The following is a 57,671-nucleotide window of genomic DNA, read 5'->3' as shown; positions in this document are numbered from 1 at the left end:
AAATAACAGGTCCGAAGGCTGCACCGAATCCTGCCCAAGCAAAGCCAACTAAGCTTAAGATAGAACTATCTGGATTCCACGCTAGGATTGCTGCAATAATTGCAACAACTAATACAGCCATACGCCCAACAAAAACGTAATGCTTATCGTCTGCTGTTTTATTAAATAATGCTTTATAAATATCCTCTACAAGTGCTGAAGAAGTTACGATTAATTGAGAAGAAATTGTACTCATAACAGCTGCTAAAATAGCCGCCAGCATAATACCTGCTATAAATGGATGGAATAAAATCTGACCAAGTACAATAAATACTGTTTCAGCGTCTTTTAGCTCACCAGCATTTTGCTGATAATAGGCTACACCAACCAAGGCAGTTCCAATAGCTCCAAATAAGCTTAACATCATCCAGCCAATACCAATGCGTCGTGCTTGCTTCGTTTCTTTAACGGAACTAATCGCCATAAAGCGGACGATAATATGAGGCTGTCCAAAATAGCCTAATCCCCAAGCAACTGAAGAAATGATCCCTGCTGCTGTCGCAGTGGCTGGTAATAAATTTAGAAGATCTGGATCAACAGATTTAATAGATGAAATGGTTTCACCTATACCACCTGTTACAAATAAACCAAATAGCGGTACCATAATAAGTGCTAAAAACATAATAAGACCTTGTAAGAAGTCTGTATAACTTACCGCTAAAAATCCGCCAAAAAGAGTGTATGCTACAACTACAGCTGACACAATTAATAAGCCTGTATGGTATTCATAACCAAATGAACTATCGAAAAACTTGCCCCCTGCTACCATTCCTGACGATACATAAAATGTAAAGAATATGAGGATGATGATACCTGAAGCAATTCTAATAAGCTTCGTATGATCACGTAATCGATTATCCAAATAACTTGGAATAGTAATGGAATCATTTGTAACCTGTGTATATACCCGTAAACGTGGTGCCACAAGTAGCCAGTTTAGGTAAGCTCCTATTGTTAATCCAATTGCAATCCAAGCCTCCACAAGACCTGATAAAAATATCGCACCTGGTAAGCCCATTAGGAGCCAGCCAGACATATCCGCAGCACCCGCACTTAGCGCAGTAACCGCTGGACCTAAGGAACGACCGCCAAGCATATAATCTGTTAAATTAGATGTTTTAACAAATGCATACCAGCCAATTGCTAGCATGGCGATCATATAAATAACAATCGCTAATAATTGATACATGTTATCCGACATATTTTCTCCTCCTTATTAATCCTTAGTATCACCAATTTAAAAAGAATTACTGTATTTAAGATACCACGAATATACAATTCCACCTATAAATACTCGGAATTTTTATTAAATTTATTCCGAATACCAAAGATGCCATTGTCTTTTATAAAATGTGTTAAACTAGTGCCATCTATAACACAATAAAGTAGGCGAAAATGTATGACATTTGAAGAAATGAAAGCTCTGCTCACTGAGCAAATTTTGCAACAAAAGCTTGTGACAGCTACAATCAGTCAACCACGTATGAAATCAAATGAAATAAAACGTATAAAATTAAAACCATTAATGTTAAAAAATCAGTACCATATACAAATTGAATACCAATATGAACGGATTTTAAAACATGAAAATATTCTATTGGCTCATTTACCTTCCAAGCTTGACGCGTTTTTTGAGGAGTATCGTCAAGCTCATATTGATTTCGTAGATGAAACGGTACAAGTACAATTATCAAAAAAGAACAAAGTCCTTTGGAAATCAGATAAAACAGCTTCACCTAAACAAGTCCATCTAAGCCATAATCGTAAAAAAAATTATTTACTATCTGATGATCAACCCTATCCATTTTTAATTCGACTGGGGGTACAAACAGAAGAAGGAAAKGTTAAGAAACAAAARTATGATAAATTTAAACAGATTAACCGCTTCATTGAATTTATAGATGATGCCTTAACCTATTTACCTCAGGATCGACAGGTGAGGATTTTAGATTTTGGTTCAGGAAAATCCTACTTAACCTTTGCTTTGTATCATTATTTAAAAATTGAAAAAGGCTTAGACATTCGTGTTACTGGTTTAGATTTAAAAAAAGAGGTTATTGAAGAGTGCTCAAGAATAGCACAGGATCTAGGCTATGATCAGCTAGAATTTCTTGTAGGAGATATCAATGATTATAATGATGAAAGTGCTGTGGATATGGTGGTGACACTCCATGCATGTGATGTAGCGACAGATATGGCCTTGGCTCGTGCTGTGAAATGGGGAGCAAGTGTCATTCTAAGTGTGCCTTGCTGTCAGCATGAGTTAAATCGTCAACTAAATACACCTGCTCTCGATATTATGTTGCAACATGGACTTGTTCGAGAGCGATTTGCGGCACTTGCTACAGATGCTATTCGAGCTGAAATTTTATCGCTTGTTGGCTATGAGGCACAGCTTTTAGAGTTTATCGATATGGAGAATACACCTAAAAACATATTAATTCGAGCCTATCAAACAGGTAAAAAACCAAATGAAGAGCAACGTGCCAGCTATGATGCCTTCTTAAAATTATTGAATGCAACACCATTTTTAGCGAATGAGTTAAAAGAGTATTTATAACATACAGATGTACTTCAATCCAAATAAAAGGCGATCCAATGTTGATTGGACCGCCTTTTTTATTATAACTCTTGTCGTAAAGCTTGAATAACGTCGATTTTTGTTGCTTTACGTGCTGGGCGATAACCTGAAATCATCGCTACACCAACACTAATGGCTGCTGCAATAATGACTAGTTGCCATGGAATAAGAGAAAATGTTATATCATTTGTTGCAAAAGCTTCCTCCCCTGTTGCCGCCTTAAGAATTAATGGTAATGCTGCATTAGCCGCAAAGCTAATAGCATACGAGATGACAACCGCAATTAGCGTACCAAAAATACCGATAAATGTGCTTTCCATTAAAAATAACCGTTGTATAAGCTTCGGACTTGCCCCAATTGCCTTTAATACACCAATTTCACGTGTTCGCTCTGTCACAGCCATTGTCATTGTATTAAAAATACCAATGGAAGCAATCAATACAGCAATTGTACCAACAAAGATTAAGCCAATTTTTAATACAAGGAAAAATACATTCATTTGATCTAGTTGCTCTGTTACTGAATATACGCTATAGCCCTTATCTTTTAACTTCTCTAAAATTGGCTTTACGTTTTCTAATGTATCCGCATAAATATTAAATTCAGAGTAAAACAGCTCATCCTCTGCCATGTTATTATCTGTAGATAAATTTTCAACCCATATTGCCTTTTGCTCTTTGTCCATATGAATAGCGTTATCAACCATCCAATCATAAGAAGGTTTCTCCATTACGCCAACAATTGTATAGCTCATTTTTTGCGTTTCATCATTTGTACCCGTGTGAGGAACTAAGGACAGGTCTATGTTCTTTCCAATCAATGATTCTTTATAGCCCTCTTCACTACCATCATAATACGTACCCTCTGCTTCAGCCTTTTTACTTTTTTCCGCAATGACATCACGTTCTTTTTCATTCAATAATGTTTGAGCAAAATGATACCCTACAACAATTTCATTAGATTTCGTTGGATAACGCCCTTTTGCAAGCTTTCCATTTACCTGTTCAAAGTCCTGCATATCTGACAATATTAAATTAGAAGTAGTATCACGATCTTCAAAAAATGATTGTGCGGTAGCATTGACACTAATTGTTTCAAGCACCGTTTCTACATGTTCCATTTTTTTAATTTCTTGTACTTGTTCTTCAGTTAATTGCTTATCGCCATATACTTGAATTTTTGTAACTGTTTCGTTTGAAAGAATTTCATTACGTAAAGATTCCTGTAAACCAAAACCAACGGATGCTAGCACGATTAAAAAGGCACAGCCCATCGTTGCAGCTAGTATCGTCATAAACACACGCAGCTTATTTTTCTTGATATGCTGTGTTACAAAATCTAATTGATCCTTAAATAACATGTTAAGCTTCCTCCTTTACAAGTTCTCCATCGTACATGCGGAAGCGTCTATGTGCGATAGTAGCTACTTCTTCATCGTGCGTGATAATGACAAAAGTTAGCCCTAATTCACGATTTAAACTTTGAATAAGCAATAAGATATCCTGCTCGGTTTCTGAATCGAGWCTCCCTGTTGGCTCATCAGCAAGTAATATAGGAGGATTCGTAATAAGGGCTCGTGCAATGCTGACACGCTGTTGCTGTCCACCTGACAATTCATTGGGATAATGGTCTGCTACTTCTGTCAAACCAACCTTGTCCATTAATTTCTTCACTTTTTCTTTGCGCATAGCCTTACGCAAACCCTGTAGCTTTAAAGGTAATTCGATATTTTCAAAAGCAGTTAAACCAGGCATCAATTGAAAGTTTTGAAAAATAAAACCGAATTGACGTAAACGGAAGGCAGCACTTTCTGTTTCAGTTAGATGGGCTGTTTCCTTTCCATTTACTTTAATAGAGCCCTGTTCAGCCTTCATAAAACCAGCTAGAACTTGTAATAAGGTCGATTTTCCTGAGCCACTTTTACCTACAATGGCAACAATTTCTCCTTTATGGACCTCGAAGTTCACACCTTTCAATACCGGCACTTGCTTTTCCTTCCCTCGTTTTCCAATTAAAAATGTATGTTGTAAATTTTCAACCTGAATCATTAGTTAATAAACGCTCCTTTCCTATACATTTTCCATTGTAGTAAACAATTCTTAATAAAGAGGGAGGATAAAAATGAAGATATTCTTAAGAATAAGAAGGTACTCTTCTGGTTATCAAATGAATTTACAATACCTTTACAATTCGAATGCGCTATTTTTATTACCTTCTATTATCTTTCGTGTCTTAATCTGTACTAATAAGTCACCATTACAGAGGAATAGCCATTTATAACAAGGTTTTATCTGTACTCATAAAAATAAATACAGCTGGATTACCTTATATTTTGTGAACGAATTGTATATTACAGCAATGTAAATTTTCATGTCGATTAGTAAATTTTTATGTAGATAAATTAAAGATTTTGTTATGATAGTAAAGTTTAGAGGTCGATTAATTTATTTATATCCAGGAGGATTCGATTCACATGCTTAACTCAAAAAAACAAGACCCTTTCTTTATTGCATTGCATAAAATTGCTGAAAATATGAGAGAGGCTGTACATTACGCAAATGATTTTCGTATTAACAGTGTAGCTGACCTAAAAGAGATTAGCATTACAATGAAAAATTATGAAACTGCTGGTGATAAGCTTATTCATGAACTGATTGTCATGTTAAACAAATCATTCATGACACCTATTGAACGTGAGGATATTTTAGAGCTCGCCATTCGTATGGATGATGTTTTAGATGGAACAGAACACTGTATTGCACACTTTGAAATGTTTTCGCTCACTGAGATTGATGAATCTATGCGCATTTTCTTAGGGTTTATTTCAAAAAGTGCTGATGAAATAGTCAAAGCGACAGAAGAGTTAAAGAAAAAGAATCTAATTGGCATGCGTCCACACGCAATTCTTATTAAAGACTATGAACGTGAATGTGATGAGGTACAACGTACTTCTATTAAGAAGTTATTTTTAAATGAAAAAGATCCAATCCGCCTCATTAAATTTAAGGATATTTATGAACAACTTGAAGATATCGCTGATCATTGTCAAAACGTAGCAAATACTATGGAAACAATTATCATGCGTAACGCATAATTAGGAGATGGGCACTTTACAATGAACACAATCATTATATTAACCGTACTGGTCGTCATCTTTGCCCTAACATTTGACTTTATCAATGGCTTCCATGATACAGCAAATGCTATTGCAACTTCGGTTTCTACTAGAGCATTGCCGCCACGCACGGCAATCATTATGGCGGCAACTATGAACTTTATTGGTGCTATCACCTTTGTAGGGGTTGCAAAAGCTCTAACAAAAGATATTGTAGATCCTTTTGCATTAAATGCTTTTGAAGGAGACACAACTGGCTCAGTCGTTATTTTAGCTGCATTAATTTCAGCTATAATTTGGAATTTATTGACATGGTATTTCGGTATTCCGTCAAGTTCTTCACACACATTGATTGGGTCTATTGCCGGTGCTGCAATCGCATCTGCTGGTTTTAATGTGTTAAACTATGGCGGCTTTACTAAAATCATCATGGCTTTAGTGTTTTCACCTTTACTTGCTATTTGTGCAGGCTTTATTATGATGACTCTTTTTAAACTATGGTTTAAAAATTTAAATTTATATAGGACGAATAAAGGTTTCCGTACAATGCAAATTTTTACTGCTGCCATCCAATCGTTCACCCATGGTACAAATGATGCGCAAAAAGCGATGGGGATTATGACGATGGCGTTAATCGCTGGTGGTTTGCACACTGGAGATGAAATACCTTTCTGGGTGCGTGCTGCTGCAGCTACAGCAATGGGGCTAGGTACGTCAATCGGTGGTTATAAAATCATTAAAACGGTTGGCGGTAAGATTATGAAAATCCGCCCTGTTAATGGTGTTGCGGCAGATTTAGCATCTGCTACTGTTATTTTTGGCGCTACGCTAATCCACTTACCAGTTTCAACAACACATGTCATTTCTTCCTCCATTATGGGTGTCGGTTCAGCACAGCGTGTGCGTGGTGTAAACTGGGGTATGGCTCGAAAGATTGTTACTACTTGGGTGATTACAATGCCAATTTCTGCCGTTATGGCGTCTGTTATTTATTTCATATTATCATTATTCTTTTAATAGTAAGACTCCTGTCCAAAAAGTGGATGGGAGTCTTTACTTTGTCACACGACAAAATGTGACACATCCTTTACACTAATTGAAAAGGGGGATGTATAAACAACTATGAAAACTTTTTCAGCTTTTATTACAGCACATGCGAAAGCAATCGTAGTCATATGGCTTATTATTTTTCTAGCAATGGCGTACTTTGCTTTACAGCTTCCAGGCAAACTTCAAGGTGATGGTTTCTTTGTCGAAGCAGATCATACCTATGTTACCAACGAGCTAGCAGAAAAATTTGATTTACCATCTAATACGATTTTGGTTGTCTTTGATCCAGCTGAAGATCAGAAAATTGAAGACACTTGAAAATAATTAGATAGCATAAAAGAGATTCATTCAATTCAATCACATTTAGAAGACTCCTCTTTACGGAAAGATAGTATTGCCTATGCTATGGTTCACATAAAGAACGATGTAGAAAACCTTCCTGACATTGTTGAGGAATTCCGTTCATTAATTGAAAAAGACGGAATTAGTATCACTGGAGGGCCTGTTATTTCTGCTGACATAAATACTGCTAGTCAAAAGGATTTGGCATCAGCTGAGGCCATTGGATTGCCAATTGCCATCGTGGTACTCTTATTAGCGTTCGGTACAGTTGTTGCTTCTATTTTGCCAATCGTCATTGGTGTTGTGACAGTGGTTACCGCCTTTGGTATGATGACACTGCTCAGTGCTAATGTAAATCTATCTATTTTCGTCTTAAATATTGTTCCAATGCTTGGGCTGGCTTTAAGTATTGATTTTGCGTTGCTGTTTATTAATCGTTACAGAGAAGAACGCACACATACTTCTATTGCTCAAGCCATTCAAACTGCTATTCAGACAGCAGGTCGTTCTATCATTTTCTCCGAAGTCTGTGTCATGATTGGCTTAGGGGCGATGATTGTCATTGATGTAGAAATTTTTCATAATATCGCCCTAGGAGGCACTATAGTCGTCCTGTTAGCCGTTCTTTCTGGCTTAACATTACTTCCTGCCACTATGATGCTATTAGGAGATAGACTTAATAAATGGCGCTTAATACGCGTTAAACCAGGTGGGGCTAATCGTTGGCGTGGCTTTGCAGGTTTTGTCATGAAGCATCCAGTAGCTATAGTGATTTCAGCATTATTATTACTAGGCATCGGCATGATCCCTTTAAAGGATATCCAATTAACCATTCCACAGGTGGACTCCTTACCTACGAAATATGATGCTCGTGCAGCATACGATAAATTAGATGAAACGTTTGGACTAGGTGAATCTTCTACATTATATTTGTTGGCTGAACGAAAAGATGGCTGGGAGGATACTGAGGGTAGAGAGCTAATTTATACTATTCAAGAAAAGCTATTAAAGGACCCATTAGTGACTAATGTTTCAACTATTTATACAGCTGCTAACATTCAAACACCAGAGGAGCTTTCTGCTTCTTTAGCTATTCCCCAGGTTGCTGAACAATTAAAACCTGTTATTAATTCATTTTCAAAGGATACACAGCTATTTGTTCCAATTACAATTGATGCAGCAGGTTCTTCCTCTACAGCTCAAAAATTTGCCCGAACATGGATGGACAAAGACCTGGGCGTGGATTTTGCACTTGGTGGACCAGCTAAATTCAACCAAGAAATCTTTGATGAAATTGCTAATAAAATTGTTTTAGCTATAGCAATTATTATCGTTTCTACATTCTTTATTTTAATGTTGGCATTCCGTTCTATTTTAATTCCGTTAAAGGCAATAATCATGAACATTATTGGGCTTTCATCTGCATTCGGGATACTCGTTTATATTTTCCAATATGGTCATTTTGGTATTGAAGCAAGCTCCATCGTGCTAATCATTCCAGTTATTGTTTTTTGTCTTGTATTTGGCTTAAGTATGGACTACGAAGTCTTTTTAATTTCTCGTATCCAAGAGGAATATTTAAAGGGCTCCGATAATACGCGTGCAACAATTGATGGCTTAACATCCACTAGCCGAATAATTACATCTGCAGCGCTTATCATGATTGTTATTACAGGTGCATTTGCCTTCACAGATGTAATGCCTGTGAAGCAAATTGGTGTGGGTATCGCTATTGCTGTTGCCATTGATGCAACAATTATTCGTCTTATGCTTGTGCCTAGTCTCATGAAGCTGTTTGGTGATTGGAACTGGTGGCTTCCTTTCTCAAAGAAAAGTAAATAACATAAAGAAAATCCGCCTCCCTTATAAAAGGAGGTGGATTTTTCAATTAAGCGTAGATGCTTTTATACCATTCTTTTGCAGCTTGTACTTCAGGCATTGTTAGTTGATGACCAAAATTAAACCATTTCGTCGTTACTTTGGCACCTGCAGAACTTAAAAGGGTTTCTAAATCCTCAGATTCTTGTGCTGTACACATCGGATCATTCGTACCAGCACCGATAAACACAGGTGTTGGAGAAAGTTGCGGTAATTCAATACCACGTCTTGGTACCATTGGGTGATGCAAAATAGCTCCGGCTAACGCATCATCGTAGTGGAATAATAAGCTTGCTGCAATATTAGCACCATTCGAATACCCTATTGCTACAATTCGTTGGCGATCAAAGCCATATTGCTGTGCTGACGTCTGTAAAAATTCATGAAGCTCCTTTGTACGAAAGATTAAATCCTCAATATCAAAGACACCTTCGGCTAATCGGCGGAAAAATCGTGGCATTCCATGCTCAAGTACATTTCCGCGAACACTTAAAATATTGGCTGTTTCATCTATTTCTTTTGCCAGCCCAATAAGACTTTCCTCATTACCACCTGTACCATGTAGCAATAATAATGTCGGCTTCGTTTCGTCTGTACCTTTATAATAAATATGTTGCACTGACAGTCACCTCTCAATTATCTTGAATTCGAGATAATTGTAGCCTGTGGCAAAATTAAATTCAAGCTCTTTGACTTATTAATTTCACGATTTTCACGATTTGGCTGTTCTTCGTGATTTTTATAAAAATTAGTAATGGTATAAACTGAAAATAAACATGCCGCAATCACAACAACAATTACAATTCCCACTAATTTTTTTCCGTTCATCTATCATGATCCCCCGTATTTCTTATTTCTTTGTACGAAAGCCTTCTTCTAGTAAATATTCCTTTGCTGCCTCATACGTACCAAATGCCTCTTCCAGATTGTCTCCATGATACACGTTCCACGAACGTTGCTCAAAAGCTAGCTGTAACTGACTACCATCGCGACTATGCCAAATCTCTACAATTGGCTCCTGCTCTTCTACTTCTTCAGATAAATATTGGATTGCGTCTTCAATAATTTCACGAAGTTGTTGTTCATCGTAATCGCGGATATTTACTAATCCTTTATCATTAGCCTCATTCTCATAGCGTAATAAATCTCCTACAAAGACAAAGCCATTGCCGTTTGGATGTAATTTCTCAACTACAATCGTCTTTTCGTAAAGACTGTCCATGTAATGATAATTTAGGCGCTTTAAAGAAATTTCTTTTTTTGTTAGCTCAGAAAACGATTCAATAATCGCTTGTTTTTGTTCAAATGTTAGCATATAAAAAATGCTCCTTTTCTTTACAATCTATCTAACAGTATAACTCATTTTTTCCTATTATATCGTGTCGTTTCTAAATCATTTTTGCGCAAGAAAATAGGACAAGCTAATATTATAGCTTATCCTATTTAAACTTATGAGGTTTGATTAAATATTTTTTCACTTGTGAATTTTATCACCTGTGCAACATACAATTCCCGATAAGGAACAAATTGTGCAGTACCTACTGGTCTGACAATTCTCACACGTTGACCATCAGGGAAATATTCATACCCTTCAATATTAAGTGTCGTCGTTTCTCCCAAGAAGAAAGCCTCCGCCTCATTTAGCCTCGCTCTAACTACACCCGATACTTCTTCATACTGCAAAGCAAAGGAATCCCAATCATGCTTGAAAGGATATATGTAGACATGGCAAAATTCATTGTCGATCATATTTTCAGAAACGATACTACAAGATGTCATGCCCATTTTGACAACTTCATGGACATCAATATTAAGTCCCAATTCTTCTTTTACTTCTCGAATGCCTGACTCTACTGTCTCAATCGCTAAAAGATGTCCTGCTGCTGTAATATCGAGTAACCCTGGATAATCCTTTTTCTGTGAACTACGTACTTGAAAATAAATATAGTCTTCATTTACAAGCCAGCAATGAAAAGTCTCATGCCAAAGCCCCTTTTCATGCACTTCCGCTCTCGTAGCTGTCCCAATTTGCTCATGCTGTTCATTAAATACCTTTACAATTTCTTGTTCCATTGTTTCGACTCCTATACTGACTTCGTCGCTTTTTTCTTAATTGCATTACGTTGATCATAAATATTGGATACGATAACCTTTAAGACTGCATAAAATGGTACAGCGATAATAATACCAATAAAACCTGCTATATTACCTGCCGCTAAAATAATTGTAATAACGGTAAGGGGGTGGATATCAAGTGATTTCCCCATGACATTAGGTGTAATAAAGTTGCTGTCTATTTGCTGAGCAACCAGCGTCACAACCGAAACCCACACCACTAAAATTGGATCTTGAATAACTGCCACAATCAGGGCTGGCGCAAAGGCAATCCAAGGCCCGATAAATGGAATCATATTCATAAAGAATGCAAAAATCACTAGTAATAACGAATAGTCTAATCCGATAATTAAATAGCCTACATACATTATTAGTGCTAATAAAAAACTAATTTGCAGTTGGCCCTGAATGTAGGTACGTAATACATCATCAATTTCACTTAACGTTTTCTTTACCCATTGCTGACGTTCACCACTGAAATATTTATAGATGGATGGAGCAAACTTCTCATGATCCTTCAGCATAAAAATAAAGAAGAACGGAATTAAAATGGCTAATAACGACACAGATACAATGGATTGTAAAAAGGACACAAAACCTTTACTCGCCACTACTGCAATATCTTGAACCGAATTCGCCATTTTTTCGATAACATCATTTAATTGCTCAGGGAAGTTATCCTTATTTTGCGTTACATAGTCTGTTAGTTGCTGGATGCTCGTACTAATACTCGTACTAATCATAGGGGCATTTTTCACTAATTTATTGACCTGCTCGGCAATCGGGTTACCAATAATCCAGCCAAAAATACCTACCATTGCTATTAGTCCGAACACAATCGTCAATATACTTCCCCATCGAGGAAATCTACGTTTTTCTAAAAATCTCTGAATTGGTTCCGTCACATAATAGAGAACACCACCAAGTAGTAAAGGCACAAAAATGGCTTTTAATATGATGACAAGCGGTGAAAAAATCCAATGAATTTCTATAAAATATTTAATGATTAATAGTGTAAGTAGTATCCCTACCCCTACTTGAAACCAAACTTTCCTTGTCACTTTCTTTCACTTCCTTTAATAGCAGTTACTGAAAATACTACTGATATATTAACCATTTCGCAAGTATCCTAGTATTTTTTTACAGAACTCCTCTGACAAACTAAAAAATTCGCTCACTTCCCCAATAATAGTTATCGTGGAAGTGAAACGAATTTAAGTCATCAATTATAGAGAAGAATCATCTATGGAATTTAAGAATGTCTCAATTTCTCCAATAACCGATTCAACACAGCCATCCTCAAATGGCGAGATTAAACCTGCCTCTTTTACAAGCTTTGTAAAGGACATAGAGCCACCTAAACCACAAAGATGAATATAGTCTTTCCAAGCCGCTTCAAATTCTTCACGTGAACGTTTCCAGAATTGGAAGGCACAAATTTGTGCTAACGTGTAATCAATGTAGTAGAACGGACTTGCATAGATGTGAGCCTGACGTTGCCAAATGCCCCCAGCCTCTAGGTAACTGTTATGATCATAGTCACGGTGTGGTAAATACGTTTCCTCAATTTTTTTCCATGCAGCTTTACGTTCAGCAGGAGTCATTGTTGGATTTTCATAAATAACATGCTGGAACTCATCTACTGCCACACCATATGGTAAGAATAAAAGACCACTACTTAAATGTGTAAATTTATATTTCTCTGTATCACCTTCAAAGAACAGCTCCATCCAAGGCCAAGTAAAGAATTCCATACTCATCGAGTGAATTTCACAAGATTCGTAGGTAGGCCATAAATACTCAGGAATGCCAATGTTACGACTTGAATAAACTTGGAAAGCATGTCCAGCTTCATGTGTTAATACATCGATGTCACCTGAAGTACCGTTAAAATTTGAGAAAATGAATGGGGAATGATAGTTTTCAATAAACGTACAATAACCGCCACTTTCTTTCCCTTTCTTCGCTACAAGATCCATTAAGTCATGGTCAATCATGAAATTAAAGAACTCTCCTGTTTCAGGTGAAAGTTCCTCATACATTTTTTTACCGTTTGCTACAATCCACTCAGGATTCCCTTTTGGTGTAGCATTACCTGATAAGAAGTTAAGTGCTTCATCATAAAATTTGAAATCTTCAATGCCAATTCGCTTTGCCTGACGCTCGTAAAGCTTCGTTGCAACAGGCACAATTAAATCACGTACCTGATCACGGAATTTTTTAACCATATCAGCATTGTAATCAATCCGATTCATACGAATATAGCCTAGTTCAACATAGTTGTTATAGCCAAGTTTAATCGCAATTTCATGGCGTACCTTGACAAGTTCATCATATAAACGATCGAATTCATCTTCATGCTGTGCAAAGAAGCCAAAGCGAGCATCCGTTGCTGCCTTACGTGTTTCTCGATCCGTTGACTCTGCAAACGGACCAAGCTGAGCGAGTGTTAATGTTTCCCCATTAAAGTCAATTTGTGCAGATGCAACAAGCTTATTGTACTCAGAAACAAGTCTGTTTTCTTTTTGCATCAAATCAATAACTTCTGGTGAGAAGCCTTTAATTTGATAAGTTGCTAGATCAAATAATTGTTGACCCCATTTTTCTTCTAATTGCTCACGAAATGGTGAATCAATTAAAGCTTTATAGTATTCTGTCGTTACTTCTTCTAACTCAGGACCTACTTCATCGAAATAATCACGTTCTGCTTGATAAAATTCATCGTTCGTATCGATTGAAGCACGAATATATACTAAATTAGCCATTGTCGCAAAGTCATTACTAATTGCATTGTGCTTTTCAATGATATTACTTTGCTCGTCCATCGATTGTGCTTGTTTAAATTGCTCAATGAGTGCTAACTGCTGCTCTTTCATTGATGCCACATTTGGACGGCTGTATTGATATTCTTTAAACGTTGTCATTAAAGTCCCCTCTTTCTGTCCTATACCCCGTAATATTTCTATTATATGCCAAATAGAATCTATTAAGAATCAATTATCTCTTTTCTGTTCCATGATTTTTTGAGAAAGAAGCAGTTCCTAAATATAATGGCGTTGTTGTTTTAATAGCCCACAATATATGTTTTTAATAACGCCGCTCTTTCTCTTATTCTTAATTTTGCTTCTACTGATTTTGGTGTTCTTGCTGATAGAACATCTACTTCAAAATCTAACGATTCAGCAAGATATTTTGCACGTTTCAAATGAAAGTCATTTGAAACGATGGTAATTTTCTTAGTTTCTTGTGGTAATAATTCTTTAGAGAATACTAAATTTTCATATGTAGATGTAGATTGATCTTCTATGATAATTCTCGAGGCATCGCTGCCATGCTGTTCCAAATAGTCTTGCATTACAGATGCCTCTGTACGATCTTCATCAGGTCCTTGTCCACCTGACACAATGACCTTAACATGTGGGTATTTTGTTAAGTATGGAACAGCCACCTCTAATCTACTTTTTAATGAAAGCGATGGTACACCACCTGGCCTTACTTTTGCTCCCAATATAATCATATAATCAGCTGAACCATTGGCATTCGGTTCCATACCCTGATCAATTTCTTTTCCCAGCCAAATATAAAGAACGATTCCAATACCGATTAAAATAACACCAATTGTCATCAGCCACCTTCTCACAAATCATTCCTCCTTTACCTTTTATTAACGATGATAAAAAGAAAAGGATGCTTGTTAAGCAAGCACCCTGAAAGATATTATCTCAATATAAATCGTTTAATAGACTCCTGTAAGGCAGATATTTCATCAGTTAAATCATTGGAAGATTCGCTAACGAGTTGTATTGCGCGTTGTTGCTCATCTACAGATGCTGTTACCTCTTCAGACGCAGCAGCATTCTTTTCACTAATCATCGCAATGCTTTCAATCGATTGCATAATCGTATTCTTAGAGCTATTTAAATATTCTACGCTATCTGTTGTATCGCCTATAATGGCTATGATTTTTTCAACAGCTAATTTAATTTCTTTAAAGGATGATTCTGTTACCATGACAGAATCATTTTGTCGACTTACAATGATATGGGTTTTCTGCATTTCACCATTGACTAAGTTTGTTTCACTTTCAATGCCTTTTAGCGTCGTGCGTACTAGCTCAGTTGCTACAGAGGTTTGATCAGCGAGTTTACGTACCTCTTCCGCGACAACTGCGAATCCTTTACCATGTTCACCCGCTCTTGCTGCTTCAATAGAAGCGTTAAGTGCAAGTAAATTCGTTTGATCTGAAATCTCCGTAATCGTCCCCACGATGCCTTCAATTTCACGTACCTTGACAATTAGACTACCAAATACAGACTGAATATTCTGAACGAGATTTGAAGACTCCCGTGACTTATCCTTTAAGCTTTCTAAATTGACTAGGCCTTCTTCATTTGATTTTTTCATATGCTGTGAGGCATCTAACATTAATTCATTTTTATCATGCAATCCTTCTATTTGCTGCGCAAACTCGATAGCCGTTCGGTTTGTATCCTCTGCATCAGATGCTTGCTTGACTGCACCCTTGGATACTTCATTGATTGCTTTGACGATTTCATCACCATAGGCATTTGTCTCTTCAGCTACTGCGGTTAAATTTGCTGAAGTTGATTGTATTTCTACAATCGCTTCCTCCACATCTGAAATAAGTGTTTTAAGTTGATGTACCATTTCATTAAAGCCATCATTTAACTGTCCTATTTCATCCGAGCGCTGTAAATGCTCAATTTCAACCGTTAAATTCCCTTTTGCTACTTCACGTACACGTTTAGATAATTTTTGAACTGGTAATGCCAGGTGTCTTGATACAAGAATGACAACGATTGTCCCAATAATTATGGCACCTACTAATGTCAAACCAATTACTAGCAATAAAGAATTCGCCTCTGCATTAAAATCCTGCATATATGTACCTGATGCAATAATCCATCCCCAATGTGGATCTTTCTCAGAATAAATAATTTTATCCGCTAAGACATCCTGACCTGGTAGTTCAAATTCATATTGTGTAAAACCACCACCATCAAGTGCCTTTTCAGTTACTTCTCGAATAAAGTAATTGCCACTGCTATCTTGGTCATTCCAAAGATTATCTCCTTCTCGTGTTGGATGTGTTGTTAATGTTCCCTTATCATCCAACACATAGATATAACCATATTCCCCTAAATCACCCGGATAATTAATAGGCCGTTTTCCTTCGCTATCTTTCGGACCAAGAAATGCTTCTCTTACTCGTTCCTGTGCAACCTCTAAGGGTATGTCACCCTTTTCAACACTCTCGTTTGCGAGCTCGATTAATTGCAAAGCAGATTCAACACTATTGTAAAGTACCTGTTCTCCTATATCCTCCATCCCATTCTTAGCCTTACCATAACTAACTATACCAATTATTAAACTTGGAATAATTAGTAGTGCCAATGAAATAATAATCAATTTCCCCTGTATTGAACGTAAAAACTTCATACTTTAGCCCCCCTATTTTCTTCGTTCAACAATATATTACTTTATATTATGTTATGGTTTGAAAGTTTTCACAATGGGTAAAGCACAAATTATTTTCTTATTTCCCTTAATATGGTTTGTTTTATGCTAATCTCCAGTTAAATTTTAAATGCCAAAAATAAAAAGAACTATTTCTCCACAAGACATAAGCTTATAGAGAAATAGTTCTAAACTAATCATAATTTAAATGTATTAATCGTTTCTATAACCTCTTTCGATGTTTGATCTAATATTGTTACAACTTCATTTAATTTAGAAACCATCGTTACTTGTAAATCTGAGGCAGTTGCTACCTCCTTTGTTCCTAGGACACTATGCTTCGCAATAGCATTCATCTGTTCGGTAGTAGCTAATACTTCCTCAGAGCCTGCTGACATTTCTTCAATGACAGCAGAGTCATCTTGAATTTTATTATTCACCTCAAGGACAGATTGCAATATTTTCTCTAGACTTTCACCTATGTGTTGCACTGCTTTATTGCCTGCCTGTACATCTATGGTACTACTAGCCATCTCTTGTAACGCTCGATCAGTAATTTTCTTAAAGCTTTCTAAATGCATGTGTATTTCGTCAGCAGATGCTTTAGACATCTCTGCAAGTTTACGAACTTCATCTGCCACGACCGCAAATCCTTTACCAGCTTCTCCTGCTCTAGCTGCTTCTATTGCCGCGTTTAAAGCTAGTAGGTTGGTTTGATCCGCAATACTCGTAATGATGGTCACCATCTCTTCAATTGATCGGAACTTATCACCCATTTCCTCGACATGATTAGCCGTACGTAAAACAGAAGATTCTACGTTTTGAATTTGAGATACAACTTCTTGAGAATGACTAACACTTGTTTCCACAAGTCCCGTCATTGCTGATGATGACTCCGCAATTTCTGAAGTTGTATCAGCCAGTCGTTGAATACCAATCGACATCTCATTCATAGTTAATACAACCTCTTGATTATTTTGCTGCTGTTGCTCACTACCAGCAGCAATTTCAATAATTCGATCTGCAATTTGAGCGTTTGATTCTTCCACATGCTGAGAAGTCTCATCAATTTTTTGAACAACATTTTGTAAAGCAAATGTGCGTTGTTGAATCGTATGGAAAGTTTCTTTTAATTTTTGTAGTGATTCTCTGAAGGATTGTGCAAATATTGTAATTTCATTTGCTCCTTTTAGCTGGATTTTCTCCACTGCTATCGTTGCCTTAGCAATATCACCTTGAGCAAAACTTTGTGCTGCATCACCTAAATGTGCAAGGGGTTTTAACGCTCCATTAATATAACGATATAGGATGAACATAACAATACCTGTTAAAGCTAATATGACAATAATTAATGCAGGTAAAATAGCCGTTAATACGGCATTCGCAACATTGCTTACCTCTGTTGCTTCTATATCGACCCCAACAAAGGCAACAGTATTCCCTGCCTCATCCTTTAATGGAACAGTACCAGATAAATAATCTCCAAAATCACTATGTAAAATAGCGGAATAATAACTTCCTGTATTCTTTACCTTTTCAATATCCTTGTAGTATGTGGTGGAGGACTCATCTCCTATAGCTCCAGCATTTTCTTGATCATCTGCTGGCATACCGTCCACTAAAAAACGTACCTTTTTATCTTCCTGTGGTACTGCGAAAGTATAGGCATAGAGAACACCATTTATTTCACGTAATTCGTTGAGCTCTTCTCGAAGTCGCCAATATAACTCAGATTCTTTTGGTTCCTTTGAGAGTTGTTCATATTCAGCAGCATTTAGATGTTTTGCAATATTCTCAGCAACTGCAACTGCCTGTGTTCCCATGGTTTTATTAACAGATGATTTTGCTGTGTAGATAGTTGTTATAACGAAAAAAGATAACAAAGCCACTAACATTACCAATGACATTAACACTATTTTATTGCTTAATTTGCCTGTCGCTCGCATACTTTCCTCCTTTAATATACTGATATACTAATATCTTAATAGTTCCTATTGTACTATTTTTTCAACTATTTCGACAATAAATCTATGATATTAAGCATATCCAAATAATTAATGCAATTAAAGTGGCGAACAGTGTCGGAATGGTAAGAATAACACCGATTTTAAAATATTGTCCCCAGCTAATTTTAATGCCTTTCTGGGCTAATATATGAAGCCATAGCAATGTTGCCAGTGAACCAATCGGTGTCATTTTTGGACCTAAATTCGTACCAATTATATTTGCATAAATCAGTCCCTCTTTCATCATGCCCGATGCGCTTGTTTCTGAAATCGCCAAAGCATCTATCATAACAGTAGGTAAATTGTTCATGACAGCAGACAAAATGGCAGCGACAAATCCCATTGTCATCGTTGCTACTACGAAGCCCTGTTGTATAGCTAGTTCAAATAAATTTGCTAACATTCCTGTCATCCCTACATTTTTTAACCCATAGACAACCACATACATGCCAATTGAGAAGAACACAATATTCCATGGCGCTCCTTTTACAACTCTTTTTGTATCTACCACAGAGCTACGCTGTGCTAGCCATAAGAATATTGCAGCGACCCCACATAAAATAAAAGATACAGGGATGTGTAAAACCTCACCAGCTAAGAAGCCCACTAATAGAATCCCAATTACATACCAAGCGATCGAAAATAATTTGGGATCTCGGATTGCCTGACTTGGTTGCTCAACGGCCTCAAGAGAATAATGTTGTGGTATGGAACGGCGAAAAACAATGTAAAGTACTACTATACTTGCCACTAACGAAAAGAAATTCGGTACAAGCATATGAACTGCATAATCTATAAAGCCTATATCGAAAAAGTCAGCGGATACGATATTCGTTAAATTGCTAATAACGAACGGTAACGAGGTTGTATCTGCTATAAATCCACTTGCAATAATAAATGGAAAGATCATTTTTTCACTCAAGTTTAGTTTTCTCACCATCGCTAAAACGATTGGCGTTAGTATTAAAGCACCCCCATCGTTTGCAAACAAAGCGGATACAACAGCTCCAAGGCAACTAATATAAACAAATAAGCGAATTCCACTTCCCTTTGCAAGTCGTGCCATATGTAGAGCAGCCCATTCGAAAAAGCCAATTTCATCTAAGATGAGTGAAATTAAAATAATACCAATAAATGATAGCGTTGCATTCCAAACAATCCCCGTTACCTCTAACACATCATGCCAGGTTACTACACCTATTAATAGCGCAATAGCTGCTCCTATACAGGCTGACCAGCCAATTGATAGTTTTCGTGGTTGCACTATGACAAAAAATAATGTGACTAAAAATAAAATAATGGCTAAAGCAGTCTGCATCGTTTTCCTCCCTAATTAAAAACCAGTAGCTTAAATGCTACTGGTTTACTCATTTCGTTAATATTTATTCGCCTAAATCTGCATTGTGGAAAACATTTTGTACATCTTCTAAATCTTCTAATGCATCAATTAGTTTTTCAAACTTCGCTACATCGTCGCCAGTTAAAGTCACTTCTGTTTGAGGCAACATAGAAAGCTCTGCTACTGTAAATTCTTCTACGCCCGCAGCCTTTAATGCTTCTTGTGTCGCAAAGAATTGGTCTGGCTCTGCATAAATAATTACCGCTTCTTCCTCTTCTAGAATATCGCGAGCATCAATATCAGCTTCCATTAAAATCTCTAGTACTTCATCAGCAGTTTTACCTTCTAAGCCAATAACTGCTGTTGAATCGAACATATAAGCTACAGATCCACTGACACCCATATTGCCGTTATTTTTACCAAATGCTGCACGTACATCTGATGCTGTACGATTTACATTGTTTGTTAAAGCATCCACGATAATCATTGTGCCGGCTGGTCCAAAGCCTTCATAACGTAATTCATCAAAGCTTTCATCACCGCCACCTTTTGCTTTATCAATGGCTTTTTCTATAATATGTTTTGGAACACTGTATGTTTTTGCGCGTTCAAGCACTACTTTAAGTGCACGGTTTGACTCTGGATCTGGTTCGCCTGATTTAGCTGCCACATAAATTTCTCGCCCAAATTTTGCATTAATACGGCTTGTGCTTTGATCTTTAGACGCTTTCTTTTCTTTAATATTGTTCCACTTACGACCCATTGTTTCCACTCTCTTTCAAAAGATAAATTTATAAAAATAATAGATACACAGTTGTATATCTGTAAATGGTAATTAAATACTTATCGTATCTTTACTCTGCAAATAATAACACAATGATGCTTACAAAGCTAGATATACCAATGTTTCATTGAGGATGTTGATAAAGCGTTGCCTGGCACAGTATACGATTGTTGCGCCATCTTATAACAGCTCTTGTTTAATTTTTGCTAGCAATGCCTGACAGCCTTCTTGCACCAATTCATAGGTTTCCTGAAAATCACCTGTATAATAAGGATCCGGGACATCCTTACGATGCGCTGTTAAATCTAAAAATCGAAAAATCTTTGGTGAGTTTGGATGGCCTAGTATTGTACGGATATTACGAATATTGCTTTCATCCATTCCAATAATATAAGCAAACTTTTCAAAATCAGACTTTTGTAATTGTCGACCTTGCATATCTATTGTAGAAATACCATATTCCCTAAGCTTATCCTGTGTACCTCTATGTGGAGGTTCGCCAATATGCCATGAGCTGGTAGCAGCGGAATCCACTTCAATTTTATCTTCTAAATGTTCTTTTTTCACCATGTCGCGCATGACCGCCTCAGCCATGGGTGAGCGACAGATATTACCTAAACATACGAAAAGTACTCGAATCATTTTATTTTCCTCCTACAACAAAGCACTCAAAATCAATTTGATTCTGAGTGCCGTTTGCTTTTATTTTACGGGAATACGTTTCTGTAGTTCTTCTGTTAGAGCAACTAATTCATGCTCAAGGTGTTGAGTAAACTGCTCACGACCTTCTTTACCCTTGCCTGTTACATAAAAAGGCTCACCATAAATTAAATAGCCTTTGCCTCGCTTCATTACATCACCCACATTACGTGCACCAACATAAGCAGCTGGAACAATTTGCGCCTTTGCCAACTGTGCAATGGTAATAGCCCCTTGTTTTAAATCTGTTCCTTCTGCACTACGTGTCCCGGAGGGGAAAATCCCTACAATTTTACCTTCCTTCAATAACTGCGAAGGAATTTTAATCACGCTCGGTCCAGGATTATCACGGTCTACCGGAAAAGCATTTAAATGCTTAACAAGCCAGCCAAGCCCTTTCATTTCAAATAATTGCTTCTTCGCCATAAAGTGAATTTCACGAGGGTACATGGCTACACCAAGGTTTAAAATATCCACATAGCCAGTATGTGTACAAGCTATAATAAACCCACCCTCTTTCGGCAAGTTTTCTTCTCCGTATACACGAGCCTTTGAACCCATTAATTTTAATATTACTTTGACAACATTTGCTGCTAGTTTATACACTGTTACATTCCTACCTTATTCAATAGTTATTCCCATTGTAATCGAAAATACCAGTATACTGCAATTGCAGGTGACCAACTTAAACCTTCCCTACTAATAGATCCACATCAATCGTGATTTCATTTAGTTCAACGGCTGTTTGTTCTGCTTTATGCCAACCCATTGGTGTCATCTCTAATAGAGCGGGTACTAGCTCTTCTGAAAGCGGTAAAGTATAAGTTACACGTTCTACGTTTACCTCACAAAAACTTTCTTGAAAACGAGCTACAATTTGTTCATTAGAATAAGTTTCCTTGTTTGAATCTGCATATAATTGAGCACGCAGTTCCCGCAAATAACCACTTTGCGGTACAACCTTCACAAGACAGCCATTCGGTGTAAGAAGTCGTTTAAACTCCTCATAATTTGCTGGTGATAGTATATTTAAAATGGCATCGAAACTCGCTTGAGCAAATGGACTTTTAGCTAAATCCCCTACACACCAAATTTGTTGAGGATAATGACGTGCTGCAGCCAAAATGCCCTCCTTCGCTATGTCAATTCCAACGCCAATACCATGATCTCTATCATTCATAATGCGAGCTAAATGTGAGCCCTCTCCACAACCAGTATCGAGCACCGTTTTTGCAGAGCTTATAAGCTCACCGATTCGGGCTTCTACAGCATCATAAATCCCACTATCAATAACAGCCTTGCGGGATTCAAAAAGGCTCTTACTATATTTAGAAGCGGCGTTATGTGTCAGCATATTGACATAGCCTTGTTTCGCAATATCAAAGGAATGGTTAGAAGTACAAACCAATCTCCCCTGCTCATATACATGCATTGATTGCTGACAGATTGGACAAGCAAAAAGGGTGATATGTTGATCCATTAATGCCGCCCCGATAGCACGTTTCGATAATGCGCCCATTTCTATGCCTCCTTTTTGTCGTTCGGTGATACAAGAGCATAACGCTCCCATTTACGACTTTTCCATCTAAAGTATACGATAATTGCCCGCACCCATTCATCTGCTGAAATGGCTAGCCAAATTCCGACCAAGCCCCAATCCAATACAAAGACAAATAAATAGCCAAGCGGCAGGCTCATGCAAACCATTGATAGAAAACCAATTTTCACAGGGAATCTAGCATCCCCAGAAGCGCGTAAAGAGTTAATGACAACGATATTCATTGTGCGACCAGTCTCTAGCAAAATACTTAATGCTAACACGGATGCCCCAATCTTAATGACTTCTGGATTATCAGTAAATACCTGCATAAGTGGCTTACGGAATAGCGTAACGACTGCGACCATAATAATCGTAAAAGCAAATGCTGCACGAACACTTTTCCATAGCTGATGATACGCCTCATCTTTTTCTCCTGCACCTACATGACGACCAATAATAATGGCTGTTCCTGTACCAATGGCAATTGCAAATAAATACGTAAACATCGAAATATTCATAGCATATTGTCGTGCTGCTAGTGTTTCTGCTCCTAAGTAAGTCGCATAATATAAAAAGATGATTTGGCAAAATTGATAAAGTACCTGTTCAAACGCAGATGGTAAACCAATGTTTAATATTTTTCTCACATATTCCTTTGAATACTCAAAATAATATTGTAACTTTACGCGCACTTCCATTACCTGATACAGCAACCAGAAAAATACTAGGACGGCTAATCCGCGACTAATGACAGAGGAAATAGCCGCTCCTTTCACACCAAGCTCTGGTAAACCTAAATTCCCAAAAATAAGACCGTAGTTTAGCACAACATGTAAGACGTTCATGCCAAGCGAAACGTACATAGTTTGTTTTGTCCAACCATGTACACGAATAATTGCAGCGAGTGCATTAATAATAGCCTGTAGGAAAATAAAACTCCCAATGATGGCTAAGTAACTTTGTGCATAGTGGAGTACTTCTCCCTGCAAGTTCATCATTGTCATTAAATGTCTCGCAAAGAAGAAAAATAAAATACTCATTAAAAGCCCAACGACCAAATTCATCGTGACCGCTAACGCCGAGATCTTGGCAGCTTCAAAAAAGCGTTTGGAGCCTAAATACTGAGAAACAACAATAGATGCACCATTGCCCACTACCTCCAGAATCAAGATGGCAATATGGATATATTGATTGGCTGCACCTACTCCTGATACAGCATTATCTGATAAAGCACTGAGCATAAAAGTATCGGCTAGTCCCATCAACATAAATAGAAAAACTTCTAAGAAGATTGGCCATGTTAAATGGAATAGACTTAACTTATTTGTCTCTTTAATTGTGTCTGCCAATACTTTCACTTCTCCTATTTTTTCTTAAAAATCTATTGTATCTTATCACAAATATTCAGACTGTAAAGAGATTTATAGGAAGACAGCGCTTCCACATAAAAAATCCCTTTCACATCGTGTGAAAGGGCTCATTTTTAAATTAAGCAATAAGATTGTAATTGCTCTCGTTTTTCAATTGTTAGGCCAAATTCCTGCTCTAAAAACCCAGTCTTAGAACCATAGCGACGATCCATCGCATCCAATGCTGCTTGTAAATAGTCTTCACGGGCGGACATTAATGCATAAAATTGCTGTAGTTCTTGCTCATTATACTGATGCTGAATAGCCTGAGCCATTCGTTCTACCATTGGACGTAAATGTATATTAGTATCTAAATAATCCTCCATGATAGTCTCCACTGGTACATCTAAAGCTAGTAAAATAAGTGCTCCTCCAATACCCGTTCGGTCCTTACCAACTGCGCAATGATGTACAAGACCTAGATTATTAGGATTTTGAATCGTTTGCATTAACTCTTTAAATGAAAGATTGTTAAAAGGCATTTGTGCATAAAAATCCCGAAACATCTCAGGGCTGACCACTTTATAGAAATCTCTACCACCAGCATGGGTTTGCATTTCAAAAGCATGATTACCCTTCGCTGGGATTTGTATATATTGAGCATGCGAGAACACTGGGTTAGGATTATGATACGCCTCATTGTTATCGCGATAATCAAAAATGGTCTTAATCCCTAACGTTTCAAATAGCTCTTTATCCGACAGTGTCATTTTTCCAAGGGCAGCTGAGCGGTAAAATAAACCGTTCTTTACCCTACGCCCATCTTTTGTTTTATATCCACCCATGTCTCGGAAATTATAGACTGCTTCAAATGGAATTACCTTTGTCTCTAATTGCTCCAATCACTACACCTCCTAAGATTATCAAGCATACTTACTTTTATTTTAAAGAACAAACTACATTAATTCCAATTTTCACGCTAGGTAATAATTTAAACCACATAAAAAATGCTAGCTGAATAGCTGACAGCTAGCATGGAAACATTTCTTATTTAAATAACTCTGGGTACACAGCCTTCGCTACTAATTCTACAGCTTCACCAATACGCGGACCAGGTCGATTAGAGATATCTGTATCAATGGACAATACCGCTTTGTTTTGAATAGCTTTCACAGTATTCCAACCATCTCGTCCAAGAATTTCTCCTATTGGATCTTCTGTATAGTTTACTGTTGTTAAAATAACATCTGGATTTTTCGCAATAACATCTTCCTCATTCACTTTTGCCCAGCTATTCAAGTCAGAAAAAACATTATTAACATTAGCTGCATCTAATATTTCTTGCTGGAAAGTGCTAGAGCCTGCTGTATATATGTCTGGCTTAGGGCTAACCTCTAAATAAACATTTTTCGGCGTTTTTACATCCTTCACCTTCGTTTGTACTTCAGCAATTTTCGCTTTAATCTCTTCGTTTAATTTATTTCCTTTATCAGGAACATCCATCACAGCAGCAATTTGTTCGATATCTCCATAAACATCGTCGAAAGTAGTCGCAGATTGAATAACAAACACTTTAATTCCTGCGTCCTCAAGCGGCTTTAGGGCATCCTTATCACCGATTGTATAAGCAATGACAACATCTGGCTTTAACGCTAAAATTCTTTCACTGTTAAAGTTCATAGTATCCGAGACACGTTCAATTTTTTGTGCTTCCTCTGGGTAAGTATCGTACTCAGTTGCTCCTACAATTTTATTGCCAACACCTAAAGCAAACAAAATTTCAGTATTACTTGGTTGTAAAGATACAACTGTTTTTGGTACTTCATTAAACTCTATTTCCACTCCACGGTCATCTGTCACTTTATAGCTTGTTTTCTCTGCTTGTTGTGTATCTTGCGAAGCATCTTTATTTTTTGTATCTTCAGCAGTGCCACAGCCTGCTAATACCAGTGCAAGTAAGAGCACTGATAGCCATTGGAAATTAAATACTTTTTTCATTGTTATTCTCCTTTTTCTTTTTCATTGGGTAGGATTTACTAATAAACGGTATTTCCGCTATTCCAGCTTGCTGATTCATAAAAACAGCCATGACAAAACATACATTAGCTAATAAACCAAGGTAATCGAAAAGAATAGCTGGAACCTCTCGTTCTTCTGATACTTTGTGTAAAGTACGATATGATTTTTTTGCCTCACTGCGACAAAGATGTAAGGCTGCAGCAGCCTCTGTTCCTTGAGGTAAAACAAAACTTTGAATCTCTTCCTTCACATGGCGAACGTAAAAATCATAACGTTCACTTAACCAAGATAAATCCTCTTCAGTTACTGCTAATTTCCCACGTACTGAGCCATTCACATGATAAGCCATAGGTAACATAAGCAATAAATCCTCAGCAACAACTTGAACATCCTCTTTTTTTACCGCAGCTAATGCAACTCCTAGATGTGTTGTCAGGCTATCTGTTCGAATTTCAAAATCGACCGTTGAAGCTTTCTCACGCATAAATGGATAACAAGAATAACGGGCATCTTTTTTCACTTGCTTCCCCCCTATTTTCTATAATGAAAAATTCTTATTTGAAAGGCATAAAAAAGTCGCTCCTTTTTGCAAAGGAACGACAAAAATAACATAATGAGCCATCAAACTAGACAAAGCCTATGTATTTGCCGTATATCCTCCTAGCTTCCGAGAAGTTTTTATACGTTCAAATAAAGGTCGGTCTCCTGGCTTGTACAGTTCGTCACATGAAACGAATGTGTTATAAAGGACCTTCCCATCTTCTTTGAGACAGTGGTAAATCTTTATAATGGCTGCACTTACAGTTGCGGAAACAGCTCCGGTTTTTCACCGGATTCCCGATTATGCTAATTCGCACCTTTATTCTGCAAGAATATTTCATBTGTAAAGCAGTTTATCATATATGCTTCAGAAAAAATAGCTGTGCTCAGTTTTAAAATATAGCATTATTTCTACTTGAAGAGAAAACCCTAACTAATTTTTACATTATTAAGAAATTTACTATAATAGTGTTTCAATTGCTTTTTCAATATCGAGCTGTGAATCTGTTGGTTCAAAGCGTGCGACGGACTTACCATTAGCATCTACTAGAAATTTTGTAAAGTTCCAGCGAATATTACGACCATCTAAAAAGCTTGGGGCAAGTTGAACAATTGCTTCTGCCAACATTTTCTCCTGCATACTTGCCTTCCCAAACTCTCGGTAATCCACTTCATGCTTTAAATAATTAAAGAGTGGATGGGTAGCCTCTCCATTTACCTGTACAAGCTCAAAAATCGGGAATGTGACCCCATAGTTTACCTTGCATAGATGCTTAGTTTCCTCCCCATCTTCAGGATTTTGATGGCCAAATTGATCACAAGGGAATCCAAGAACTACAAAATTCTCTTTTCCATATTTATCATACATTTTCTGTAAGTCTTCAAATTGATATGTAAATCGGCATTGGTTTGCCGTGTTAACAATTAACATTGTTTTTCCACGATATGTTTCCATCGATAAAATTTCGCCATTAGGCTTCCGAACTAGATAATTATAAATGCTCATGCATAATCCCCTTTTTTCATTCATTATAGTTGACTATTCTATCGTTCATCAAAGAATTTGCACAAAAAAACACCACCTCGCTACTTTGAACGGATGGCTGACTTATACTTCTTTTTATATTTAGCATCTTGTTCTTCATTAATTAAACGATGGGCAATATCTAATAATTTCGAGTCATTTGTTTGATCATATAACTTTTTAAATGACATAATAATATCCTGACGAATAAGAGATGGCTGTTTTTCATCTATACATGTTTGAAATCTTTTAGCTAGATACGATACAACCAAATCTCTTTGTACTGGACCCGCCTGTCCAATTTTCCAAATTGCTTGTAATGCATGCCTTGCCGTAGCAGATTGTTCATCGTAAGTCACAGCCCAAATCTTTAAAAAATCCTCCAAGACCCTTTCTTCTGGATCACTTTTTGCAGCTAAAGCGCATAAAATTTGTGCAGCACGTGCACGAGAATAACCATTATTGTATGTAAGTGCTTTTATTAGCTGTTCCCAAACTGCATATGTCCAATCTACGGGTTCCTGCATAATTTTCATTAATTCCTCGTAAGATTCATATTGAATATCGCGATCATGCTCTGTTAGATTACTAAAAAGTTGCAAAATCTCTTTTTCCATAATTCATCCCTACCTTTATTGTTTCAGAACGTAATAAAATTTGATTTATGGTACACTTAACTTAATTTTTTTCGCAAAGAAGGTGAGTTTATGAATAAATTTAATGCTAGGAAATTGATTTTTCGGTTGATTGTGATAATATCACTACTTTTAGCTGTCTATTTTGTTATCCCAGTGTCCATGCCTTTAATACTTGCTGGGATTAGTGCATTTTTCTTAGAACCAATTGTCATGTTCTTTAAACGGAAATGGAAAATGTCACGGAAAATAGCAGTTGCTTTTATTTACATAGTGAGTGTTATTGTTATATCTATTATTTGTTATCTTTCTATTACACAAATAATGACACAAATAATTTTACTATCTAAGCAAGCTCCCTATTATATTTCCAAGCTATCAGATATGTGGCTTCATATGCAAGAAAATRTTTCTAAATACACAGAAGACTTTCCACCTGAAGTAAGTGCTTCGCTTCAAAAAACCACTATGGATTTCATAAAGAAAGTCGAAGAATCCTTTTTAAGCTTCTTTAATTATAGCAAAGTTTCTGCCTTCTTTTCAGAGATACCCAGCCTATTTATCAGTCTTCTCGTTTATATGATTGCGCTATTCCTATTTATGCTTGATTTGCCTAAGTTAAAGCAAATCACTTATAAATATTTAAAGCCCAATACAGCAAAGAAGATAAAAATTATTTTAAATCGCTTAAAAGATGCAACATTTGGCTATATGAAGGCTCACTTATTTGTAAGCTTTATTATTGGAGGCGTCACACTCATTGGACTGCTATTAATCCAACCGAAATATGCAGTAMCAATGACGATTATTATCTGGTTAATAGATATTGTACCATTCCTAGGCTCTATCATTATTCTAGCGCCATGGGGACTTTACCACCTGTTGATGGGAAACACCTCTATAGCTGTAAAATTATTCATCTTAGCTGCTATTTTACTTATTATTCGTCGAGTAGTCGAGCCTAAATTAATGGGAGACCATATCGGTTTATCCACTTTACCAACATTAATTTCCATGTTCATAGGTCTACAGTTATTTGGTATTATCGGTTTACTTGTCGGCCCATTCGTTATTATTTTCTTTATTGCCTTGAAAGAGACAGGTGTCATCAAAGTAAATTTTAAAATTTAATATCAATTTAGTATGCAGGAAAGTCTCTTTTCAAGAATAGAAGTAGTCGTCTTGTTTCTTTGAAAGAATAGCATTCCAAAAACAAAAAAGGTCATCTTTGTATATTTTTCTCTACAAAGATGACCTTTTTCTTATCTCAACCGTCTATATATTAGTGAGGCCTATTGAATACGTCCAAAGCCTACTAAGTATTGATTCCACCAATCAAGTGATTCAATTACGACACCATTGTTTTGAGCGTCGATCATTGTGTTATTACCTAAATAAATACCTACGTGTGCTACACCTGAACCATAGCTGAAGAACACTAAGTCCCCAACGCGTGCTTCACCTGCTGAAATGCGTTGTGTTGCTAAATATTGTTGTGATGCTGTACGAGGTAAAGAAACACCCGCTTGCTTATATGACCATTGTACAAGACCTGAACAGTCAAAACCTGTTGATGGGTTGCTACCACCCCAAACATAAGGACGTCCTAGGAATTGTTTAGCTGTTGAAATGGCATCTCCTGAAGAAACAGTGCCAGCTCCTGACCCAACAATAATTTTTTGTGGTTCGCCTCCACCATTATTTTGAGTTGCTTGTATAACTGGTGTAGCTGCTTGAAGTGCACGTAAACGAGCTGCCTCTTCTTCAGCTGCTTTACGCTCTGCTTCTAAACGTTCTTCTTCTTGTTTCGTTGCAATTTCAGCTTTTAATGCAAGTGATTTCGCTTCGTTCTCAGCTTTCTTCACTTCCATCTCGCTTTCTTTTTGCTGAAGCTCTTGGAATTGTTTTTGAAGTTCCTTTTGTTTTTCATCTAATGTAGCTTTTTGTTGCTCTAAGCTTGCTTTATCTGCTTCCTGTTGATCCACTAATTCTTGGTCAGCATCCATTAATGTTTTTACCGCTACGACACGATCCATTAAATCTGCAAAGCTTTTTGCCTCAAGCACTACATTTAAATAAACACCTACAGTGTTGTCTTGCGCTTGGTATGCAGCCATACGCTCACTTAAAATTTTTGAACGTTGCTCGATACGTTTTTGTGTTTCAACAATACTAGCATCCACTTCTTTAATATCTGCTTGTACTTGTTTAAATACCTTTACTTTTGCGTCGATCTCTTGTTGTAGTTTCGTTAGTTCTTCTTGTAATTTTTTAATTTGTGCATCTATTTCAGCCTTTTTCTCTATCATTTGTTGAGAAGTTTCTTCGGCATGTACTTCTGTTGGTTGAATTGTATTAAATAATAAGCCGCCAGCTAGTGCTAATGCTAGCACCATCGACTTACGCCATTTGTTACGCTTAGCCACGTTACCTTCATTTCCCTTCATCTATCAATTTCGCTCTCGATATTCTATGTAATCACTTGAACGATTTCTATTTTAATTAAATGTTCTTATATTTATTTTAGCCTTTTAAAGTTTAGCATTTTCTACATAACTTTTATACTATTTCATGTCTATTTAATACATTAGTAAAACTCGAAATATTTCTGTAACATTCGCACTTAAACTACATTATTCTACATAATACATTTTTCTTCTACACAGAGAAATTATTAGCTAATTCGACATTAGACCTAACAGATCTTTTGTAATGTTTTTGTAATATTTGAGGATGCCAAAGAAAAAGGTAGGGAAAAAATTCCCTACCTATTGCTTCATCGACCTTAATGCTTGTATAGATAATCTCACTAACAAAATAGCACATAAAAATAAACCTAAATATGCCGCTGTGTTCAAATAGACCGCATAAGAATCGTGGATAAATTGTGAAATAGCTAAAAGAGCGACAGATATAATACCAAAAGTTATACCCACCAGCAGCAAAACAAATTGAGAAAACAAATGTGTAATAAAACGTGAATTATGTTCATCCGAAAAGACATCATGATGTAAAATGATTTTTCAGCTCTCAACTCGCTGAATGAGCTGATCGACTCTTCTAGGCATTTTACGCAAAGTCGGTATTAGCATAGATAATTCTTCTTGCAGCCGCTCCTTAGTTGCCACCGGTTCTTTAAAAGGCTTAAGGAAAGAGGCACGCATATATGTAGCAGAAAAATCCTTTGCCTCAGTAAAGATATCAAAACGTGGATCTATTACCCGTAATGTGCCATCTAACGTCACTAAGGAACGGAGAGCTAATCCCACTGCTGGATAAAATGCAAGTCCAAAATCTCTTACCACTGTAAATAGCGCGTGAATTAATTCTTCAGTAGGTATACGGTCAACATAGGAAATTTTCAGTAATATTTGGTCGATTGCCTGCTCCATTCTCGCACGTTCTGCATGATCAGCATTTTCCACTAATAATGTTAAACCATCATATAAAACGCTTGAATCATTTAGTTGAATGCCCATCAAAAATAACTTTAAGCCTTCTTGCTGTGTTGCACCTAAACGTCCTACTGCGCCAAAGTCAAGCAAGACTGGTGTTCCATCTGTTTCATCGATATGGATATTTCCTGGATGTGGGTCTGCATGAAAAATACCAGAGAATAGCATCTGCTCAAAAAATGAGTAGAGTACGGTTCTTGCAAATTGCCTACGATCAATCGACAAACGATTAAATTCAGATGCCCCCTCTGCCACACTTTGTCCACGAATATACTCCATCACAATAACATTTTCATTACTGTAAGGCGTAAATATTTTAGGAATTCGAACCTTGTAATCGCTTTTCGCCAGTGCATTCTTCACCTGTAGCGTATTACGTACTTCAATATCCAAATGAATTTCCTCACGTAGCCCCTCTGCAAATCCCCCAGCCAACTCTCGAAAGCCTAATGATTCAGCCCAGGTTGATTTTGTGGATAGCCAATTAGCAAAATCCTCTAAAATTTAAAGGTCATCGCGCATAATTCCCTTTACTTCTGGACGCAATAGCTTGACTACCACCTCTTCATAATTTTTAAGCCTTGCTTTATGCACTTGGCCAATAGAGGCTGCTGCAATGGGTTCCATTTGAAATTGGCTAAATATTTCGTCCATTGATTGCGGAAGAGATCTCTCTAAAATTTGTTTCACTTGCTCCTCTGATAAAGGCCTTACTCGGTGTTGAAGCCTTTCTAATTCATCAATAAAAATAGGTGAAAAAAGCTCTTTTCGTGTGGAAAGTACCTGGCCAAATTTGATGAAAATCCCACCACATTGTTCTAACGTTGCGCGCAAAGCAATTGCAAGTTCTTTTTCATTTTCTCGTTGCCTCGCATATTTAATCGTTTGTACGACACCGTTTGTAACAGCAATTTTTAATACCTGACGCAAGCGTTTCTGCTGTCGCCAATAGCTACGCAATCGCAATAGTAAAGATTTTTGGCCGTGACGGCGATCTCCATTCGTAATGCCACTAGGGTCAAAAAGCTCAAATACCAAATAAAGCAACATCGAAATTAGTAGCATACTACCGATCCAAATCAGTGTGCTTACCTCAGTTACTGTTTGCATCATCGTTTCTGATAAAAAATCTGTATGGCGTAGATAAGAATACCAGTACACAAAAGAGGTTAATGTCACACTAATAACGACTGACAGCACTCTTCGCACAAAATTAATATTCGAGCCAATTAATCGTCCACTCACAATATAAATCAAACCCGATACTATGAGGATTTGGGTTAAAAATTTCAAAAAGATCAACAGTGTCACCCCCTGTGCCATTTCCATTTCCTACTACCGTTAGTATAGCAAATTTGTGCATCAACTTTCTTGAACGAGGAACACCACAGAAAATTTATTAATTTGGCACCTTGATAAAATACCCTTTAGGGTATATTATTTATTTGTAGTATTCAAACTACATAATTCTCCTCATTTTAGAGAAAAAACCTTTATTTAAGAGACTCTAAATACCCCATTATGTATTTATTATGAAAAGGAGTGTTTACATTGAGTAAAAAATTTTTAATATTCGGTGGCGTTGCAGGTGGTGCATCCACAGCAGCTCGTCTTCGTCGTCTAGATGAAAAAGCAGAAATTATTATATTTGAAAAGGGGCCGAATGTTTCATTCTCTAATTGTTCTCTCCCCTTCCATTTAAGCGGGATTGTTGAAAATAGCGACAAATTAATTTTAATGACGCCTCAAGGCTTCCAAACAAAATACAATATAGAGGCTCGTGTTCAGCAAGAAGTTGTACGTATTAACAGAGAGAAAAAAACCATCACCATTAAGGATTTAAAAACGAATAGAGATTATGAGGAAAGTTACGATACGTTAATTTTATCCCCAGGAGCAAGTCCTATCGTCCCTGACTTAGAGGGCATTCATTCTAAGCACGTCTTTACCATTAGAAACGTGGCTGATATTGACCGTTTAAATTGGTATCTACAAACAGATAATGTACAGGATATTGCCGTGGTTGGCGGAGGCTTCATTGGTGTAGAGGTAGCAGAAAATTTGAAGCTAGCAGGCTATAATGTATCTCTAGTTGAATTTGGCCAACAAATTATGGCCCCTTTTGATTATGATATGGCTCAAATCTTACACAAGGAAATGACTGATAAAGGGGTTCAAGTTATTGTCAATGACGGTCTTGCAAAGGTTACACCAAATAATGTGACGTTGAACTCAGGCAAACAATTGAAAGCCCAAGCAGTAGTATTAGCAATTGGCGTTCGACCTGAAATCCGCTTAGCCAAAGAGGCCGGGCTAACAATTGGTGAACTCGGAGGTATTCAAGTTGATGCAAATTACGTGACGTCTGATCCTTCCATATATGCTGTGGGAGATGCGATTGAAGTATTCCATCAGCTTACCCATAAACAGACGCGCCTTGCTTTAGCCGGTCCCGCTCAACGACAAGCACGTGCAGCAGCTAATCATATGTATAACATCCCTCATCACAACAAAGGAGTCATTGGATCTTCAAGCGTACAAATTTTCGATCTCGTATGCGCGACAACAGGTTTGAACGAAAAAACAGCCCTAGCAAATGGCTTTCAAGCAAAAAGTGTTTATTTGATAGCTCCAGACAAAGTAGGACTAATGCCAAATAGTAATCCACTTCACTTTAAGCTCGTTTATGAAACACCGACGGGTAAAATACTAGGGGCTCAAGCAATAGGTAAAGGTAATGCAGATAAGAGGATTGATGTTATAGCTACCCTCATCACAATGGGCGGTACATTAGAAGATTTAAAGGAGCTAGAGTTATCCTATTCTCCAATGTTTAGCACTGCCCGTGATATTGTTAATTTGGCAGCTCTTGTAGCTCAAAATCTATTACACGGACACTTTAAGCAGGTAAAAGTTGATGAAGTAAGGGAACTCATTGAAAATCAAGCCTTTTTCTTAGACGTTCGTGAAAAAAATGAATTTGAATCCGGTCACCTTATCAATGCACACAATATTCCTCTAAGTGAACTTCGGGAAAGAATGGATGAAATTCCGAAGGATCAAGCAGTGTATGTGCATTGCCGATCTGGTCAACGTAGCTATAATGCTGTTATGGCCCTTCAAAATAGCGGTTTTTCTAACGTCTTTAATGTAAGTGGGTCATTCCTAGGGATTTGCTTATACGAATATTTTACAGATATCACAACGAACAGAGATAAAATAGTAACTGCTTATAATTKTAAATAAGTTAAAGGGATGCCAATTATCAGCAGCCCTTTTCTTCGTTAATTTGTAGACAAAACTTTTTCCCAGTCAATCGTACCATTTTTAACTTGTTCACGTTTTTCCTTATTCATGATGTCATTTGGACGCCCGCCTTTTGGCCAATCTTTTTCATGGTTCGCACACTCTGGACGATCTTGCGATAAAATAAAGGCAGCTAAATCTGCAGCTTCTTGATCTGTTAATGTACCCGCTGCACCTATCGGCATATCATTTTGAATATAGCCAGCCATTTTTGACATACGTGCCATACCTGCGCCATCATTAAATGAATTATCTCCCCATAAAGCTGGGCCAGTATTAGCACCAGTTCCTGCGCCATCAGCTGCATGACAGGCTATACAGGACTGCGCATAAAGCTCCTCACCATCTGCAACATTTGGAATCGGCACATTCTTCATATCACTTGTGCCCGCCCATTCACGTTTTGCTCCAATTGGAACACCTTCAGAAATATAAGCGAAATACGCCACCATAGCCTCTAGTTCATCACTATTCATTTCGAATTTTTTACCATTCATACTCCGAACCATACAGCCATTAATCCGTTCTTCTATTGTAACTACACCACCTGAGCGTCCAATATACTGTGGATAATTTGCCATTACACCTACTAATGATGAGGCTTGCTCGTCATAGCCAGCACCGGCATGACAGCTTGTGCAAGATAATTGGTTGCCCACATATTCATCTGCCGCAACATGTGTGTTATTAACAAGTTCATAGCCCGTTAATATTGCTTCTTTCATTGGACCATCTGGTACTTCTTCAATACTTGGCGGAGCATAGACCACTGACTGAGCAGCTGCTGTTGTTGGTATTTGTGTTTGCACTGTCGCTTCTTTCTCACTCACATTCGAATCAACTGTAATTTTGTCACTGACAAACGTCCCAACAAAAATGGCGCCTGCTAACAGTACTGTTCCTGCTACTCCTGCTACTATAGGTTTCATCTATAATACCCCCCTTTGTATTCTCACTTATATTTTAGCAACATAACAATTTATTGGATGTGATTTTTCTCACACTACCATAAAATAGAACCATTCAGATGATAAAAAAGGATAAATTATACATTTTATTTTGTTGTATAACACAGAAAACAAGACTTAATACCTCTTGCAGTATTCATTTGTTCGAAAAAAAAGCGTCAAGTACACTTACGCACTCGACACCTTTAAAGTCTTTTATAGTTTACACTGTCCATCAGCACATGCCGATTCTCCATTACCATTTATCATTATCGTTGGCTGAATCCCAGCTATTTCCGCAGCTTGATGCAAAGTTCGCACAAACACTTCATTCGGCTCAGCCCCTTTAATACCATAACGATTTTCAAATACAAAGAACGGTACACTTTGTACGCCAAGTTGCTGTGCTTCATAGCGATCCTTGTCTAGCTCTTCACTAAAATCAGTTGAAGCTAATATTCCCGCTGCAACTTCTCTATCCAAATCTAATTGCGCAATAACTTTTAATAAAAACTCATCTTTGTTCAAATCTTCACCATCTTTAAAATAACCAGCCATTAGTGCTTCCGTATAAGCTGTCGCTTTACCAAATTGCTGCGTCCATTTAGCTAAACGATGAGCCTTTTCTGTATGCGCTGTTTTCATCTTAGCAAAATCATAATGCAAACCAACTTCCGTTGCTCTCGTAGCTATACCCTCGACCATATCTTTCACTTCATCTAGCGTGACATCATACTTTTTAGCCAGCGCCTCATAAAAAGAGGGGGCATTCACTTCCGGGATATCTGGGCCTATTTGAAATGCTTTATATTCTATTTCCACTAATCCTGTATAGCCTGCGATGTCAATCGCCCGTTCCAGTTCTCGTTTGCCAATATAACAAAATGGACATGTAAAATCAGAGAAAACTTCAATTTTCATTACCATACCCCCTTATAATATATCCATCCAAATTTTAATAGCTGTTGCTAATATAAGAACCGCTAAAATAATTTGTAGGAATTTAGTATTTAACTTGCCCCCTATTCTCGCACCCAGAGGAGCAGCTATTAGACTAGCTACAATCAAGATGAGCGCTGGATAATATTCCACTTGCCCAGTCATTAATTTACCAATAGTTCCTCCTACTGAGGAGATAAACGTAATAGCAAGGCTTGACGCAATGGTCATACGAGTAGGGATTCCTAAGACCACAAGCATGATTGGTACTAATAAAAATCCACCAGCTGCTCCTACAATTCCGGAACCGATACCAACAACGAAAGCTAATAGGACCGCCAATGGTTTATTAAATGTAACAGCCTGCATCGGTTTATCATCAACTTGCTTTTTCGGTATGAACATCATCACAGATGCAATCAATGCAAGGATTCCATAGACCATGTTAATACCAGACTCAGATAAAAATTTTGAACCGAAGCTACCCACAAAGCTTCCCGCTAATATGGCAATCCCCATCAAGATAAACACGCATTTATTTAATTCCACGCCATTACGAWAGACCCAAACMCCTGAAAGAGCAGCAAAAAGTACCTGAATCGCACTTATCCCTGACACCTCATGTGCAGAAAAGGCCGCAAATCCTAGTATAAGAGATATATATAGTAGCATCGGGAAATTAATGATGGCACCGCCAATACCTAACATCCCTGATACAAATGAACCGAGAAAACCAATAAGTAAAATGGTTAAGATCCATGCAATATCCATTTAGTTTTCCTTCTTTCTGGCTGTATTCAACAAAAGGAAAGAAGGGTTGTTCTACTGTAATAGACAACCCTCAATCAGCCCTATGCTTTCTGAATGAAAAATGTAATAACGCCAGCCTCTTCAGATTGATCTAAAATGATATGACCTCCTGCTTTTGCCCAAGCAGGAATATCCGCTAAAGCTCCTTTATCTGTCACCTGAACTTCTAAAACTTCCCCAGACTTTAGGGTATCTATTGCTTTTTTTGTCTTCACAATAGGCATTGGACAAGAAAGGCCTTTTGCATCTAGTTGTAAACTTGATTTCATCATATTCTCCTTCAACTCGGCAAAGGTTGTAAGCGATTTTGCCGGTTCTTCTTGTTTTATATCTTCATGAAGGATGAGCGCCTTCAATTCAAGAAATTTACATATAATAAGCATACATGCATACTCATTGCACTTTAGCATGTTTTATCGTACTGCACAGCGATTTGGTCCAATTTCCATTTCTGTTTGCTCATCTAACGCAGGTGTGATTTTCCCCATATTCACCTGACGAATTTCCTGATAAGCATTTGGTTGTGGAGGTAATTCATCTGTTACCACACGTCTAAATTCTTCTTCATCTTGAATATTTAATCCATGGTTTTGTACAAATAAATCCCCTAGTCGTCTAGCAACTGTCCCATCTTCATTCAGCTCATCAATAATCATAAAATGTGCTGGTAAGACAATAAGTTCATCAGACAATTCTCGATAACGCTTGTAAAGCGTGTCTCGTAAATCTCCAACCCAGTCATCAGCAAGGCCAGCTAAATCAGGACGTCCGATTGAATCGATAAATAAAATATCTCCTGTTAATAAATATTTGCTGTCAACAACAAATGAAGTAGAGCCTATCGTATGACCAGGAGAATAGATAGCTCCTACATCTATTTTTGATGCACCGATTTGAACAGTCGTTCCATCAACTAACGGTGTATAGTGGAACACAACTTCCTCAGCGTCCTTAGGTGGCAAATAATAGGTTGCGCCTGTCATCTCTGCAATATGGCGCCCACCTGAAATGTGATCAGCATGTAAGTGTGTATCAAAAACATGTTTAATTTGGACATTTTTATGTTCTGCAAAATTTATAAACACATCTGTAAAACGTACAGCATCAATAATAGCTGCTTCACCTTCAGAAAGGACCATATAAGACAGACAGCCCTTTCCTAAGCGAACAAACTGATAAAGCTCACCACCGCCTGTTAAATCACCTACTTTAATTGGCTCTAAATATTCACTCCAGGATTTCATACCTCCAGCTAAATAGGCAACCTCAATACCTGCCTCAGCTAACATTTCAGCAACCATTAAAGACGATCCTTCTTTAGCACAAACGACTAATACATCTTTATCAGTTGGGATATTCGGTAAAATATTATCAATACCATCTAACAGTTCAAAATACGGTATATTTAAGTACTCAAAACGATGTCCATCGATTTTCCAATCTTCGAATGCATCCGCATTACGAACATCTAAAATAAACAACTCTTCATTGTGAATAACCTTTTTAGCTACTTGTGACGCGCTCCATTTTTGAATTGACATCTCTTTTACCCCCATCGGTATTGTTTTTATGTTTTTTATAGCGGAGAGGGGTGCCCTCTCCGCTTTTATAGGTAGGTCACTAGAATGTAAGTGACGGTGCTGCGTCTTTCGCGAATTCTAGGAACGTTACGGCTCCTCCCACCTCAATACCCTCAATGAAATCTTCAGTAGTTAAACCCATAACATCCATCGTCATCTGACAAGCAATAAATTTCACACCTAATTCTTGTGCCATTTCCACTAGTTGAGGAATAGCTGGCACATTTGCTTTTGTAAACCCTTCAGCATAGTGTTCTGCTCCAGCTGGCATTGGTAATGCATGCATACCTTGCTTATGAATTAAATTCAAACCTTCAAATGTAAAGAAGATAGCTACCTCTTTCTCAGAAGCTGCCGCAGCTGTTGCGATATTAAATACCTTATACGCATCAAATAAACCACCGTTACTTGCAATGATTGCTACTTTGTTCGACATAATAAAATTCCTCCAATTTAAATGTTTTTTGTTAAATCGCCTGACCAGGATGTCATACCTGGTAAGACGTTAAATACTTTCGTAAAACCATGTGAAGCCAGCTTTTGCGCAGCCATGTCACTGCGTTTTCCAGTACGACAAATAACATATATCTCCTGCTCTTTATCAAGCTCAGAAAGTCGTGTCTCCAGTTCGCCCATTGGTATCGATTTTGCTCCCGCAATATGCCCAAAAGCGAATTCCGCTTCCTCACGTACATCTAGAATTAATCCTTTACGACTTGTGATTTGCTCTAAATCAATTGTTTGATCAAACGTCATTTCTTCTATTTGGTCGTTTGTACATTTACGAATATAGTGTTTCAGTACACCATCATCTTCTAAAGTACCAATATACTGATGACCTACAGTTTCAGCCCATGCCGCAATATCAGCTTTAGATCCTTTGTCAGTCGCAGCTACTTCTAAAATTTGACCATCTACTAAATCAGCCATCGCTTTTTTTGTTTTCACAATCGGCATCGGGCAAGAAAGACCCTTGGCATCTAGCTGAAAATCCGCCTTCATACTTTTCATAACCTCCACATACCTATAAGGGTATTATTTTAATCAAAAAAATATAGATTTAACCTATTACTGTACTTTTCCCTCCCAAGCTAACATACCACCAATCATGTTAGTTACATTAAAGCCATTACTTTCTAATAGTTGAGTAGCCCGAGCACTTCGTCCACCTGATCGACAAACCATAATATACGACTCCCTCTTATTTAATTCAGGTAGTCGAAACTCTAATAAACCTAGCGGGATATGAATAATGCCCGGGATGTGGCCAGCCTCTACTTCATCTACCTCTCGCACATCAATAAGATTCAGCTTCCCTCCTTGCTCCATAGTTTGTTGAACTTCTTTTGCTGTAATTTCTTTCACTTTTTTCTCCTCCTAGTATGCACTCATTCCACCCCGAACATTAGAAACACGCTCAAAACCTTGCTTTTTAAGTTGCTTACAAGCCTGACTACTTCGCATACCACTCTGACAAATAACTATGATCTCTTTATCCTTCGGAAGGTTTTTAAAGCTCGACCCAAGCGGAACATTTTTAAATTGCGAGATATGCCGACCTTTATACTCAGCAGGCGTGCGTACATCGATAAATATCTTATCCTTATCATTCAGCATATCTTTTAATTGGGCTGTAGAAATTGATTGAATGCCCTTCGCTGGCTTCATTCGCCAAACGAAAAAGGCTGCCACAAGCGCGATAATAATCCATATTTCCATATGACCAGTCCTCCTTTTTATACGATTATGGGTATATCAAGTTATCGACTTTTCACGACCAAGTCCATCGCCTCTTGGATAGCAGCATTCATTTTTTCAGCATTGCCTTCAGCAGTCGATACACAATCTAATAAATTTTCACTTACAATGACACCAATCGTCCGGTCAACAGCAGAACGCACGGCAGATAGCTGTGTAATCACATCTTTACAACTTTGACCTTCTTCCATCATGCGTAAAATACCCCGCATTTGACCTTCCATACGTTTCACACGATTTGCAGTGTTTGAGCCATACGCCATTCTGTTATGCCCCCTTTCAAACGATAGATTGAACTTCCTTACGAGATTTATATTATACCCCTATAGGTATGTTGTCAACATAAAGCTTCTATCTTTTTTAAAATGCTGCAATTGCGAGTTACAATGTTCTCCCTATCGCTTTAACCTCATCTATCTGCTTCCTTATTATTTCAACAAAAAACCCTGCTACGAGTTATTTCTCATAGCAGGGAGTTTATTTTTATTTAGCTAATTGCATGGCTGGCCCAAAGAATTCATAGTGAATTTTTTCATCTTTCACGCCAATTTCCTGTAAATTTTTAATAACCGCTTCCATAAAGCCTACAGGGCCACATATATATACATCTGCATTATCAGCTACTTTTTCAGCCAGCAATTCTTTTGTAATAAGCTTGTCTTCATCAGAGTATAAAGCTGTATAGGATGCATTCGGTAAGACGTTTACTTTCTTTTGAATGTCATCACTGAACGCTACAACCTTCTCATTACGAGCACATTGGATAAAGTTCACTTCATTCACTGCATTATGATTTAGAGATTGCAGCATACTGTTTAAAGGTGTTACACCGATACCGCCACTTACAAATGTAATTGGTGCAGCCGTTTCTTCTAACACAAATAATCCGGCTGGAGCACTTACATCTACCAAATCTCCAACTTGTAATTGATCATGAATATAATTTGACACTTTACCATTTGGCGTATGATCACTTTCACGTTTCACCGAAATACGATAGCCATCTTCTGCACTCGCTTGTGAAAGTGTATATTGACGGTTCATTAAATACTCTTCTCCTGGCACTTTCACTCGAATAGAGATGTATTGACCTGGTTCATAAGTTGGTAGTGGTGATCCATCTTCATTTACAAAATAAATAGAAGTTACTAAGTCACTTTCTACAACTTTTTTTGCCACTTTTAATGGTTTAAATAGACGCCAACCACCATTGTTCTCAGTTTTTTGGTATAACTCTTCTTCTACTTGAATGAAAATATCTGCGATAACGCCATAAGCCTCGGCCCATGCACCAATAATGTCATCAGTTGCTGCATCACCAAGTACTTCTTTAATCGCTTTTAATAAGTTTTCACCCACAATTGGGTAATGTTCAGGTAAAATTCCTAAACTACGGTGTTTATGTGCAATAAGCATTACTGCTGGTAAAATTGCTTCTAAGTTTTCAATATGAACTGCTGCAGCGTAAACAGTATTTGCTAATGCTGTTTGCTGACGGCCTTGTTCTTGGTTCGTGTGATTAAAAATATTTAGTAATTCTGGATGAGCTTGAAACATATTTTTGTAAAACGTCTTTGTGATTTCAACACCATGAACTTCTAATACAGGTACTGTTGCTTTAATAATTTGAATTGTTTCTTGTTTTAACATATCGCTTACCATCCTTTCGTGATTACAATATAACGCTTTCATTCTCTTAAAGCAATATATAAAATACATCTTTAACAAAATAGACATAATTAATGTATTTTAAATACATCTTTAAAAATAGGTTGTAGATATTATACTTCAATGTAAAAATGCTATAATTATTTTGAATTATAGAAAGTAGGGTGTTTAGATGCGCTTAACTTTATACACAGACTACTCTTTGCGCACACTTATTTATTTAGGCGCAAAGGAAGATGGTCAATTATCGACTATTCAAGAGATCTCAGATGCTTATAATATATCGAAAAACCATTTAATGAAGGTGACACACCAACTCGGGTTATTAGGTTACATTGAAACAATCCGTGGACGTGGCGGTGGAATTCGCCTTGCTATCGATCCAAAAACCATTACCATCGGTGAAATTGTTCGTCATACAGAAGAGGATTTTCATCTTGTAGAATGTTTCGATAAAGAAAATAACCTATGTAAAATAGCTCCAGAATGTCAATTAAAGGGTGTACTGTATGAAGCTTTGCAAGCCTATTTGAAAGTATTAGATCAATACACCTTGGACGATTTCCTTCATTCTAAGGAAAAATTAATGGCTCTACTGCTCGGTAAATAAAAATACCCGCTCAACATTTGTTGAACGGGTATTTTTTTTAGAAGTTTGCTTATAATTGCTTTGAAAAGAAAATCATATCCAATGCACGAATACCATTTTCATAAATTGGTTCTGGGTAATGACTGAAGAAGTCCTTTTCAATAGCCTCCATGCGAAAGCCTGCTTTTTGATAAAAAGCGATATTATCAATACTTGAGTTCGCCGTTCCAACTAATACCGTTTGATAACCATCCTTTTGACATTCTTCAGTGAGCTGTCGCAATATCTCTTTGCCTATTCCCTTCCCTTGATACYYKKKTACAATAGCAATATTCTTCAATTCAATTGTAGTATTAGTTTGAGGAATGACTAATGCCACTCCCACCAACAGTTCCCCACAATTAATTTTATATAATGTACCCTTATCTAAATATTTCCGAACTGCCACTTCACTCTCATCAGCTAATAAAAGCTGAGGTAAAAAGGCTTCTCGGTTTCCTTCTACCTTTTCTAGGGATGTTCGATAACGGACATAATCTTCTCGTTCAAAAACATTTAACACACATGGTTGCTTTTCCTTCACTTCTAACCACGAATGCTCCTCAGGATAATCTTTTTCCACCCCTAATCGAACAAAAGGTAGCTTTTCTTGTGCTTTTTGTGAACGGATATTAACCTTTCGGGCTCCTGCAAAAACACGTGATAATCCCAGCTCAAAAAACGCAATATCTAAAATAGCCGTTTTTGCTTCAAGATTATAGCCCTTCCCCCAAAATTGATAGCCAAGCCAAGAGCCGATATGACAGCTCTTTTTATGACGATCGATAAACATTAATGATGTCACACCAATGACTTGCCCCTCCTCATCTAAAATCACACGAGGGACGGTCTTACCTTCTTCTTCATCTATACGTTCACGCTTAATAAAATGAATTGTGTCTTCTACCTTGCCAGCAGGTAAGCCTAGGGCATCTCGAACCTGTGGCATAGAAGACAACGCATGCATAGCCTCAGCATACTTCACATCATGCCTTACTAACGTTACTGCCATCTTCTATTCCCCTTTATTTCTTAGGATTGAAAACTTATTCTTTATATATACTCCATATACTATAGATTATTCAAAAGCCTTGTTTTGCTAGTATAACTGAATATCCATCTACTTTATATAAATATAGAAAAATAAAAATTGAGAAAGTGAGCTTTTACTACACTTTCTCAATTATTTTTATGGTTGAACTGGTATAGTGATCTCTAGTTCAGGTATATATTGAATTTTCGGATAACCGTTTTTATCCAATTGAAACATACCTTTTTCGTTTTCCTTGAAAAGATGGATATAGGGTTTTAAGGTTATTGTTTTTGGAACAGATTCAAAAGGAGTGTACCGAAGATCATCAAGATGAATGTTTCCATTGGTAGCGTTCCAACCGTTTCCTCCAATTAATTCAATTTCACGACCATGCTCATCAATAATAACTATCCCCATTGTTAGTAGTGTTAAATTATCAGTGAACGTTGAATTATCAGTTAAAACCATCCGTGTTGTGATACTTGTTGTAACTGGTGTTAGCTTGACCTTTTCAAGAGTCAAATGAATATTGTCATATTGTCGACTTATATTTGGTGCTAAAGCTACATAGTCTTTCACTTTATTTTTCACAGGAATATCAATTTCAATGGGGTTTTCTATACCTTTGACAAAAGCTTGAATGGTTAAATCAAATTGCTCTGGGAAAGGCTTCCCTCCCTGATTTCTCAGATCTGAAAATTCAATAATGACAGAAGCATTATCTTTACCAGGGTACATAAAACCACTAATAGAATTGGACTCACTCGGAGCAAAAGAATTAATAGGCTCATCATTTATAAACAAATTATAATTACTGATACAATCCATTAAAGCTTCTTTCTGATCTTCTTTATAGGGGCGTTCAATAGCAATTGAAACACGTGTACCGTCATACGCTACTTCCGATACACTTAATGTAAACCCCTCCTGTGTCACACTTACCTGTGGTTTTGTAGAAAGTCCTTTTTCATCAGCCATCTGCAACCCCAAATCACCAGCGAGACGGAAAATTGAGGATAGTACAGGCACTTGTTTAAGCGTTGCAGCCATTGTTGGTGAAATAAATGATGTAATAAATAGTAAGCTAACTAGCATGGCTGTTGCAAAAGCAACTTTATAGTGCCATTTCTTCTGGTGCTTTACTACTTGTGGCTGCTCGTTACGTTCATATTTACTAATTACACGATCAACCAAATCAATTTCTACAGGTGTTTCTCGAATTAGCAGCTCTATTCGTGCCATTTCTTTATCCTTCTGCTTTGAATGAATGCTCATAAAATCCACCTCCTAACTTATTTTCCTTTATTAATTTTTTGCGTAATCGTTCATATTTTTTTCTTATTGTAGCTGGTTTCATATCCATAATTTCAGAAATTTCTTCAAAGCTATATTCTTCAATAGAACGAAGCAGTAAAATCCTTTTTTCATCTACATGTAAGTTTTCCAATAGCCTATGCACCATCTCATCATATTCAGGTATCGGTGCTTGCGTCTGTTTCACCTGTTCTCGCTTCACACTTAGCCAAAATTTATAGCCCCTATTTTTTGCTTTTATGACATCAATACAATGGTGGTGAGCGATTTTATAAAGCCACGCCGATAAGGAAACCGTATAAGAAAATTTATGAATATTCTCTAGTCCTTTAATAAAAATATCTTGCGAAGCATCCTCCGCCTCCTCTTTGGTTCCTAGCATATAGTAACAATAAATATAAATTTGCTTTTGAAAACAACGAATGATTTCTGCATAGTCATGCGTATCCCCTGATTGAACTTGCTCCACGATTGATTGAATATCTATATCAGCTCGCTCTTTTGATGGTTCTCGTGTAGTCAATGTTGTCCCCCCTCTCCAATCTATATAACTGAAATTATTAGAAGTTTGTGACACTAGATAAAAAATCTTAAAAATATTATTGAATGTCATCGAGTTACTTGGAGAAATCTTTTATATCTTCCCTTCTTCGCCTATATAACTGAAATCAACAGCCATTTGTGACACACTATAAAAATTTTTTCACAAAAATAAAACGCTTAAGGGTAACCTAAGCGTTTGAGTCTCACTATTTTATTTTGGAGCTTGTTATAAACCCTTTAATAATTGGGATAAATACTCCTATCAATACAATGGGTAGGAACCACCATCCTAATGAATTTACCTCACCAAGACCAATACGAACCATCTGAATCGATATAAAAGCAAATAAAATGAGACAGATATTTTTTACTTGATTTAGTATTTTTCTGCTATTCAAATAAAATGCTTTTACATTACTTTCATCCAAACGTGACGGATAATTATGCATATGAGGTGCTTTTTCTAGCAGCCACATAACAATCCATAAAAATAAACCGATGAACGGAAGAATGAATAATTCTATTTTTGATCCCCATCGATCCACCTCACCTAATCCATTAAAATGACCAGGTATTTCATCAGGCAACTTGCCCCATGCCAATATAATATAAAAGATGGATAAAATAAATATACTACCACCAATATAGTCCCATATCTTTTCTGATCTTGTTTTAGGTAACTTTAAAATTGGCCTATACATTTTCTCCACCCCTGTTCTTTTCCTTTACTACATCTACGTTATGACTACTATTAAAGTTTCAAAATTTATGAAAATTGACTTAATATTCAACATGCACCATTAATTATCCCTATTAGTAGTAGCATTATAGCGATAAAATCTACTTTTTTTATTACTTCATATATAATTTATACCCATTTTCAAACTACTAATTACTGTAGAAATACTCATAATACGTTGTAAAGGTCATATGAGGTGATTTAAGAGACATATATACATATTTCATTATTTTGTAACATTTCTACTAATTACTGAGAAAGGATATTTCAACTATGCGATTTACTATCTACAAGAAATTATTACTCGGTTTTTTTATAGTTATTTTGGTACTCGTTACAACAATCGGCTTAAATATAAAACAGCTTGATTCTGTAAATAAGACCTATCGTACATTATTGGAGGAACAAACTACTAAATCTATAAGTATTCAGGAATTACGGGTGATTGCAAAACAGGAAATTGTCAGCATGCGAGGCTACTTACTACTTGGAGACAAACAAAACTTTCAAAGTAATCAAGCCTCACGCGAGGAATTCAAACAAAAATCTGAAGAATTAATGGCTACTTTAGATTCAGAAAAATCAATTAAGATGCTTGAAGCTATTAATAAAAGTGAGCAAAATGTGCAAGAATTTGCAGATCGTATGTTTGAGTTAAAAGCTGCTGGAGAAACAGAGAAGTACGAAAAATTGGATAGTACTCAAGGACGCTTAATTATTAAACAATTCGATGAACGTGTTGAAAACCTTTCTAATTATCAAAATGAATATGTAGAAGGTAAAATGGCTGCTACATCCAATCAAATTCAAGACATCAAGCTCCAAATGATGCTTCTTGGAGTCTTTGCTGTTGTCATAAGTCTGATAATTGCTATGGTTGTTGGTAGTCTAATGTCTCGTCCAATTAACGGTATGGCTAAAGCTGCGAAAAAAATAGCTGAGGGTGACTTAACAGCTGAACAAATTCGTATAAAGAATCGTGATGAAGTAGGTGATCTAGCGCTTGCGTTTAATCAAATGGCTACAAATTTAAAGGATTTAATTACGAAAGTGCGCCAAAACACTGTACAAGTAAGTGGCTCTGCTGCTGAGTTAACAGCTAGTGCAGAGCAAACTATACAGGCTACAGAACAAATCACTTCTTCTATTCAAGAGGTTGCTAGTGGCTCAGAGGCTCAAGGGAAAAACGCAACTGAAAGCTCAGAAGCAATGAAAAACATGACAAAAGGTATACAACAATTAGCTTCTACTACTGCGGCTGTTTCTGAACTGGCAATCGAAACAAATTCAGAGGCTAAGAAAGGGAATGATTCTTTACATCGTGTTATCTCTCAGATGACAACAATCAACACGGCTGTTTTAGAGTCAGCAAGTGTTGTTAAAAATCTAGACGGGCATTCCATTGAAATTGGCAATATCATTGGCATTATTACTGATATTGCATAACAAACAAACTTATTAGCACTTAATGCTGCAATTGAAGCGGCTCGTGCAGGCGATCATGGACGCGGCTTTGCAGTCGTAGCAGATGAAGTGAAAAAGCTAGCAGAGCAATCAAAAAAATCCGCTGAGCAAATCGCTACCTTGATTTCTGAAATACAGCAGGATACAAACCGTGCTGTAACGGTGATGGATACGGGAACTCAAGAGGTTCAAATTGGTATGCAAGTAGTGAAGGTAGCAGAAGAAGGTTTCTCTAAGATTGTTGAGCTGATTGAGCAAGTATCCATGCAAATCCAAGAAGCAACGACAGTGTCAGAGGAGATGTCCTCTAGTGCAGAGCAAATCTATGCTTCCTTTGATGAAATTGCAACTATTGCACAGATGTCCTCATCTAATTTACAAAATGTTGCTTCTGCTTCCGAGGAACAATTAGCTACTATCGAAGAAGTAGCTGCTTCAGCAGCAACACTTTCAAATATGGCAGAAGAACTTCACACGCAAGTCTCTCGTTTTAAGGTAGAATAAAAAACTGCTCGTTTTCTTTAGGTTTAAAGAAAACGAGCAGTTTCTTCATACGAAGAAAAATATCATGATCATTCTACCTATCGTATGCTAACCCTACTCACCATTTTCTCCCAGTAAATACATTCTTCACTACTTTATTTTACACTTCACCAAATATCAAATTTTTAATAAAATAGACATTACTTAAGACAGAATTAAATAAATTTTTAGAATATTATTGACAGGCAGTTAATATCCAAGTAATATTGCTTTCAACAACACATTGCAGGCCAAGATTGGAAATAGTAAAAGTGTTTGTGTACTTGTAGAGAGCCGATGGTTGGTGTAAATCGGTAGGCACACATTTTGAACTCGTCCATGAGCTACTCCCTGAACTTTTTAGTAAGGGATGTCGGTTTCCCCCGTTAACAGGATAGACAGTGATAGCTRTCGATAAGGGGACTTTTTCTATAAAGAGAAGGTCAATTAGAGTGGTACCGCGAGCATAAACTCGTCTCTATTTTTAAATAGAGACGGGTTTTTTATTTTTTTAATGACTTATTGGCCTAAGTGTAGATTTTAGATACTAATCACTAAAAAGGAGTGTTTGAAAATGGGAAGAAAAATTTGGGTGTTTGATACAACTTTACGTGATGGCGAACAGGTGCCTGGAGCAAAGCTAAATCTTTATGAAAAAGTAGAGATCGCTCAGCAGCTGAAAAAATTAGGTGTCGATATTATTGAGGCTGGATTCCCCGCTTCCTCTCAAGGTGATTTTGATGCCGTCAAAGCTGTAGCTGAAAAGGTTGGCAATACAAACGACATTATGATTACAGCATTAGCACGTGCTGTAAAGGCTGACATTGATGCTGTCTATAATGCTGTGAAGTATGCTCAAAACCCGATGATTCACATGGTACTAGGAACCTCTGATATTCATGTGGAGAAAAAATTCAGCAAGTCAAAAGATCAAATTTTACAAATAGGCGTGGATGCTGTGAAATACGCTAAAACATTATTGCCGCAAGTTCAATATTCCACAGAGGATGCCTCTCGTTCTGACTTTGAATATCTTTGGAAAACAATTGAAGCTGTTATGAGAGCTGGCGCAACGATGATTAACGTTCCTGATACGGTTGGCTTTGCAGAGCCAGAGGAATTTGGAGAAATGATTTTTAAATTAAATGACCGTATGAAAAACTTAGATGATAGCGTTCTTTTAAGCGTTCATTGTCACAATGATCTTGGCATGGCAACGGCTAATACGCTAGCTGCAATTAAAAATGGTGCAGATAAGGTAGAGTGTACAATCAATGGTATCGGTGAACGCGCAGGTAATGCTGCATTAGAAGAAGTTGTCATGGCACTTAAAACTCGTAGCTCCGTCTACAATGCAGAAACCCGTATTAATACAAAAGAAATTATGAATACTTCACGTCTTGTTTCTAGCTTTATGGGCTTAGATGTACAGGTCAATAAAGCCATTACAGGAGATAATGCATTTGCCCATTCTTCTGGTATTCACCAAGATGGTTTGTTAAAATCGCGTGATGCTTATGAAATCGTCCATCCTGAGGATGTAGGTCTTGATGATATGGAGCTAGTACTAACAGCTCGCTCTGGTCGCCATGCAGTGAAAAATGCTCTTGAAAAATTAGGATTTACTAATCTTTCAACAGAGGAATTTGAAGGTATTTTCGAAGGATTCTTAAAGCTAGCCGATGCGAAGAAAGAAGTATATGATCACGATTTATATGTTATTGTTGAAAGCTATTATGAAAAACATGATGCCAATAATAAAAATGCTACACATTATAGTGAGCAATTCTTTGATTTTGATGATCTACAAGTCGTCAGCAATACAAGCTTCCCTTCAGCAAGTGTTAAGGTTCGAAAAGGCGGCGAAGTATTTAAAGCTAGTGCAGTAGGCTCTGGTCCAATTGATGCCCTCTATTCAGCCATTGCAGAAATTACAAATATGGATGTAAAACTAGTGGAATATAATATCAATAGTGTTTCACGAGGCAAAGAGGCTTTAGGTAAAGTAAAAATTACGATTGAGCATGAAGGCGAAAAGTATATTGCAAAAGCAGCAGATACAGATATTCTTAAGGCAAGTGCATTAGCCTATATTAATGCGATCAATAGCATTGTAGTGACAAAATTAACACCTGTTATGAATTAAATGAAAATAGCAAAGCAGTATGGCACTTGTGCCATACTGCTTTTTCAATCCTAGTGACTATCCCTAACTAGTTTTTGATATTCCTCATCGATTCGTTCGATATCAAGACGTTCAAATAATGGTGTCACCTCTCGAATGACTTTAGGGAGATCTACTTGCTCATGCCACATCATTTCATTTATACCTAACATATTTCTTACTTTCTTTGCTGAAAACGGTAAGAAAGGATGCAGCAGCTGTCCTAAATTCGCAATGATATAGACGCAAGTTGCTAATGTACGATTACCTGCCTCTACGTTTTCTTTTACCTGTAGCCATGGCTGTTGTTCATCAAAATAACGATTAGCACCGCGAATATACTCAAAAATCGATTCTAACGCCTGTTTGAAATGACCACCTTCGATAAGAACACCCGCTTCATTAAACAATTGTACGGTTTGTTTTCGAATGTCGCTATCCACCTCCGCTTGTGGCACCTGACAAGCAAATGATTTCTCAATAAACTTCAATGTACGGTTTACAAAATTGCCATAGGCTCCGAGTAGTTCGCCATTATGGCTATAAATAAATTCCCGCCATGAAAAATCAGTATCCCGATTTTCTGGCGCATTCATCGTTAAGAAGTAACGAATAGAGTCCGCATCATAACGGCTTAAAATATAAGGAACCCATACAGCCCAATTCTGACTAGTAGATAATTTGCGTTTTTCTAATGTTAAATACTCATTAGATACTATATGGGTAGGTAATGCCTTGGATCCAATTCCCATTAAAATGGCTGGCCAAATAACTGTATGGAATGGAATATTATCCTTCCCATGTACATAGTATGAAATGGTCTCTTCATTCCATAAATCTTCAATAGCTATTTGATGTTCTTTTGCCCATTCTAAGCTTGCTGTTAAGTACCCTGCTACAGCTTCAATCCATACATATATTTTTTTCCCTTCAAAACCTGGCACTGGAACATCTATGCCATTCGGTAAATCTCTTGTTACTGCTCGGTCGGGAACTCCCTCTGCCAAGTATCGCTCCGTTAACCCTAAAGCATTGTCACGCCAACGTTTCTCGACTTTTGCTTGTGCTAAATAAGACTCCAACCTTCCTTGAAATTGACTAAAGGTAAAATAAAAGTGCTCAGTTTCCCGAATAACAGGTTCGTTCCCACAAATTTTGCAGCGCTTATCAATTAAGTCCAATGGGTCTAAAATTTCTGAGCAGTTATCACATTGATCTCCCCTTGCTTTCGCTCCACAATTTGGACAAAGACCTTCGACAAATCGATCTGGTAGAAATTGATTATCCGTCTCACAGTAAGCCTGTTCAATTTTCTTTTTGTATAAGAAATTATTAGCCAGTAGCTGTAAGAAAAGGGCCTTAACGGATTCATGGTGGTGCTCCGCATCCGTTCTTGTGTACAAATCATAGGTAAATCCTAAATCATGAAAGCATCTTGTAAACTCATCATGATAGTGATTAGCTATAGCCTCTGTCGTTGTATTCTCTTGTGCGGCCCGTATAGAAATGGGTGTACCATTACAATCACTGCCTGATACATATAAAACCTGCTCGCCTTTTTGTCGGTAATATCTAGCCAAAATATCACCTGGTAATAATGCGGCAACATGCCCTAAATGCAAAGAGCCATTTGCATACGGCCAAGCGCCTCCAATAACAATCGTCATTCTAAATTGCTCCCCTCACAGAAAAAATGGTAAAAAAAAATCGCCCTAATCAAATCTGATTAGGACGAGTATACCCGTGTTACCACCTATATTTACAAATAGCTCACACTATTTGCCTCTATCAGTACGTCTTCATTCAAAAAAGAGATACTGCCGCTGTTGTAACGAGTGCCCATCTCGTCGTAATCTACTGGCTAAAAAGCTTTCGGTACGAAGCTCAAAGGTCATTTTCAAAAGGGTTCACTTACCTCATTTCCACCAACAGAGGCTCTCTACAAAATGCTAATCCAATTTACTTTTCCTTCTCAATGMTTTTTCTATAGGWTTGGCATTATTTTACGCCTTCTTGTGAGGAAATGCAATGTTTGTTCTAAAATCATCCTTATTTTGATACACTTTCTTAAGTTAATCTAATGTAACCTTTACCAATGCAGTTAAATMATCAATTACTATATCTGCTTTTTCTAACTCCTTGTCTTGTGCAAAGTCAATGCGAACACCTATTGATAGTAATTGATTGTCCTGTGCAGCTTGGATATCCGAAGAACGATCTCCTACCACTGCTCCATAATCAATTTTATTTTCATCTACAACTCTTTTGACCAGATCCGATTTATGCCCACTTGCAATTGCTTGAATGCTATAGATTCCCTTTATAAAACGCTCCAACTGATAGGTTTCGACGATTGCTTGTAAATAGTCAACCTGTCCATTACTCGCTATGTATAACGGATAATTCTCTGACAATGTTGCAAGGGTTTGTTCAGCGTTTGGATACAAAGCACCTTTATGTCCACGTATTTGCTCAATCAGCTTTACATGGAATAATACATTGCTCTCTTCTCGTATCTCTAAAGCATGCATAGGACATAATGTTTCCCACACAACAGGTAAAGGAACCCCCATTATTTCTCTATATTTTTCTATAGGTGTTTCCCCCTGCCACAAGCCGTTTGTCCGCAGCACATCAAATGTTGCATCGAGAGCAGGCTCTAAAATAAGATTGGTTTGAAATAATGTTCCATCCATATCAAAAATAAACGCTTTATTCATAAAATCTCTCCTTAATTAGTTATCAAAAAACGCCATATGCTGCTTTTCTTGCTTATAATAATCCAAACGATCCTGCAAAGTTCCTGTATGAAATTCAAATTTATGACCATCAGGATCTGTAAAGTAAATTGATTTTTTATCCTTTTCATCTCTTTGCCGACCTGCTAAAATATTGACCTTTAGCTGCACCAATCTGTCATACACCTTATCAAAGTCATCCTCAGCGATTGTGAAGGCAATGTGTGTATAGGAATGATGGATGTCATTACGGGGTATATCCTTTTCTACATTCAGAGCTAGCCACAGTCCATTTACATCAAAATAGGCTGTGCTGTTCCCCTTTACTAGCAACTTGGCATCGAATACTTTTTCATAAAAAGTGATGGATTCCTCTAAATTAGAAACTGAAAACAATAAATGATTGATGTTTTGAATTGTCATGGTTGTGCTCCTATTGATTATTTCTTCCCCTTTTTCATTCCCTTGGCTATTTGCTTCCACTTGCGCTGCTCCTCAAGTTTTGCTTGCGTATTTGTTTTGCGCTCCATATAAGCCAATTCTCTTTGCAGCTTAAAATAGCTTTGTAGGCGATATTGGTCCAAGTCCCCATCTACTATAGCTTGCTGGACAGCACAATAAGGCTCTTTTTGATGTGTACAATCACGATAACGACAAGCTGTTGCTAGTTCCTCAATATCTTGAAAGCTAGAAGCTAAACTATCCCCTTGATCCCACAATTGAAGCTCACGCATCCCTGGCGTATCAATTAGACAGCCACCAGCAGGCAATACTACTAGCTCTCGATGGGTTGTTGTATGTCGTCCCTTGGCATCATCCTCACGTATACCCGCTACTTTCATCAGTATCTCACCACATAAAGCATTTGTTAATGTGGATTTCCCTGCTCCAGAAGACCCCAATAGTGCCCCCGTGACCCCCTCTGTGAATAGCGTCTGAATTTCCATTAGACCTTCGCCCGATAGAGCACTCGTTACAAAGATATCCACACCAAAGGCTACAGACTCCACTTCTTGTACTAAGCTCGAAACATCTTCGCATAAATCAGCTTTTGTCAGGACAATAATGGGCTTTGCCCCTGAATCCCAAGCAGCCACTAAATATCTCTCCAAACGTCGAATATTAAAATCTGCGTTCAAGCTCATAACAAGTAACACAATATCGACATTTGATGCGACAATCTGTTCTTGAATTTCCGTTCCTGCAACTTTACGTGAAAATACAGATTTTCGTTGGAATAGCTGATGAATAATTGCTCGTGCCTCTCCGGGCATTTTCTCCACTAGCACCCAATCACCAACTGCTGGATAGTCCTCCCTCGCTAAAGATGTATACGCATAATGACCAGCAATTGTCGCAAGCCATTCTCCCTCTTCAGCTAACACCCGATAAGAATGCTTATGCTCTAAAGTAACCCTTGCAGGCACACAATTTTTTAATTTAGCCTGTTTTTTCATTTCTATCATTTGCTCTTCAAAATATGTTGTAAAACCTAATGTTGTTAAATTCAATTTATTTTCCTCCTAAACGTATGATGCCTCAGCGAAAATAGTTGTCATCCGCAAGAGGCCCTATCGCAATTCACCTTTTGGAACTACAATAAAAAACCTTGTAGCTGCAATTCGGCAGTTACAAGGTTTCACAGGCACGTTTAAAAGATACACAAATACCCCGAGTTATGGCACGGCGTCACTTTGTATATTTTAGGCGTGTGAAATTGAACAAACCGGATTGCAGTTCGCTAATTACAGATCTATTCATCATGTCACATCACCTACTTTCCATTTAGTTGTTATCAATATAGCTAAATTTTCAGAAATTGTCAATTACAATATTATAAGCATTTATTCCAATCATCCACGCATACAATGAACAAAACCATTAAATGCGAGGAGATGTTGGATTGCCTAAAATCATTTCAATTAGCACATATCAACCACCTTACACATTACAGCAAGATAACGCAGAGGAACTAACGAAAGAGCTTTTTTATGCAAAAATTCCAAAACTAGAGCGCTACTTAAAGGTTTTTGAAAATGGTGGCATCAACACACGCCATTTTTGTGTGCCAGCTGAATGGCATCGTACGAATCACTCCTTTGAAGAACGTAATAATTTATATATTGAGTTAGCTACACAATACAGTGTAAGTGTCATTCAAGCATGTTTAGCTAATACAGCTTTTTTATCCTCACCTATTCCTACTGAGGACATCGATGCCATCATTTTTGTTAGCAGTACAGGAATTTCAACACCTAGCATTGACGCACGTGTTATGAACAAGCTTCCCTTTTCAGATCGACTTAAACGCATTCCTCTATGGGGTCTTGGTTGTGCAGGAGGAGCCGCTGGTATAAGCAGAGCCTATGATTTTTGTAAAGCCCATCCACATGCAAAGGTACTTGTCGTTTGTGTCGAGTTATGTAGCCTCACTTTTCAGCCAAATGATTTTTCTAAAAGTAATTTAATTGGTGCTTCTCTTTTTGCCGATGGTGCAGCATGCATACTTGTTTGTGGGGATGAAGTAGCTATCGCAACAAAAAGGCCAACCCCTAATATTCTAGCTACAGGTTCTAAATGGATGCCAGATTCGGAAAATGTAATGGGTTGGGATGTGAAAAACAACGGGCTTCATGTCGTTTTCCAAAAAAGTATTCCTTCTATTATTACCAATTGGCTCGGACCTTTCATTGAGCAATTTTTAATGGAACAAGGACTGTACAGCGAACAATTGACTCATTTTATTGCGCATCCTGGAGGAAAAAAGGTATTAAAAGCTTACGAAGATACACTTTATCTATCTCCCCAAAAAACCGACATTTCTCGGGAAATATTGAGACGACATGGTAATATGTCATCACCAACAGTGTTATACGTATTAGAGCAGTTTATGTTAAATGAAGGACAAGTGGAGGATACAGGCTTGCTCGTAGCTCTTGGCCCTGGTTTTTGTGCAGAAGCTGTATTATTAAACTGGAGGGAGTAACATGATCTTCTATTTTATTTTTATCCTTGTCGTTCTACAAAGATTGACAGAGGTTGTTATTGCCAAGCGCAATGAGAAGTGGATGCTTTCTCAAGGAGCCTATGAAGTAGGTGCTTCACACTACCCATATATGGTAGCCATGCATATTAGTTTTTTTCTGTTTTTAATAGTGGAAATCGTCACAAACAACATAGGTATCTCGCCCTTATTTCCGTTATTTTTTATATCATTTTTAGCTGTGCAGGCTTTAAGAATCTGGTGTATTCGCTCTTTAGGCACTTTTTGGAATACAAAAATCCTCATTTTACCTGACGCACATGTTGTTCGTAAAGGGCCATATGAATATATGCGCCATCCCAATTATGCGGTAGTTTGTTTAGAAATCCTTTTGCTACCACTCATGTTTCAGGCATACTTTACAGCATTTTGTTTTACATTACTCAATATTACAATGCTTTCTGTACGAATACCTATAGAAGAAAAAGCATTACGAGATGCTACTAATTATAATCGTGTATTTCAAAAGAAGATTTCGGAGTCTTA

The 57,671-nt window shown here is 37.3% G+C and carries 56 protein-coding genes, 1 pseudogene, 1 riboswitch and 2 other annotated features (2 of these 60 running past the window's edge); of the genes and pseudogenes, 13 read left to right on the top strand and 44 right to left on the bottom strand.

The annotated features are described in order from the left end of the window. Positions 1-1,240, bottom strand: partial view of a sodium/proline symporter PutP gene (putP, locus tag ACHZEU_RS15750; protein WP_048394185.1) — the 5' portion only. Its footprint begins 248 nt before the window's first position; the window shows 1,240 of its 1,488 coding nt (coding positions 1-1,240); it begins with the start codon at positions 1,238-1,240; its stop codon lies off the left edge, out of view. Positions 1,241-1,438: 198 nt separating this feature from the next. Between putP and ACHZEU_RS15745 the strand changes: the two genes are divergently transcribed. Next, complete coding sequence (locus tag ACHZEU_RS15745; RefSeq protein WP_404803556.1) at positions 1,439-2,599, top strand: class I SAM-dependent methyltransferase; 1,161 nt, start codon at positions 1,439-1,441, stop codon at positions 2,597-2,599. A 62-nt stretch (positions 2,600-2,661) separates the two neighbouring features. On the opposite strand, the gene ACHZEU_RS15740 is transcribed toward ACHZEU_RS15745, so the two are convergent. Together ACHZEU_RS15740 and ACHZEU_RS15735 are read right to left on the bottom strand one after the other, a co-directional pair. After that, positions 2,662-3,981 carry an ABC transporter permease gene (locus ACHZEU_RS15740; protein WP_048394182.1) on the bottom strand — a complete coding sequence of 440 codons (1,320 nt, stop codon included), beginning with the start codon at positions 3,979-3,981 and terminating at the stop codon, positions 2,662-2,664. Between the two features lies 1 nt (position 3,982). Next, positions 3,983-4,669 (bottom strand): ABC transporter ATP-binding protein, encoded by a 687-nt coding sequence (locus ACHZEU_RS15735; protein WP_404803555.1) that lies wholly within the window; start codon positions 4,667-4,669, stop codon positions 3,983-3,985. 425 nt (positions 4,670-5,094) lie between these two features. Here ACHZEU_RS15735 and ACHZEU_RS15730 point away from each other — a divergent pair, with 425 nt between their 5' ends. From ACHZEU_RS15730 to ACHZEU_RS15715, 4 genes are all read left to right on the top strand, one after another. Next, the gene (locus tag ACHZEU_RS15730) at positions 5,095-5,715 is read left to right on the top strand and encodes a DUF47 domain-containing protein (RefSeq protein WP_004231927.1); all 621 of its coding nucleotides are present in this window, start codon (positions 5,095-5,097) and stop codon (positions 5,713-5,715) included. 21 nt (positions 5,716-5,736) lie between these two features. Beyond that, entirely contained in the window at positions 5,737-6,753 is a 1,017-nt protein-coding gene (locus tag ACHZEU_RS15725) for an inorganic phosphate transporter (protein ID WP_004231925.1), read from the top strand. Between the two features lie 105 nt (positions 6,754-6,858). Next, positions 6,859-7,104: a hypothetical protein gene (locus ACHZEU_RS15720; RefSeq protein ID WP_404803554.1), complete on the top strand. Its 246-nt coding sequence runs from the start codon at positions 6,859-6,861 to the stop codon at positions 7,102-7,104. An 87-nt stretch (positions 7,105-7,191) separates the two neighbouring features. Next, entirely contained in the window at positions 7,192-8,970 is a 1,779-nt protein-coding gene (locus tag ACHZEU_RS15715) for an MMPL family transporter (RefSeq protein ID WP_404803553.1), read from the top strand. A gap of 46 nt (positions 8,971-9,016) precedes the next feature. Here ACHZEU_RS15715 and ACHZEU_RS15710 read toward each other — a convergent pair whose 3' ends face one another. The 20 genes from ACHZEU_RS15710 to ACHZEU_RS15615 form a co-directional block, all read right to left on the bottom strand. Then, a complete protein-coding gene (locus ACHZEU_RS15710; RefSeq protein ID WP_048394178.1) occupies positions 9,017-9,625 on the bottom strand; it encodes an alpha/beta hydrolase in 609 nt (202 codons plus the stop codon). 17 nt (positions 9,626-9,642) lie between these two features. Then, complete coding sequence (locus tag ACHZEU_RS15705) at positions 9,643-9,834, bottom strand: hypothetical protein (protein WP_004231917.1); 192 nt, start codon at positions 9,832-9,834, stop codon at positions 9,643-9,645. Between the two features lie 22 nt (positions 9,835-9,856). Beyond that, entirely contained in the window at positions 9,857-10,321 is a 465-nt protein-coding gene (locus ACHZEU_RS15700) for a hypothetical protein (protein ID WP_004231915.1), read from the bottom strand. A gap of 134 nt (positions 10,322-10,455) precedes the next feature. Beyond that, positions 10,456-11,079, bottom strand: coding sequence for an NUDIX domain-containing protein (locus ACHZEU_RS15695; RefSeq protein ID WP_404803552.1), 624 nt, complete (start codon positions 11,077-11,079; stop codon positions 10,456-10,458). An 11-nt stretch (positions 11,080-11,090) separates the two neighbouring features. Then, positions 11,091-12,182 carry an AI-2E family transporter gene (locus ACHZEU_RS15690; protein ID WP_048394176.1) on the bottom strand — a complete coding sequence of 364 codons (1,092 nt, stop codon included), beginning with the start codon at positions 12,180-12,182 and terminating at the stop codon, positions 11,091-11,093. Positions 12,183-12,347: 165 nt separating this feature from the next. Beyond that, positions 12,348-14,045: a M3 family oligoendopeptidase gene (locus ACHZEU_RS15685; RefSeq protein WP_048394174.1), complete on the bottom strand. Its 1,698-nt coding sequence runs from the start codon at positions 14,043-14,045 to the stop codon at positions 12,348-12,350. 140 nt (positions 14,046-14,185) lie between these two features. After that, entirely contained in the window at positions 14,186-14,761 is a 576-nt protein-coding gene (locus tag ACHZEU_RS15680) for a YdcF family protein (RefSeq protein ID WP_404803551.1), read from the bottom strand. A gap of 77 nt (positions 14,762-14,838) precedes the next feature. Further along, positions 14,839-16,581 carry a methyl-accepting chemotaxis protein gene (locus ACHZEU_RS15675; RefSeq protein WP_048394170.1) on the bottom strand — a complete coding sequence of 581 codons (1,743 nt, stop codon included), beginning with the start codon at positions 16,579-16,581 and terminating at the stop codon, positions 14,839-14,841. 215 nt (positions 16,582-16,796) lie between these two features. Next, on the bottom strand, positions 16,797-18,545 hold the full coding sequence (locus ACHZEU_RS15670; RefSeq protein WP_048394168.1) for a methyl-accepting chemotaxis protein: 1,749 nt from the start codon (positions 18,543-18,545) through the stop codon (positions 16,797-16,799). A gap of 82 nt (positions 18,546-18,627) precedes the next feature. Next, complete coding sequence (locus ACHZEU_RS15665; RefSeq protein WP_369579609.1) at positions 18,628-19,923, bottom strand: arsenic transporter; 1,296 nt, start codon at positions 19,921-19,923, stop codon at positions 18,628-18,630. Between the two features lie 64 nt (positions 19,924-19,987). Next, on the bottom strand, positions 19,988-20,707 hold the full coding sequence (locus ACHZEU_RS15660) for a YebC/PmpR family DNA-binding transcriptional regulator (RefSeq protein WP_004231899.1): 720 nt from the start codon (positions 20,705-20,707) through the stop codon (positions 19,988-19,990). A 201-nt stretch (positions 20,708-20,908) separates the two neighbouring features. Further along, positions 20,909-21,370 (bottom strand): low molecular weight protein-tyrosine-phosphatase, encoded by a 462-nt coding sequence (locus tag ACHZEU_RS15655; RefSeq protein WP_048394164.1) that lies wholly within the window; start codon positions 21,368-21,370, stop codon positions 20,909-20,911. A gap of 60 nt (positions 21,371-21,430) precedes the next feature. After that, positions 21,431-22,033, bottom strand: a complete 603-nt coding sequence (locus ACHZEU_RS15650) for a 1-acyl-sn-glycerol-3-phosphate acyltransferase (RefSeq protein WP_048394163.1) — start codon at positions 22,031-22,033, stop codon at positions 21,431-21,433. Positions 22,034-22,112: 79 nt separating this feature from the next. Then, positions 22,113-22,946, bottom strand: a complete 834-nt coding sequence (locus ACHZEU_RS15645; RefSeq protein ID WP_048394161.1) for a putative RNA methyltransferase — start codon at positions 22,944-22,946, stop codon at positions 22,113-22,115. Between the two features lie 2 nt (positions 22,947-22,948). Continuing rightward, positions 22,949-24,316, bottom strand: coding sequence for an MATE family efflux transporter (locus ACHZEU_RS15640; protein WP_048394160.1), 1,368 nt, complete (start codon positions 24,314-24,316; stop codon positions 22,949-22,951). Positions 24,317-24,450: 134 nt separating this feature from the next. Then, the gene (locus ACHZEU_RS15635; protein WP_404803549.1) at positions 24,451-25,218 is read right to left on the bottom strand and encodes a tyrosine-protein phosphatase; all 768 of its coding nucleotides are present in this window, start codon (positions 25,216-25,218) and stop codon (positions 24,451-24,453) included. A gap of 145 nt (positions 25,219-25,363) precedes the next feature. Continuing rightward, positions 25,364-26,314, bottom strand: coding sequence for an ABC transporter substrate-binding protein (locus ACHZEU_RS15630; RefSeq protein WP_048394156.1), 951 nt, complete (start codon positions 26,312-26,314; stop codon positions 25,364-25,366). Next, positions 26,298-26,855 (bottom strand): hypothetical protein, encoded by a 558-nt coding sequence (locus tag ACHZEU_RS15625; protein WP_004231886.1) that lies wholly within the window; start codon positions 26,853-26,855, stop codon positions 26,298-26,300. The genes ACHZEU_RS15630 and ACHZEU_RS15625 overlap by 17 nt, the downstream gene beginning before the upstream one ends. Positions 26,856-27,012: 157 nt before the next feature. Next, positions 27,013-27,211, bottom strand: a riboswitch (cobalamin riboswitch). Between the two features lie 124 nt (positions 27,212-27,335). Continuing rightward, positions 27,336-27,881, bottom strand: coding sequence for a glutathione peroxidase (locus ACHZEU_RS15620; RefSeq protein ID WP_048394152.1), 546 nt, complete (start codon positions 27,879-27,881; stop codon positions 27,336-27,338). Between the two features lie 80 nt (positions 27,882-27,961). After that, a complete protein-coding gene (locus ACHZEU_RS15615; RefSeq protein ID WP_004231881.1) occupies positions 27,962-28,516 on the bottom strand; it encodes a hypothetical protein in 555 nt (184 codons plus the stop codon). A 90-nt stretch (positions 28,517-28,606) separates the two neighbouring features. On the opposite strand from ACHZEU_RS15615, the gene ytvI reads away from it, so the two are divergent. Continuing rightward, a complete protein-coding gene (ytvI, locus tag ACHZEU_RS15610) occupies positions 28,607-29,665 on the top strand; it encodes a sporulation integral membrane protein YtvI (RefSeq protein WP_404803548.1) in 1,059 nt (352 codons plus the stop codon). A gap of 161 nt (positions 29,666-29,826) precedes the next feature. On the opposite strand, the gene ACHZEU_RS15605 is transcribed toward ytvI, so the two are convergent. Beyond that, positions 29,827-30,960, bottom strand: a complete 1,134-nt coding sequence (locus tag ACHZEU_RS15605; protein ID WP_304481699.1) for a C40 family peptidase — start codon at positions 30,958-30,960, stop codon at positions 29,827-29,829. Positions 30,961-31,302: 342 nt separating this feature from the next. Continuing rightward, positions 31,303-33,291 (bottom strand): annotated as a pseudogene (locus ACHZEU_RS15600) (ABC1 kinase family protein). A 249-nt stretch (positions 33,292-33,540) separates the two neighbouring features. Here ACHZEU_RS15600 and ACHZEU_RS15595 point away from each other — a divergent pair. Beyond that, positions 33,541-35,235, top strand: coding sequence for an FAD-dependent oxidoreductase (locus tag ACHZEU_RS15595; RefSeq protein WP_404803547.1), 1,695 nt, complete (start codon positions 33,541-33,543; stop codon positions 35,233-35,235). Between the two features lie 38 nt (positions 35,236-35,273). On the opposite strand, the gene ACHZEU_RS15590 is transcribed toward ACHZEU_RS15595, so the two are convergent. The 11 genes from ACHZEU_RS15590 to hmpA form a co-directional block, all read right to left on the bottom strand. Next, a complete protein-coding gene (locus ACHZEU_RS15590) occupies positions 35,274-36,224 on the bottom strand; it encodes a c-type cytochrome (RefSeq protein WP_404803546.1) in 951 nt (316 codons plus the stop codon). Positions 36,225-36,458: 234 nt separating this feature from the next. Continuing rightward, positions 36,459-37,163: a DsbA family protein gene (locus ACHZEU_RS15585; protein WP_048394144.1), complete on the bottom strand. Its 705-nt coding sequence runs from the start codon at positions 37,161-37,163 to the stop codon at positions 36,459-36,461. 12 nt (positions 37,164-37,175) lie between these two features. Further along, a complete protein-coding gene (locus tag ACHZEU_RS15580; protein WP_404803545.1) occupies positions 37,176-37,952 on the bottom strand; it encodes a sulfite exporter TauE/SafE family protein in 777 nt (258 codons plus the stop codon). An 80-nt stretch (positions 37,953-38,032) separates the two neighbouring features. Further along, positions 38,033-38,263: a sulfurtransferase TusA family protein gene (locus tag ACHZEU_RS15575; protein ID WP_112118009.1), complete on the bottom strand. Its 231-nt coding sequence runs from the start codon at positions 38,261-38,263 to the stop codon at positions 38,033-38,035. A gap of 141 nt (positions 38,264-38,404) precedes the next feature. Further along, positions 38,405-39,532, bottom strand: coding sequence for an MBL fold metallo-hydrolase (locus ACHZEU_RS15570; RefSeq protein ID WP_048394139.1), 1,128 nt, complete (start codon positions 39,530-39,532; stop codon positions 38,405-38,407). 79 nt (positions 39,533-39,611) lie between these two features. Then, a complete protein-coding gene (locus ACHZEU_RS15565) occupies positions 39,612-40,007 on the bottom strand; it encodes a DsrE/DsrF/DrsH-like family protein (RefSeq protein ID WP_048394137.1) in 396 nt (131 codons plus the stop codon). 17 nt (positions 40,008-40,024) lie between these two features. Continuing rightward, complete coding sequence (locus ACHZEU_RS15560) at positions 40,025-40,573, bottom strand: sulfurtransferase TusA family protein (RefSeq protein ID WP_048394135.1); 549 nt, start codon at positions 40,571-40,573, stop codon at positions 40,025-40,027. 66 nt (positions 40,574-40,639) lie between these two features. Continuing rightward, positions 40,640-40,936, bottom strand: a complete 297-nt coding sequence (locus ACHZEU_RS15555; protein ID WP_048394133.1) for a rhodanese-like domain-containing protein — start codon at positions 40,934-40,936, stop codon at positions 40,640-40,642. Between the two features lie 12 nt (positions 40,937-40,948). After that, entirely contained in the window at positions 40,949-41,290 is a 342-nt protein-coding gene (locus ACHZEU_RS15550; RefSeq protein WP_048394132.1) for a rhodanese-like domain-containing protein, read from the bottom strand. A gap of 41 nt (positions 41,291-41,331) precedes the next feature. Then, a complete protein-coding gene (locus ACHZEU_RS15545; RefSeq protein WP_048394130.1) occupies positions 41,332-41,592 on the bottom strand; it encodes a metal-sensitive transcriptional regulator in 261 nt (86 codons plus the stop codon). 220 nt (positions 41,593-41,812) lie between these two features. Next, positions 41,813-42,979, bottom strand: a complete 1,167-nt coding sequence (gene hmpA, locus ACHZEU_RS15540) for an NO-inducible flavohemoprotein (RefSeq protein WP_048394129.1) — start codon at positions 42,977-42,979, stop codon at positions 41,813-41,815. Positions 42,980-43,169: 190 nt separating this feature from the next. On the opposite strand from hmpA, the gene ACHZEU_RS15535 reads away from it, so the two are divergent. Continuing rightward, complete coding sequence (locus ACHZEU_RS15535) at positions 43,170-43,607, top strand: Rrf2 family transcriptional regulator (protein WP_048394127.1); 438 nt, start codon at positions 43,170-43,172, stop codon at positions 43,605-43,607. Positions 43,608-43,656: 49 nt separating this feature from the next. On the opposite strand, the gene ACHZEU_RS15530 is transcribed toward ACHZEU_RS15535, so the two are convergent. From ACHZEU_RS15530 to ACHZEU_RS15515, 4 genes are all read right to left on the bottom strand, one after another. Next, a complete protein-coding gene (locus tag ACHZEU_RS15530; protein WP_404803544.1) occupies positions 43,657-44,637 on the bottom strand; it encodes a GNAT family N-acetyltransferase in 981 nt (326 codons plus the stop codon). Between the two features lie 177 nt (positions 44,638-44,814). Continuing rightward, positions 44,815-45,933, bottom strand: coding sequence for a DUF4179 domain-containing protein (locus tag ACHZEU_RS15525; RefSeq protein WP_115673140.1), 1,119 nt, complete (start codon positions 45,931-45,933; stop codon positions 44,815-44,817). Next, complete coding sequence (locus ACHZEU_RS15520) at positions 45,905-46,495, bottom strand: RNA polymerase sigma factor (protein ID WP_048394121.1); 591 nt, start codon at positions 46,493-46,495, stop codon at positions 45,905-45,907. Before ACHZEU_RS15520 ends, ACHZEU_RS15525 begins: the two co-directional genes overlap by 29 nt. 226 nt (positions 46,496-46,721) lie before the next feature. Beyond that, a complete protein-coding gene (locus ACHZEU_RS15515; RefSeq protein ID WP_259419937.1) occupies positions 46,722-47,216 on the bottom strand; it encodes a DUF1648 domain-containing protein in 495 nt (164 codons plus the stop codon). Positions 47,217-47,527: 311 nt separating this feature from the next. Here ACHZEU_RS15515 and ACHZEU_RS15510 point away from each other — a divergent pair, with 311 nt between their 5' ends. The 3 genes from ACHZEU_RS15510 (at position 47,528) to ACHZEU_RS15500 (ending at position 51,386) form a co-directional block, all read left to right on the top strand. Beyond that, positions 47,528-48,700 carry a methyl-accepting chemotaxis protein gene (locus tag ACHZEU_RS15510; protein WP_404803543.1) on the top strand — a complete coding sequence of 391 codons (1,173 nt, stop codon included), beginning with the start codon at positions 47,528-47,530 and terminating at the stop codon, positions 48,698-48,700. 30 nt (positions 48,701-48,730) lie between these two features. Then, positions 48,731-49,222: a methyl-accepting chemotaxis protein gene (locus ACHZEU_RS15505; RefSeq protein WP_404804597.1), complete on the top strand. Its 492-nt coding sequence runs from the start codon at positions 48,731-48,733 to the stop codon at positions 49,220-49,222. 262 nt (positions 49,223-49,484) lie between these two features. After that, positions 49,485-49,723, top strand: a binding site (T-box leader). Positions 49,724-49,814: 91 nt separating this feature from the next. Continuing rightward, positions 49,815-51,386, top strand: a complete 1,572-nt coding sequence (locus tag ACHZEU_RS15500) for a 2-isopropylmalate synthase (protein ID WP_036079516.1) — start codon at positions 49,815-49,817, stop codon at positions 51,384-51,386. A 50-nt stretch (positions 51,387-51,436) separates the two neighbouring features. Here the strand turns inward: ACHZEU_RS15500 and metG are convergent, their stop codons facing one another. The 4 genes from metG to rsgA all read right to left on the bottom strand — a co-directional run bounded on the left by metG (position 51,437) and on the right by rsgA (position 55,653). After that, the gene (metG, locus tag ACHZEU_RS15495) at positions 51,437-53,071 is read right to left on the bottom strand and encodes a methionine--tRNA ligase (RefSeq protein ID WP_048394115.1); all 1,635 of its coding nucleotides are present in this window, start codon (positions 53,069-53,071) and stop codon (positions 51,437-51,439) included. A gap of 57 nt (positions 53,072-53,128) precedes the next feature. Continuing rightward, positions 53,129-53,389, bottom strand: a binding site (T-box leader). A gap of 87 nt (positions 53,390-53,476) precedes the next feature. After that, complete coding sequence (locus tag ACHZEU_RS15490) at positions 53,477-54,124, bottom strand: HAD hydrolase-like protein (protein WP_404803542.1); 648 nt, start codon at positions 54,122-54,124, stop codon at positions 53,477-53,479. A gap of 15 nt (positions 54,125-54,139) precedes the next feature. Next, positions 54,140-54,565: a FosM family fosfomycin resistance protein gene (gene fosM / locus ACHZEU_RS15485; RefSeq protein ID WP_054549647.1), complete on the bottom strand. Its 426-nt coding sequence runs from the start codon at positions 54,563-54,565 to the stop codon at positions 54,140-54,142. 17 nt (positions 54,566-54,582) lie between these two features. Beyond that, entirely contained in the window at positions 54,583-55,653 is a 1,071-nt protein-coding gene (gene rsgA / locus ACHZEU_RS15480; protein WP_103118927.1) for a ribosome small subunit-dependent GTPase A, read from the bottom strand. Positions 55,654-56,045: 392 nt separating this feature from the next. Here rsgA and ACHZEU_RS15475 point away from each other — a divergent pair, with 392 nt between their 5' ends. After that, entirely contained in the window at positions 56,046-57,128 is a 1,083-nt protein-coding gene (locus tag ACHZEU_RS15475) for a type III polyketide synthase (protein ID WP_054549649.1), read from the top strand. 1 nt (position 57,129) lies between these two features. After that, positions 57,130-57,671, top strand: the 5' portion of a protein-coding gene (locus ACHZEU_RS15470) for an isoprenylcysteine carboxyl methyltransferase family protein (RefSeq protein ID WP_404803541.1). Its footprint extends 1 nt past the window's final position; the window shows 542 of its 543 coding nt (coding positions 1-542); it begins with the start codon at positions 57,130-57,132; its stop codon straddles the right edge of the window (only 2 of its three bases are visible, at positions 57,670-57,671).

Source organism: Lysinibacillus sp. S1 (assembly GCF_044986265.1).
GTDB classification, from domain to species: domain Bacteria; phylum Bacillota; class Bacilli; order Bacillales_A; family Planococcaceae; genus Lysinibacillus; species Lysinibacillus capsici.
This window is presented reverse-complemented; position numbering and strand designations above follow the sequence as displayed.

What these genes read in the sequence shown, in the direction of transcription:
- ACHZEU_RS15725 (WP_004231925.1), top strand. Translation starts at nt 5,737, where the DNA reads ATGAACACAATCATTATATTAACCGTACTGGTCGTCATCTTTGCCCTA.
- ACHZEU_RS15655 (WP_048394164.1), bottom strand. Translation starts at nt 21,370, where the DNA reads ATGATTCGAGTACTTTTCGTATGTTTAGGTAATATCTGTCGCTCACCC.
- ACHZEU_RS15715 (WP_404803553.1), top strand. Translation starts at nt 7,192, where the DNA reads ATGGTTCACATAAAGAACGATGTAGAAAACCTTCCTGACATTGTTGAG.
- ACHZEU_RS15510 (WP_404803543.1), top strand. Translation starts at nt 47,528, where the DNA reads ATGCGATTTACTATCTACAAGAAATTATTACTCGGTTTTTTTATAGTT.
- ACHZEU_RS15615 (WP_004231881.1), bottom strand. Translation starts at nt 28,516, where the DNA reads ATGGAAAAAGAGATTTTGCAACTTTTTAGTAATCTAACAGAGCATGAT.
- ACHZEU_RS15500 (WP_036079516.1), top strand. Translation starts at nt 49,815, where the DNA reads ATGGGAAGAAAAATTTGGGTGTTTGATACAACTTTACGTGATGGCGAA.
- fosM (WP_054549647.1), bottom strand. Translation starts at nt 54,565, where the DNA reads ATGACAATTCAAAACATCAATCATTTATTGTTTTCAGTTTCTAATTTA.
- ACHZEU_RS15630 (WP_048394156.1), bottom strand. Translation starts at nt 26,314, where the DNA reads ATGAAAAAAGTATTTAATTTCCAATGGCTATCAGTGCTCTTACTTGCA.
- ACHZEU_RS15695 (WP_404803552.1), bottom strand. Translation starts at nt 11,079, where the DNA reads ATGGAACAAGAAATTGTAAAGGTATTTAATGAACAGCATGAGCAAATT.
- metG (WP_048394115.1), bottom strand. Translation starts at nt 53,071, where the DNA reads ATGACGATTGTTATTGGAGGCGCTTGGCCGTATGCAAATGGCTCTTTG.
- ACHZEU_RS15570 (WP_048394139.1), bottom strand. Translation starts at nt 39,532, where the DNA reads ATGTCAATTCAAAAATGGAGCGCGTCACAAGTAGCTAAAAAGGTTATT.
- ACHZEU_RS15565 (WP_048394137.1), bottom strand. Translation starts at nt 40,007, where the DNA reads ATGTCGAACAAAGTAGCAATCATTGCAAGTAACGGTGGTTTATTTGAT.
- ACHZEU_RS15675 (WP_048394170.1), bottom strand. Translation starts at nt 16,581, where the DNA reads ATGAAGTTTTTACGTTCAATACAGGGGAAATTGATTATTATTTCATTG.
- ACHZEU_RS15660 (WP_004231899.1), bottom strand. Translation starts at nt 20,707, where the DNA reads ATGGGTCGTAAGTGGAACAATATTAAAGAAAAGAAAGCGTCTAAAGAT.
- ACHZEU_RS15720 (WP_404803554.1), top strand. Translation starts at nt 6,859, where the DNA reads ATGAAAACTTTTTCAGCTTTTATTACAGCACATGCGAAAGCAATCGTA.
- hmpA (WP_048394129.1), bottom strand. Translation starts at nt 42,979, where the DNA reads ATGTTAAAACAAGAAACAATTCAAATTATTAAAGCAACAGTACCTGTA.
- ACHZEU_RS15560 (WP_048394135.1), bottom strand. Translation starts at nt 40,573, where the DNA reads ATGAAGGCGGATTTTCAGCTAGATGCCAAGGGTCTTTCTTGCCCGATG.
- ACHZEU_RS15515 (WP_259419937.1), bottom strand. Translation starts at nt 47,216, where the DNA reads ATGTATAGGCCAATTTTAAAGTTACCTAAAACAAGATCAGAAAAGATA.
- ACHZEU_RS15670 (WP_048394168.1), bottom strand. Translation starts at nt 18,545, where the DNA reads ATGCGAGCGACAGGCAAATTAAGCAATAAAATAGTGTTAATGTCATTG.
- ACHZEU_RS15685 (WP_048394174.1), bottom strand. Translation starts at nt 14,045, where the DNA reads ATGACAACGTTTAAAGAATATCAATACAGCCGTCCAAATGTGGCATCA.
- ACHZEU_RS15590 (WP_404803546.1), bottom strand. Translation starts at nt 36,224, where the DNA reads ATGAAACCTATAGTAGCAGGAGTAGCAGGAACAGTACTGTTAGCAGGC.
- ACHZEU_RS15705 (WP_004231917.1), bottom strand. Translation starts at nt 9,834, where the DNA reads ATGAACGGAAAAAAATTAGTGGGAATTGTAATTGTTGTTGTGATTGCG.
- ACHZEU_RS15575 (WP_112118009.1), bottom strand. Translation starts at nt 38,263, where the DNA reads ATGATGAAATCAAGTTTACAACTAGATGCAAAAGGCCTTTCTTGTCCA.
- ACHZEU_RS15585 (WP_048394144.1), bottom strand. Translation starts at nt 37,163, where the DNA reads ATGAAAATTGAAGTTTTCTCTGATTTTACATGTCCATTTTGTTATATT.
- ACHZEU_RS15645 (WP_048394161.1), bottom strand. Translation starts at nt 22,946, where the DNA reads ATGGGCGCATTATCGAAACGTGCTATCGGGGCGGCATTAATGGATCAA.
- ACHZEU_RS15665 (WP_369579609.1), bottom strand. Translation starts at nt 19,923, where the DNA reads ATGCAGACTGCTTTAGCCATTATTTTATTTTTAGTCACATTATTTTTT.
- ACHZEU_RS15620 (WP_048394152.1), bottom strand. Translation starts at nt 27,881, where the DNA reads ATGAGCATTTATAATTATCTAGTTCGGAAGCCTAATGGCGAAATTTTA.
- ACHZEU_RS15730 (WP_004231927.1), top strand. Translation starts at nt 5,095, where the DNA reads ATGCTTAACTCAAAAAAACAAGACCCTTTCTTTATTGCATTGCATAAA.
- ACHZEU_RS15550 (WP_048394132.1), bottom strand. Translation starts at nt 41,290, where the DNA reads ATGGAAATATGGATTATTATCGCGCTTGTGGCAGCCTTTTTCGTTTGG.
- ACHZEU_RS15535 (WP_048394127.1), top strand. Translation starts at nt 43,170, where the DNA reads ATGCGCTTAACTTTATACACAGACTACTCTTTGCGCACACTTATTTAT.
- ACHZEU_RS15700 (WP_004231915.1), bottom strand. Translation starts at nt 10,321, where the DNA reads ATGCTAACATTTGAACAAAAACAAGCGATTATTGAATCGTTTTCTGAG.
- ACHZEU_RS15740 (WP_048394182.1), bottom strand. Translation starts at nt 3,981, where the DNA reads ATGTTATTTAAGGATCAATTAGATTTTGTAACACAGCATATCAAGAAA.
- ACHZEU_RS15545 (WP_048394130.1), bottom strand. Translation starts at nt 41,592, where the DNA reads ATGGCGTATGGCTCAAACACTGCAAATCGTGTGAAACGTATGGAAGGT.
- ACHZEU_RS15525 (WP_115673140.1), bottom strand. Translation starts at nt 45,933, where the DNA reads ATGAGCATTCATTCAAAGCAGAAGGATAAAGAAATGGCACGAATAGAG.